This is a genomic window from Ensifer sp. NM-2 (genome assembly GCF_003024455.1).
GTDB classification, from domain to species: Bacteria; Pseudomonadota; Alphaproteobacteria; order Rhizobiales; family Rhizobiaceae; genus Ensifer; species Ensifer canadensis.
Window position 1 is genome coordinate 115344 of the sequence record NZ_PVZR01000010.1, and the last position, 57671, is coordinate 173014.

Annotated in this window: 50 protein-coding genes (2 of these 50 cut by a window edge); 28 read left to right on the top strand and 22 right to left on the bottom strand. The window is 62.2% G+C overall.

Annotation, left to right across the window (positions count from 1 at the left end; all coding sequences use genetic code 11):
• Positions 1–1017: the 3' portion of an NCS2 family permease gene (locus C6558_RS20340; protein ID WP_082523592.1), read on the top strand. It extends 387 nt beyond the left edge of the window; only the last 1017 of its 1404 coding nucleotides appear in the window; the start codon falls outside the window, past its left edge; its stop codon occupies positions 1015–1017.
• A 72-nt stretch (positions 1018–1089) separates the two neighbouring features.
• Positions 1090–2880 (top strand): adenine deaminase, encoded by a 1791-nt coding sequence (gene ade / locus C6558_RS20345; protein ID WP_057207528.1) that lies wholly within the window; start codon positions 1090–1092, stop codon positions 2878–2880.
• 71 nt (positions 2881–2951) lie between these two features.
• Here the strand turns inward: ade and C6558_RS20350 are convergent, their stop codons facing one another.
• The 3 genes from C6558_RS20350 to C6558_RS20360 all read right to left on the bottom strand — a co-directional run bounded on the left by C6558_RS20350 (position 2952) and on the right by C6558_RS20360 (position 6943).
• The gene (locus C6558_RS20350; protein ID WP_225906401.1) at positions 2952–4085 is read right to left on the bottom strand and encodes a serine hydrolase; all 1134 of its coding nucleotides are present in this window, start codon (positions 4083–4085) and stop codon (positions 2952–2954) included.
• A 5-nt stretch (positions 4086–4090) separates the two neighbouring features.
• Complete coding sequence (locus C6558_RS20355; RefSeq protein ID WP_057207527.1) at positions 4091–5689, bottom strand: ABC transporter substrate-binding protein; 1599 nt, start codon at positions 5687–5689, stop codon at positions 4091–4093.
• A 90-nt stretch (positions 5690–5779) separates the two neighbouring features.
• The gene (locus tag C6558_RS20360; RefSeq protein ID WP_234907948.1) at positions 5780–6943 is read right to left on the bottom strand and encodes an FAD-binding oxidoreductase; all 1164 of its coding nucleotides are present in this window, start codon (positions 6941–6943) and stop codon (positions 5780–5782) included.
• 116 nt (positions 6944–7059) lie between these two features.
• Between C6558_RS20360 and C6558_RS20365 the strand changes: the two genes are divergently transcribed.
• The 3 genes from C6558_RS20365 (at position 7060) to C6558_RS20375 (ending at position 9903) form a co-directional block, all read left to right on the top strand.
• Positions 7060–7683 carry a helix-turn-helix domain-containing protein gene (locus C6558_RS20365; protein WP_025428323.1) on the top strand — a complete coding sequence of 208 codons (624 nt, stop codon included), beginning with the start codon at positions 7060–7062 and terminating at the stop codon, positions 7681–7683.
• A 235-nt stretch (positions 7684–7918) separates the two neighbouring features.
• Positions 7919–8596, top strand: a complete 678-nt coding sequence (locus tag C6558_RS20370; protein WP_025428322.1) for a FadR/GntR family transcriptional regulator — start codon at positions 7919–7921, stop codon at positions 8594–8596.
• A complete protein-coding gene (locus tag C6558_RS20375) occupies positions 8593–9903 on the top strand; it encodes an MFS transporter (RefSeq protein WP_025428321.1) in 1311 nt (436 codons plus the stop codon). Before C6558_RS20370 ends, C6558_RS20375 begins: the two co-directional genes overlap by 4 nt.
• Positions 9904–9937: 34 nt before the next feature.
• Here the strand turns inward: C6558_RS20375 and C6558_RS20380 are convergent, their stop codons facing one another.
• From C6558_RS20380 to C6558_RS20390, 3 genes are all read right to left on the bottom strand, one after another.
• Positions 9938–10867 carry an electron transfer flavoprotein subunit alpha/FixB family protein gene (locus C6558_RS20380; RefSeq protein WP_107027644.1) on the bottom strand — a complete coding sequence of 310 codons (930 nt, stop codon included), beginning with the start codon at positions 10865–10867 and terminating at the stop codon, positions 9938–9940.
• A gap of 117 nt (positions 10868–10984) precedes the next feature.
• Complete coding sequence (locus C6558_RS20385; RefSeq protein WP_107027645.1) at positions 10985–11749, bottom strand: electron transfer flavoprotein subunit beta/FixA family protein; 765 nt, start codon at positions 11747–11749, stop codon at positions 10985–10987.
• Between the two features lie 42 nt (positions 11750–11791).
• Positions 11792–14233, bottom strand: coding sequence for an FAD-dependent oxidoreductase (locus tag C6558_RS20390; RefSeq protein ID WP_025428318.1), 2442 nt, complete (start codon positions 14231–14233; stop codon positions 11792–11794).
• Between the two features lie 95 nt (positions 14234–14328).
• Between C6558_RS20390 and C6558_RS20395 the strand changes: the two genes are divergently transcribed.
• Positions 14329–15264 carry a LysR substrate-binding domain-containing protein gene (locus C6558_RS20395; protein WP_057207341.1) on the top strand — a complete coding sequence of 312 codons (936 nt, stop codon included), beginning with the start codon at positions 14329–14331 and terminating at the stop codon, positions 15262–15264.
• Here the strand turns inward: C6558_RS20395 and C6558_RS20400 are convergent.
• From C6558_RS20400 to C6558_RS20435, 8 genes are all read right to left on the bottom strand, one after another.
• On the bottom strand, positions 15261–16544 hold the full coding sequence (locus C6558_RS20400) for an FAD-binding oxidoreductase (protein WP_025428316.1): 1284 nt from the start codon (positions 16542–16544) through the stop codon (positions 15261–15263). The genes C6558_RS20395 and C6558_RS20400 overlap by 4 nt on opposite strands.
• Before the next feature lie 78 nt (positions 16545–16622).
• Positions 16623–17513, bottom strand: coding sequence for a formyltetrahydrofolate deformylase (gene purU, locus C6558_RS20405; RefSeq protein ID WP_025428315.1), 891 nt, complete (start codon positions 17511–17513; stop codon positions 16623–16625).
• 50 nt (positions 17514–17563) lie between these two features.
• A complete protein-coding gene (locus C6558_RS20410) occupies positions 17564–18703 on the bottom strand; it encodes an aldo/keto reductase (RefSeq protein WP_025428314.1) in 1140 nt (379 codons plus the stop codon).
• A gap of 43 nt (positions 18704–18746) precedes the next feature.
• Positions 18747–19481: an aspartate/glutamate racemase family protein gene (locus tag C6558_RS20415; RefSeq protein WP_025428313.1), complete on the bottom strand. Its 735-nt coding sequence runs from the start codon at positions 19479–19481 to the stop codon at positions 18747–18749.
• 102 nt (positions 19482–19583) lie between these two features.
• Positions 19584–20423 (bottom strand): transporter substrate-binding domain-containing protein, encoded by an 840-nt coding sequence (locus C6558_RS20420; RefSeq protein WP_057207345.1) that lies wholly within the window; start codon positions 20421–20423, stop codon positions 19584–19586.
• A gap of 27 nt (positions 20424–20450) precedes the next feature.
• Positions 20451–21113, bottom strand: a complete 663-nt coding sequence (locus C6558_RS20425; RefSeq protein WP_025428311.1) for an amino acid ABC transporter permease — start codon at positions 21111–21113, stop codon at positions 20451–20453.
• Positions 21113–21757 carry an amino acid ABC transporter permease gene (locus C6558_RS20430; RefSeq protein WP_025428310.1) on the bottom strand — a complete coding sequence of 215 codons (645 nt, stop codon included), beginning with the start codon at positions 21755–21757 and terminating at the stop codon, positions 21113–21115. Before C6558_RS20430 ends, C6558_RS20425 begins: the two co-directional genes overlap by 1 nt.
• A complete protein-coding gene (locus tag C6558_RS20435; protein WP_025428309.1) occupies positions 21754–22527 on the bottom strand; it encodes an amino acid ABC transporter ATP-binding protein in 774 nt (257 codons plus the stop codon). Before C6558_RS20435 ends, C6558_RS20430 begins: the two co-directional genes overlap by 4 nt.
• Positions 22528–23299: 772 nt before the next feature.
• On the opposite strand from C6558_RS20435, the gene C6558_RS20440 reads away from it, so the two are divergent.
• From C6558_RS20440 to C6558_RS20480, 8 genes are all read left to right on the top strand, one after another.
• Positions 23300–24979: a bifunctional diguanylate cyclase/phosphodiesterase gene (locus C6558_RS20440; protein ID WP_025428308.1), complete on the top strand. Its 1680-nt coding sequence runs from the start codon at positions 23300–23302 to the stop codon at positions 24977–24979.
• Between the two features lie 139 nt (positions 24980–25118).
• Positions 25119–25637, top strand: coding sequence for a hypothetical protein (locus tag C6558_RS20445; RefSeq protein WP_025428307.1), 519 nt, complete (start codon positions 25119–25121; stop codon positions 25635–25637).
• Positions 25634–26812, top strand: coding sequence for a class I SAM-dependent methyltransferase (locus tag C6558_RS20450; RefSeq protein WP_025428306.1), 1179 nt, complete (start codon positions 25634–25636; stop codon positions 26810–26812). The genes C6558_RS20445 and C6558_RS20450 overlap by 4 nt, the downstream gene beginning before the upstream one ends.
• Positions 26809–29169, top strand: a complete 2361-nt coding sequence (locus C6558_RS20455) for a SpoIIE family protein phosphatase (RefSeq protein ID WP_025428305.1) — start codon at positions 26809–26811, stop codon at positions 29167–29169. The genes C6558_RS20450 and C6558_RS20455 overlap by 4 nt, the downstream gene beginning before the upstream one ends.
• Before the next feature lie 4 nt (positions 29170–29173).
• A complete protein-coding gene (locus C6558_RS20460) occupies positions 29174–29734 on the top strand; it encodes an ATP-binding protein (RefSeq protein WP_025428304.1) in 561 nt (186 codons plus the stop codon).
• 13 nt (positions 29735–29747) lie between these two features.
• Positions 29748–30086 carry a hypothetical protein gene (locus C6558_RS20465; RefSeq protein WP_025428303.1) on the top strand — a complete coding sequence of 113 codons (339 nt, stop codon included), beginning with the start codon at positions 29748–29750 and terminating at the stop codon, positions 30084–30086.
• Positions 30087–30490: 404 nt separating this feature from the next.
• Complete coding sequence (locus C6558_RS20470) at positions 30491–31117, top strand: DUF1554 domain-containing protein (RefSeq protein ID WP_025428302.1); 627 nt, start codon at positions 30491–30493, stop codon at positions 31115–31117.
• Between the two features lie 554 nt (positions 31118–31671).
• Positions 31672–33120, top strand: a complete 1449-nt coding sequence (locus C6558_RS20480; RefSeq protein ID WP_107027656.1) for an MFS transporter — start codon at positions 31672–31674, stop codon at positions 33118–33120.
• Positions 33121–33193: 73 nt separating this feature from the next.
• Here C6558_RS20480 and C6558_RS20485 read toward each other — a convergent pair whose 3' ends face one another.
• Together C6558_RS20485 and C6558_RS20490 are read right to left on the bottom strand one after the other, a co-directional pair.
• A complete protein-coding gene (locus tag C6558_RS20485) occupies positions 33194–35125 on the bottom strand; it encodes a DUF5054 domain-containing protein (protein WP_107027646.1) in 1932 nt (643 codons plus the stop codon).
• A gap of 10 nt (positions 35126–35135) precedes the next feature.
• Positions 35136–36176, bottom strand: a complete 1041-nt coding sequence (locus C6558_RS20490) for a LacI family DNA-binding transcriptional regulator (protein ID WP_025428298.1) — start codon at positions 36174–36176, stop codon at positions 35136–35138.
• 335 nt (positions 36177–36511) lie between these two features.
• On the opposite strand from C6558_RS20490, the gene C6558_RS20495 reads away from it, so the two are divergent.
• The 5 genes from C6558_RS20495 to C6558_RS20515 all read left to right on the top strand — a co-directional run bounded on the left by C6558_RS20495 (position 36512) and on the right by C6558_RS20515 (position 42177).
• Positions 36512–37828: an extracellular solute-binding protein gene (locus C6558_RS20495; RefSeq protein ID WP_245449188.1), complete on the top strand. Its 1317-nt coding sequence runs from the start codon at positions 36512–36514 to the stop codon at positions 37826–37828.
• A gap of 83 nt (positions 37829–37911) precedes the next feature.
• The gene (locus tag C6558_RS20500) at positions 37912–38820 is read left to right on the top strand and encodes a carbohydrate ABC transporter permease (protein WP_025428296.1); all 909 of its coding nucleotides are present in this window, start codon (positions 37912–37914) and stop codon (positions 38818–38820) included.
• Positions 38820–39650, top strand: a complete 831-nt coding sequence (locus C6558_RS20505) for a carbohydrate ABC transporter permease (protein WP_025428295.1) — start codon at positions 38820–38822, stop codon at positions 39648–39650. The genes C6558_RS20500 and C6558_RS20505 overlap by 1 nt, the downstream gene beginning before the upstream one ends.
• Before the next feature lie 16 nt (positions 39651–39666).
• On the top strand, positions 39667–40767 hold the full coding sequence (locus tag C6558_RS20510) for an ABC transporter ATP-binding protein (RefSeq protein WP_107027647.1): 1101 nt from the start codon (positions 39667–39669) through the stop codon (positions 40765–40767).
• A 15-nt stretch (positions 40768–40782) separates the two neighbouring features.
• Entirely contained in the window at positions 40783–42177 is a 1395-nt protein-coding gene (locus C6558_RS20515) for a CehA/McbA family metallohydrolase (RefSeq protein WP_057207349.1), read from the top strand.
• Positions 42178–42287: 110 nt separating this feature from the next.
• Here the strand turns inward: C6558_RS20515 and C6558_RS20520 are convergent, their stop codons facing one another.
• Positions 42288–43037 carry a sulfite exporter TauE/SafE family protein gene (locus tag C6558_RS20520; protein ID WP_057207406.1) on the bottom strand — a complete coding sequence of 250 codons (750 nt, stop codon included), beginning with the start codon at positions 43035–43037 and terminating at the stop codon, positions 42288–42290.
• A 97-nt stretch (positions 43038–43134) separates the two neighbouring features.
• On the opposite strand from C6558_RS20520, the gene C6558_RS20525 reads away from it, so the two are divergent.
• Entirely contained in the window at positions 43135–44025 is an 891-nt protein-coding gene (locus C6558_RS20525; protein WP_107027648.1) for a LysR family transcriptional regulator, read from the top strand.
• Positions 44026–44051: 26 nt separating this feature from the next.
• On the opposite strand, the gene ggt is transcribed toward C6558_RS20525, so the two are convergent.
• Entirely contained in the window at positions 44052–45797 is a 1746-nt protein-coding gene (ggt, locus tag C6558_RS20530; RefSeq protein ID WP_057225017.1) for a gamma-glutamyltransferase, read from the bottom strand.
• Between ggt and C6558_RS39970 the strand changes: the two genes are divergently transcribed.
• Both C6558_RS39970 and C6558_RS20535 read left to right on the top strand, forming a co-directional pair.
• Positions 45796–45960, top strand: coding sequence for a hypothetical protein (locus C6558_RS39970; RefSeq protein ID WP_156408417.1), 165 nt, complete (start codon positions 45796–45798; stop codon positions 45958–45960). The two genes, ggt and C6558_RS39970, sit on opposite strands and share 2 nt — an antisense overlap.
• 282 nt (positions 45961–46242) lie before the next feature.
• Positions 46243–46584 carry a GFA family protein gene (locus C6558_RS20535; protein WP_025428289.1) on the top strand — a complete coding sequence of 114 codons (342 nt, stop codon included), beginning with the start codon at positions 46243–46245 and terminating at the stop codon, positions 46582–46584.
• A gap of 157 nt (positions 46585–46741) precedes the next feature.
• Here the strand turns inward: C6558_RS20535 and C6558_RS20540 are convergent, their stop codons facing one another.
• Positions 46742–48232, bottom strand: a complete 1491-nt coding sequence (locus tag C6558_RS20540; protein WP_057225019.1) for a sensor domain-containing diguanylate cyclase — start codon at positions 48230–48232, stop codon at positions 46742–46744.
• 265 nt (positions 48233–48497) lie between these two features.
• On the opposite strand from C6558_RS20540, the gene C6558_RS20545 reads away from it, so the two are divergent.
• The 5 genes from C6558_RS20545 (at position 48498) to C6558_RS20565 (ending at position 54047) form a co-directional block, all read left to right on the top strand.
• Positions 48498–49628 (top strand): PspA/IM30 family protein, encoded by a 1131-nt coding sequence (locus tag C6558_RS20545; protein WP_057225116.1) that lies wholly within the window; start codon positions 48498–48500, stop codon positions 49626–49628.
• A gap of 5 nt (positions 49629–49633) precedes the next feature.
• On the top strand, positions 49634–50281 hold the full coding sequence (locus C6558_RS20550) for an OB-fold-containig protein (protein ID WP_057207353.1): 648 nt from the start codon (positions 49634–49636) through the stop codon (positions 50279–50281).
• Positions 50278–51957, top strand: coding sequence for a flotillin family protein (locus C6558_RS20555; protein WP_057207354.1), 1680 nt, complete (start codon positions 50278–50280; stop codon positions 51955–51957). Before C6558_RS20550 ends, C6558_RS20555 begins: the two co-directional genes overlap by 4 nt.
• Positions 51958–52119: 162 nt before the next feature.
• Entirely contained in the window at positions 52120–52926 is an 807-nt protein-coding gene (locus C6558_RS20560) for an alpha/beta fold hydrolase (RefSeq protein WP_057225118.1), read from the top strand.
• Positions 52927–53039: 113 nt separating this feature from the next.
• A complete protein-coding gene (locus C6558_RS20565) occupies positions 53040–54047 on the top strand; it encodes an esterase family protein (RefSeq protein ID WP_057214574.1) in 1008 nt (335 codons plus the stop codon).
• 97 nt (positions 54048–54144) lie between these two features.
• On the opposite strand, the gene C6558_RS20570 is transcribed toward C6558_RS20565, so the two are convergent.
• The 3 genes from C6558_RS20570 to C6558_RS20580 all read right to left on the bottom strand — a co-directional run bounded on the left by C6558_RS20570 (position 54145) and on the right by C6558_RS20580 (position 56551).
• Positions 54145–54705, bottom strand: coding sequence for a type 1 glutamine amidotransferase domain-containing protein (locus C6558_RS20570; protein ID WP_057207356.1), 561 nt, complete (start codon positions 54703–54705; stop codon positions 54145–54147).
• Between the two features lie 78 nt (positions 54706–54783).
• The gene (locus C6558_RS20575) at positions 54784–55077 is read right to left on the bottom strand and encodes a hypothetical protein (protein ID WP_128090486.1); all 294 of its coding nucleotides are present in this window, start codon (positions 55075–55077) and stop codon (positions 54784–54786) included.
• Positions 55078–55669: 592 nt separating this feature from the next.
• A complete protein-coding gene (locus C6558_RS20580) occupies positions 55670–56551 on the bottom strand; it encodes a helix-turn-helix domain-containing protein (RefSeq protein WP_057225023.1) in 882 nt (293 codons plus the stop codon).
• Between the two features lie 95 nt (positions 56552–56646).
• Here C6558_RS20580 and C6558_RS20585 point away from each other — a divergent pair, with 95 nt between their 5' ends.
• A protein-coding gene (locus C6558_RS20585; RefSeq protein WP_057225025.1) for a 4-hydroxyphenylacetate 3-hydroxylase N-terminal domain-containing protein crosses the window boundary here: on the top strand, positions 56647–57671 show its 5' portion. It continues 538 nt past the right edge of the window; the window shows 1025 of its 1563 coding nt (coding positions 1–1025); the start codon lies at positions 56647–56649; its stop codon lies off the right edge, out of view.

Below are 57671 nucleotides of genomic sequence, written 5' to 3' on the forward strand. Positions count from 1 at the left end.
GGCGTGCTCTTCACCGTCATGGCCTTCTTCAACCTGCGCCAGACGATCATCGAGGCGATCCCGGTCGACCTGCGTTATGGCATCGCCTGCGGCATCGGTCTGTTCATCGCACTGATCGGCTTCGAGAATGCCAAGTTCATCATCGCCAATCCGGATACGATCGTCGGGCTGACGACGTTCAACCCCGTAACCCTCACCTTCATTGCCGGCTTCATCCTGACGGTCGCGCTGGTGGTCCGCAAAGTTCCCGGCGCGATGATGGCCGGCATGATCCTCACCACCATCCTCTCCATCCCGATCGGCCGCTGGTGGGGCGACGGCAGCGCGTTTTCGCCGGATACGCCTGATGTGCATACACTGGTCAATTGGAGCGGCTTTTCCGCGGCACCGGATTTCAGCTTCATCGGCCAGATCGACCTCGTCGGCGCCTTGAGCCTGATCTACCTGCCGTTCATCTTCGTCTTCCTGTTCACCAATTTCATCGAGGCACTCTCGACCTTCCTCGGCCTTGCCGAAGCGGCTGACCTCAAGGACGAGCAGGGATTGCCGCGCAACATCAAGCAATCCATGCATGTCGACGCCGTCGCTGCGCTGATCTCCGCACCGCTCGGCACCAGCCCCGCCACCGTCTATCTGGAATCGGGCGCTGGCATTGCGCAGGGCGGCCGTACCGGGCTTGTCGCCCTTGTCGCCGGCCTGCTGTTCGTGCCGTTCCTGTTCCTGTCGCCGCTGTTGTCGCTCGTTCCGGCCGTGGCAACCGCGCCCGTTCTGATCCTCACCGGCCTCTTCATGTCCGAGCCGATGAGCAAGATCCGCTGGACCGACATCGACGAAGCGATCCCGGCGTTCCTTGCCATCGTGCTGATCCCGCTGACATTCTCGATCACGCTCGGGCTGTCGCTCGCAATCATTGCCTATGTGCTGATCAAGCTGGTCTGCGGGCGGGCGGGCGATGTAAAACCGGTCATGTGGTTCGTCGCCCTCTTGGCGGCAGCGCTCATCGCCCAGACCCAGTAAACCTGTCGGCGCCTCCTTTTTACTCAGACGTCAAAGGGGGCGCCGACATCGTCTCCATTGAAGGAAACTGTCATGCTCCAATCCTGGTCGAGGACCGCACCCGAGCTCGTCGACGTCGCCATGGGCCGTGCGCCGGCGGACCTCGTCATCCGCAACGGCAAATGGGTCAACGTCTATTCCGGCGAGATCATTCCGCACACCGACATCGCGGTCAAAGCCGGCCGCTTCGCCTATGTCGGGGCCGACGCCAGCCATACGATCGGTGAAGGCACCAAGGTCGTCGACGCTGCCGGGCGTTATCTCGTGCCGGGGCTCTGCGACGCGCATATGCATGTCGAAAGCGGTCTCGTCACCGTCACCGAATTTGCGCGCGCCGTCATCCCGCACGGCACGACGACGATGTTCATCGACCCGCACGAGATCGCCAACGTGCTCGGCCTGGCCGGCGTGCGGCTGATGAACGACGAGGCGCAAAGCCTGCCGATCAATGTCTACGTGCAGGTGCCGAGCTGCGTGCCGAGCGCGCCCGGGCTCGAGACGGCGGGTGCTGAACTCTCGGCCACGGACGTGGCCGAAGCGTTGAGCTGGCCGAACATCATCGGGCTTGGCGAGATGATGAACTTTCCTGGTGTCGCCTTTAACGATCCCAAGATGGTCGCAGAAATCGCGGCAACCCAGGATGCGCGGCTGACCGTCGGCGGACACTATGCTTCGCCGCATCTCGGCCGGGAGTTTCACGCCTACGCCGCTGGCGGCCCGGCCGACGATCATGAAGGAACGACCGTCGAGGACGCGATTGCCCGCGTCAGACAGGGCATGCGTGCGATGTTGCGGCTCGGCTCAGCCTGGTTCGACGTTGCCGCCCAGGTCAAGGCGATCACTGAAGCCGGCGTCGATCCGCGCAACTTCCTGCTCTGCACCGACGACAGCCACTCCGGCACGCTGGTCCACGACGGCCACATGAACCGGGTGGTTCGCCACGCCATCGCCCAAGGGCTGAAGCCGATCACCGCCATCCAGATGGCCACGCTCAACACCGCCCAGCATTTCGGCGTCGAGCGGGAACTCGGCTCGATCGCACCAGGACGACGGGCCGACCTGATCATCACGTCGGACCTTGCTGCCCTGCCGATCGAGATGGTGTTTGCCCGCGGCGAACTGCTGGCAGATTCCGGCGCCTTGGTGCGCGATATCCCGCCCTTCGTTTATCCGGAAAGCGCCCGCAACACCGTGCACCTCGGCAAGACGCTCAAGGCCGGAGATTTCGACATCGGGCTTAACAGCACCGCGACCCGCGCGCGGGTCCGGGTGATCGGCGTCGTCGAGAACCAGGCGCCGACGCGTGCGCTTGAAGCCGAGCTTTCGGCGGCGGGCGGCATCATCGAGATGGATCGCGCCCAGGACGTCTGCCAGATCGCGCTGGTGGAGCGTCATCGCGGCACCGGCGACGTCGTCAATGCCTTCGTCTCCGGCTTCGGCTATGACAGCGATTGCGCGGTTGCAAGCACCGTGGCCCACGACAGCCACCACATGATCGTCGTCGGCACCAACAAGGACGACATGGCGAAAGCCGCGAACCGGCTGCACGAGGTCGGCGGCGGCATCGTGGTGATCAAGCACGGCAAGGAGCTTGCACTGGTTGAACTGCCGGTCGCGGGGCTGATGTCGGATCAGCGTGCCGAGATCGTGGCGGACAAGGCCGCGGCACTAGTCGAAGCGATGCGCGTCTGCGGCTGCCGGCTGAACAACGCCTACATGCAGCATTCGCTGCTGGCGCTCGTCGTCATTCCCGAACTGCGCATCTCCGACAAGGGGCTGATCGACGTCCGGACCTTCGAAAAGGTCGACGTCCTCATTTCATAACAATGCTGTCAAAACGCTCGACCGCCCGAACGGGCGGTCGAGCTGATTTCGAGACGTGATCGCCAGCGGGCTTAGCTGTCCATGATGATGCCGATTGCCTGATCGAGCACTTGATGCAGACCGCTGGCGTAAAAGGACATCCGGTAGCCCGAGCCCACATTGCTGGTCATGGCGATTGTCAGACCCGATTTCGGCTCGTGCTGCATCACGGTAACATAGCCGGGGATGCTGCCCTGGTGGCCATAGACGAGCCGATCCGCGTAGCTGCTCTGGAACAGCCCCGCCCCGGTCTCGCGCATCCGCGTACCGGGAAAGCTAACGGCGACACGGCTTTCGCTCATCTCCCGGAACATTCCGTCCGCCAGCAACTTGCCGCCAAACAGCGCCCGAATGAAGGCGATCATGTCGCCGGGCGTCGAGACCATGTCGCCGCAGCCATAGGCCGCCGTGAACGGAAACGAATCCGATGAATCCTGCAGCGCGTCGGAATAGGGCAGGACGCCGTCCATGCGCCACATCTCGGCTCCGGCAGCGATGCCCGCCCCTGCATCCGCAGCCGGTGGCGGTCGGTGGTAGTAGCCGCGCACCATGCGCTCTTCCGGGAAGCTCTCGGTCGAAGGCGACCAGGTGTTTTCGAGCCCGAGCGGTTCGAGCACCTGATGGCGGACATAATCGCCGAGCGACTTTCCGGTGACCTCTTCGATCAACATGCCGGCAAGCACATAGCCGGTGTTGTTGTAGACGGCCGGACCGCCGGGCGCCGACTGAGTGCCGACCCGAAACGCGAGATCGACGAGTTCGGCCGGCGTCCAGATGCGGTCCGGGGTCATCGGTATGTCGTACTCGAATTCCGGCAACCCGCCGCGATGGTTGACGAGTTGGCGCACCGAAATGGCAGCGGCACCGGGAAGGTCCGGGAACCAGTGCGAGATCGGCGCGCCAAGCTCCACCACACCGCTTTCCGCCAGCTTCATCAGGGCGGCAACGGTAAACGTCTTGGTGCAGCTGCCGATCTTGAACAGTTGCGTTGGGGAAACCGGTATCCCCCGCGCCCGGTCGGAAAGTCCCGAGGTCAAGGTGACGGTCTCGCCATCGCCCTGTGAAAAGGCCAGGGAGGCGCCGACGGCACCATCGTTGATGTAGCCTTGAAGCAGTCGGCTTAGATCGGCAAGCGTGACGCCGCCGCTCATTGTCATCTCGTCCATCCGGCTTACTCCGCGATATCGACGTTGGCGAAGTTCTGGCGGCCGAAGGCGTCGAGAACGTAATTTTTCACGCTCTTGCGCACAGGGATCGACACGACGGAATGGGCGATCGGCGCAACAGGCACTTCCGCCTTGAGGATGGCCTGCGCCTTGCCGTAAAGCGCTGCCCGTTCCTTGGGATCGGCGGCGACGCGCGCATCCTGAAGCAACTTTTCAAAGTCGGCGTTGCACCAGCGCGCCCGGTTGGAGCCGCCCTTCACGCCGTCGCAGCTAAGCAGATAGCTCAGCATATTATCCGGATCACCGTTGTCGCTGCTGCCGCCGAGCAGGAAGGCGTCATGCTCGCCCTTGGCGGTGCGGGTCAGATACTCGGCCCACTCGAAGCTGACGATCTCGGTTTTCACGCCGATGGCATTCCAGTCGGCCTGGATCATCTCTGCCATACGGCGGGCGTTCGGGTTGTAGGGCCGCGACACCGGCATCGCCCAGAGCGCGATCGACAGGTCGCCCTCGTGGCCTGCTTCCTTCAAAAGCGCCTTGGCGCCTTCCGGATCGTAGTCGATGCCCGCGTCCTTGGCCGCACCGAGCTGTGCAGGCGGCACCACGCTGCCGGCAACGCTGCCTGCACCCTGATACACGGCTTCCACGATCGCCTGCCGGTTGACCGCCTTGGCGAGCGCCAGGCGGATACGCGCATCACCGAGCGGCTTGTGTTCGACGTTGAAGCCGAGAACGCCGATATTCTGGCCTTCGAGGTTATAGACCGTCACCTCGGGGTCGTTCTTGAGATCGGCGACGGCTCCGGGCGGTGGTGGCGCCGCCACCTGGCACTCGTTCGCCTTCAGCCGGGCGACCCGCACGGTGGGCTCCGGTGTGATCGCAAAGACGAGGGTATCGATCTTCGGCGCACCGTTCCAATAGTCCTTGTTGGCCGCATAGCGAATCTGGCTGTCCTGCGCATAGGCCTCAAGGATGAACGGCCCTGTGCCGACGGGCGCCTGGTCGATCAGCTCCGGGGTGCCGGCTGCGACCATCTTCTCGGTCTGCTCCAGCGAGAGAATGGAGAGGTAGTCGAGCGCAATGCTGGGCAGGAAGGTGACGTTTGCCGACGTCAGTGTGAAGCGCACGGTATGATCGTCCAGCTTTTCGATCTTCTCGATCAACGGCCCAAGCCCAAGCGCGCTGAAGTATTCGTATGAGGCGTTCGAGAGCTTGTGGTACGGATTGTCGGCGTTGCGCTGGCGGTCAAAGGTGTAGAGCACGTCGTCGGCGTTGAATTCGCGTGTCGGCGTAAACTGCGCGTTGGTGTGGAACTTGACGCCATGGCGCAGATGGAAGGTGTAGACCTTGCCGTCTTCGGACACATCCCAGCTCTCGGCGAGCGCCGGCCCGACTTCCGTCGTCCCCGGCTTGAATTCCACCAGCCGGTTGAAAATCGGCTTGGCCGCGGCATCCATAGTCGAATCCGCCGTTCCGATCATCGGGTTGAAGGTCTCGGGGCTCGCCTCCGAGCAGTAGACCAGCGTCTTCGCATAGGCCTGCCCGCCCATGAGGATTGTCGATGCGACGAGCGCGGTGCGCAGAATCAGACGTGTGGATTTCATAGCAAACGCTCCTGGTTGCCTTTGTGTTGACGTCGTAGCGGGGTTCTCCTAACCGCATCGACGACGTTTCGATCTTGATGGTCTATCCGGTCATGGGCCGGCCGGGGAAAGCGACGGGGTGTGCGCCGCCGCCATAAATCGGACGGGTGCCAGCGCACCGAACTCGACGCCGAGGGAGGCGACATCCGCAGGCATCGCGGCATCGCGCAGCAGCGCCGAGGCGATCCGCGCCAGGGTCAGCGACACCTGGAAACCATAACCGCCCTGGCCGCCGAGCCAGAAGAAGCCCGGCAGGCGCGGATCGAAGCCGACGACAGGCGTGCGGTCCGGCGAGAAGGTGCGCAATCCGGCCCATGGCCTTTGCGGGCGGCCGATGCGAAGTTCGGTCGCCTGCTCGATCCGGTCGACCGCGATGGCGACGTCAATATCTTCGGGATAGGCGTCGCAGGGCGGTGAATCCGTTTCATCCGCCAGCGAGCCGATCAGCTTTCCGGCATCCGGCTTGAAATAGAAACGCTCATGCAGATCGACGGCGAGCGGCCATGTGCGCGCGTCGAGCCCCGCGGGCGGGTCGAACATGAAGGCGGTGCGCCGTTTGGGCGAGAACCCGAGCCCCGCCAGCCCTGCCCGCTCGGCGATCACATCGACCCAGGCGCCCGCCGCGTTGACGACCATATCGCCTTCGTAGGAGCCGGCCGAAGTCACCACTTGAAAGCGGCCGGAAATACGGGAGATCTGCAGCACTTCCTCGCCCGAAATGACAGTCCCGCCAAGCGCCTTCAGAGCGGCGGCCGCGGCATGGACCATCTTGCCGGTGTCGATATCGAGAGCGCCGGGCTCGTAGACGCCGCCGCACGTGGTATCGGCACGAATGACGGGAATAAGCACGCTGACTTCGTCTGCCGAAAGTCGCCGGACGCTGGGCACGAGCGCCTGGTACTTCTGCGCCAGTTCATCGACCATCGCATCGTCGTCGCACCCACCGAAATGCAAGGCGCCGCGCACATGCTCGGCAAAGCCGCCATCGACGATGGCCGGCCGGCTGGCAATGGAGAGCGCTCTGACCACCGTGTTGCCGTAGGTCTCGGCAAAAAGCGCCGCCGAGCGGCCGCTTGCGTGATAGCCGAGATGCGCCTCCCGCTCGATGAGGACGACCGATGCCCATTCTTGGACGGCAGCCGCAACCGACAGGCCGGCGATACCGCCGCCAATGACAATCACTTTGGGAGAAGAGGATCCTGAGCGCATAGCCATTGGTAAATTCATTTTCCGATACGGTCAATATTTAGCGTATCGGAAAATTCTTGGCGCTTGTTGCGAGGCGGCCAGAGTTGAACTAGCTAGGTAGATCTCGTTTGCCGGAGAGAACCATGTCGGAACAGCCAAACCTCGGCGATTGCCTGCGGAACCTGAGGAAACATCACGGCTGGACCCTTCAGGACGTCAGCCACCTGACCGGCGTTGCCGTCTCGACCTTGTCCAAGGTGGAGAACGACCAGATGTCGCTGACCTATGACAAGCTGCTGCAGATCTGCGCCGGCCTCGGCGTGCATGTCACCGAATTGCTCAGTGGCGACAGCAAGCAGCCCGCCGCCCGCACGCGCCGCTCGGTAACCTCGGCCACGACGACGCTGCGGCAGCTGACCCGCAATTACGACTACCACTACCTTGCAACCGATCTGGTGAGGAAACGCATGGTGCCGATCCTCGCCCATGCCCGCGCGCGCACGCTTGCAGAGTTCGGTCCGCTGACCCCTCATGCCGGCGAAGAATTCCTGATCGTGCTCAAGGGCGAGATCGAGCTGCATACGGATCAATATGCGCCGGTGCGACTGAAAGCCGGCGAAAGCGTCTATATCGACTCGACGATGGGCCACGCTTATCTCTCGGTCGGCGAAGGCGACGCGGAAATGCTGTGCGTCTGCTCCGGCGACGAGCCGGATATGGAAAAGACGTTGCTCAGCATCACCGACGGCCAGACCACCGATCATTGATCGGCTTCCGTCGAGGATTTAGTCGAAGGAAGTATTTTATCGCTTTGTTCTGTCGACTCCCGATGGAACGCGACAGCCCCACCTCGCGGAGATGCGCGGTCGCCCGACAACAGCCCTCCACCGACCAGCGTCGCCGCGCATTCGGCCGATGTCGCCCCGATTCCACCACAACCAATTGACAGCGACTAAACTCAGACGTATTCGTTAGGTCATCTGATGACTTGATGAGTTTATCATGCAGCCCGTCAATCGAACCAATCTGGCCGACAGTGCGGCCGAAAGCCTGCGCGCCGAGATCGTCAGCGGCCGCTGGGGCGTCGGCGACCGCATCCCGAACGAAACTCTATTGACCGAGCTGTTGTCCGTCAGCCGGGGCACGGTGCGCGAGGCCGTGCGTGTGCTGGTCTCGCAGGGTCTGCTCGACACCCGCCAGGGCTCCGGCACCTATGTGCGCTCGACGGTCGATCCGGCAGGCGCGCTCGACCGTGTCAAACGCGCCGGTCTGCGCGACCAATGGGAGGCGCGCGCCGCCCTCGATGTCGAGGCGGCAAGGCTTGCGGCGATCCGCCATACACCCGCCGACCTCGAACGCATGACCCGGCTGCTGAAGGCTCGCGGCACAGTTGCCGATGGCGGCTACGAGGCCTTCGGCCATCGCGACATCGCCTTTCACAAATCCATCGTCGAAGCCTCCGGCAACCGCGCCATCGTCGGGCTCTACGATTTCTTCACCTCATCGATCCTCGAAACCATTCACTCGACGCTGAAGGGCGACGTGCCGGAACCCGACGAACAGGCCCATGCGGCGATCGTCGCGGCGATCGCCACCGGCGATCCGGACCGCGCCGCGTCCGCCGTTCGCGCCTTCATGGCGCCGGTGCTTCGCGAACTCGACAGGCTTCTTTCGCAATGAACCAGACTTTCCGTGATCCCAATTCCTCGGCCCATCAGGTCGCAGCCATCAACGGTCTCGAAGACCAGCTCATCGACGCCGAAGCCGACAGCGTACCCGAGCCTCAGCCGCCGGTGTTGCCGCGGGGAGCGGCGCGTTTCGTCCTCGGCGCCAGCCTCGTGCTGATCGCCTTCAACCTGCGACCGCTGTTTTCCAGCCTCTCGGTGTTGCTGCCGGAGGTGATGCGCGATACCGGCTTAACGACTGCCGGCGCCAGCCTGCTGACGACGCTGCCGGTGCTCTGCCTCGGCCTGTTTGCGCCGCTGGCACCAAAGCTGGCACAGCGCTTCGGTGCCGAACGCACCCTGCTTGGCGCCTTGGCTCTGCTCGCGCTCGGGACAGTGCTGCGCGGTTTCGGCCCCGTACCGGTGCTCTTCCTGTCGACATTCGCCGCCGGGGCGGCGATCGCCATCGGCAACGTGCTGCTCCCGGGCCTCGTCAAGCGCGACTTTGCCGACAAGGCGGCGATCATGACCGGGCTTTATACAATGGCGCTCTGCGCCGGCGCGGCCGGTGCCGCCGGCCTGACCCTGCCGCTCGAACACGGTGTTACCGGCTCGTGGTCCGGTGCACTCGCCATCTGGGCGCTTCCCGCCTTCATCGTGCTGTTGATCTGGATGCCGCAGGCGCTTGGCAGCAAGGCGCAGGTCAGACACACCGGCTTTCGTGTCGTCGGCCTTTGGCGCGACCGGCTGGCCTGGCAGGTAACGCTGTTCATGGGGCTGCAGTCGGCTCTGGCCTACTGCATCTTCGGCTGGCTCGCCCCCATTCTCAGGGAGCGCGGCTTCGACCCGGCAACGGCAGGCGTCATCGTTTCGGTCTCGATCATGACCCAGGTCGTCACCTGCCTGCTGGTTCCCTCCTTTGCCATCAGGCGCAAGGACCAGCGTGGCATCAATGTCGCGCTGATCGCAGCCGCAGTGATCGCGCTCCTCGGCATTCTGTTCGCGCCGCCGTCGACGGTGATCTTCTGGGCCATTCTCCAGGGCTTCGGCCAGGGCGGGCTGATCGCTGTGGCGATGACGCTCATCGTCTTGCGCTCGCCCGATTCCCATGTCGCCGCCCATCTCTCGGGCATGGCACAAGGCGTCGGCTATGTGCTCGCCGCCATCGGCCCGTTGCTCGTCGGCCTGATCCGCGACTGGACCGGCAGCTTCGACGCAGCCGCGATCCTGTTCGTGACGCTCGGCCTCGGCGCGGCGATCATGGGTTTTGGCGCCGGTCGGGCGCTGCATGTCGGCGCACGCACGATCAGGATCGACGGCTGAACGTCAACGTTCAGCCGTCGTCTCTGAAGTCTCATCAGGATGCCCGTTCCATCTCCGGCAGGGCTTCGAACAGGTCGGCGACGAGGCCGTAGTCGGCAACCTGGAAGATCGGCGCCTCCTCGTCCTTGTTGATGGCGACGATGACCTTCGAGTCCTTCATGCCGGCCAGATGCTGGATCGCACCGGAGATGCCGCAGGCAATGTAGAGATCTGGGGCAACCACCTTGCCGGTCTGGCCGACCTGCCAGTCGTTCGGGGCATAACCGGCGTCGACTGCCGCGCGCGATGCACCGACGGCAGCGCCGAGCTTGTCGGCAACCGGCAGGATCACTTCCTTGAATTTTTCCGACGAGCCGAGTGCACGGCCGCCCGAGATGATGATCTTGGCCGAGGTCAGCTCCGGACGATCCGACGACGACAGCGCGTCGGCAACGAAGCTCGACAGACCGGGATTGGCCGCAGCCGCGATCGTCTCGACCGAAGCTGAACCACCCTCGGCGGCCGAGGCGAACGAGGCGGTGCGCACGGTGATCACCTTTTTCGCTTCCGTCGTCTGCACCGTCTGGATGGCGTTGCCGGCATAGATCGGACGCTTGAAGGTATCGGCGGAAACCACCTCGGTGATTTCCGAAACCTGGGCGACATCGAGAAGCGCTGCAACCCGCGGCAGGACGTTCTTGCCGACCGAAGTAGCAGCAGCAAGGATGGTGTCGTAATTGCCCGACAGCGAAACGATCAGCGCCGCCAAGGGTTCGGCCAGATTGTTGGCAAGGCTTGCATCCTCGGCCACCAGCACCTTGGCAACGCCGGAAAGCTTGGCGGCCTGGTCGGCAGCCGCCTTGGCACCGGCACCGGCCACCAGCACATGCACGTCGCCGCCAATTTTGGCGGCCGCCGTCAGCGCCTTTGCCGTCTGGTCGGAAAGGTGGCTGCCGTCGTGGTCAGCCAGAAGCAGAATAGCCATGGTTTTGTTCTCCCTTTCGGTTCGAGCTCAACGATCCCTTGGCGATCGGAGCTCAACGGTTCTGACGTGGTTCATGCGTTTGTCCGCAAACCGGTTCCCACTTTGCGGACGCATGAACTAGAGCACGCCGGCTTCGGTCTTGAGCTTTTCGACCAGCTCGGCCACCGACTTGACCTTGATGCCGGCCTTGCGGCCTTCCGGCTCCTCGGTCTTCAGCACCTTCAGCCGCGCCGTGGTGTCGACGCCGAAGTCGGCAGGGGTCTTCTTGTTGAGCGGCTTCTTCTTCGCCTTCATGATGTTGGGAAGCGAGGCATAACGCGGCTCGTTCAGGCGCAGGTCGGTGGTCACCACCGCCGGCAGCTTGATGTCGATCGTCTGCAGGCCGCCGTCGACCTCGCGCGTCACCCTTGCTGTGCCCTCTGGTGCCTTGCCGTCACCGATCTCGACCTTGGAGGCAAAGGTGCCCTGGGCCCAGCCCAAGAGCGCCGACAGCATCTGGCCGGTCTGGTTCGAGTCATCATCGATCGCCTGCTTGCCGACGATGATCAGCCCCGGCTGTTCGGCCTCGGCCACACCCTTGACGATCTTGGCAACAGTGAGCGGCTCGACCTGGTCGTCGGTCTCGACCAGGATCGCCCGGTCGGCGCCCATGGCGAGCGCCGTGCGCAGCGTTTCCTCGGCCTTGGCCGGACCGACCGAGACGACCACGACCTCGTCGGCCTTGCCGGCTTCCTTCAGCCGCAGCGCTTCTTCCACTGAGATCTCGTCGAACGGGTTCATCGACATCTTCACGTTGGCAAGCTCGACACCCGAGCCGTCAGCCTTCACCCGGATCTTGACGTTGTAGTCAACCACCCGCTTAACCGTCACAAGTATTTTCATGGCCAACCCTTTCCGGCAATTTTCGTTGTCTGCTGACGGTGGTTACATCCGCCCGCGCTTAGCTTCGGGATCATAGGGCGATTCCGCGATGACGCGGGCCTTGCGCCGCTCGCCGAGGATCGGGACTTCGAGCTCCGTCCCCGGAACGCCAAGCTCGACCGGCAGTAATGCGAAGGCGACGTCGTGGCCGAGCGTGTAGGCATAACCGCCCGAGGTGATGCGCCCGACCAGCTTGCCCTGGTGGTAGACGCCCTCATAAATCAGCGAGCTTGCGCCATCGGTGTCGATCGCGATGGTGAAGGAACGACGGGCAATGCCCTCTTCCTTTGCCTTTGCCAGAGCGTCGCGGCCGATGAACTCGCCCTTGTCGAGGCGCACGAAGCGATCGAGGCTGCTTTCCCAGGCGCTGAGTTCCGGGTTCATGTCGCGATACATCGCCCGGTAGGACTTTTCGAGACGCAGCGATTCCAGCGCCTGCAGTCCGATCAGCCTCAGGCCATGGGCCTTACCGGCGGCTAGCAGCGCATCGAGCAGGTGTCGCTGGTAGCAGAGCGGATGATAGAGTTCCCAGCCGAGTTCGCCCTCGTAGTTGACGCGCAGCAGGCGGACGTCGCTGGCGAGCCCCACCGTGCCCGATTGCACCCCGAACCATGGGAACGCCTCGTTGGAGAGATCGATCTCGGTCAGCGATTGCAGCACGTCGCGCGCCTTCGGGCCAACGATGGTGAAGCAGCCGCGATCGTTGGTGACATTGCGAAGCTGGACGCTGCCATCCCTAGGCAGAAGCTTCGACAGATCGTCGAAATTCCAGCGCTCGGCTCGCGGCGTCGAAATCAGGTAGAACGAGCCGTCTTTCAGCCGGGCGACGACATATTCCGCCTGGACACCACCCTTCGGGGTCAGATGATGGCTGAGGTTGACGCGGCCGGTCTTCGGCAAACGGTTGGCAAGGATGCCGTCAAGCCAGGCTTCGGCGCCGGGGCCACTCACTTCGAACTTCGTCATCGGCGTCATTTCGACGAGGCCGACGGCATTTCTGACGGCGTGAACCTCCTCGCCGACATATTTGCCCTTCTCGGTCCAGCGCCAGCTGTACTGATCCTTGGCTTCTACGCCCTCAGGCGCGAACCAGTTCGGCATTTCCCAGCCGTTGAGTACACTCCAGACGGCGCCCTTCTCGGTCAACCGATCATAGGACGGTGCAGTCTTCTGCGGCCGGGCGGCCGGCATGTCCTGACCGGGATAGTGCTGTTCGGCATGGGTGCCCCAGGCTTCGCGCACCTTTTCGCGCGTCCAATTCTTGTTGGCGTAGTCGCCGAAGCGGCGCGGGTCGAGCTCGGAGGTATCGAGGCTGTTGCCGCCTTCGACGATACGCTCGGAGAGATAGTAACCGATCGCGCCACCCCAGAGGATGCCGCCGGGCACGCCTTCGGCGATCCAGACATTGTCGAGCCCCCAGGCCGGCCCCACCAGCGGCAGTTCGTCGGCAGTCATTTGGAAGGGACCGCGGACATTGGCCTTGATGCCGACGCGACCGAGCGCCGGCACGAGGTCCATTGCCCGCTCCCAGTTCCAGGCGACCGAATCGAAATCCTCTTCCAGCAGGTCGGCGCCGAACCATTCCGGCACGCCGTTTTCGGCAAACAGCTTCAGATGCTCTGTCTTCTCGTAGGGACCGAACATCAGGCCGTCGCCCTCCTCGCGCAGGTAGCCCTCGAACCCCTCGTCGCGCAGGATCGGCATCTCCGGCAGGCCCTGGCGCTTGCGCTCGATCACTTCAGGGACGGCATCGGTGATCCAGTATTGGTGGACGATCGGGATCGCTGGGATTTCGAGTCCGAGCATCGCGCCGGTCTGGCGCGCATAGTTGCCCGTCGCCGAAATGATATGTTCGCAGATGATCTCGCCCTGGTTGGTCTTGATCTTCCATTCGCCGCTCGGCATGCGCTCGAAGCCGCGCACCTCAGTGTTGAGATAGATCTTGGCGCCGCGATCGCGCGCGCCCTTGGCCATCGCCTGGGTGACGTCGGCCGGCGCGATGTGACCGTCATCAGGATGATAGAGCGCGCCGAGCATCTCCTTGTTGTTCTCAAGCAGCGGCCAGAGTTCGCGGGCTTCCGCCGGTGAGACGAGTTCGGCGCGAATGCCCTGAACCTCGGCAACGCTCATGTAGCTCTTGTACTCGTCGAAACGGTCGCGGGTATTGGCGATGCGCAACTGGCCGCATTTGTGCCAACCGACATGCTGGCCGGTTTCGGCTTCGAGGCCCTCGTAGATCTCGATGGTCTTGGCGATCATGCGGCCGATATTGATGCTGCGGGCATAGGACGGAATGAGGCCGGCGGCGTGCCAGGTCGAGCCGGCTGTCAGCTGCGTGCGTTCGAGCAGCGCGACATCGGTCCAGCCGCGCTTCGTCAGACCGTAGAGAATGGCTGCGCCGACGCAACCGCCACCGATGACCACAGCCCGTGCATGAGTTTGCATAAAGAGGTTCCCTTATGTGGAATTTTCAGCAACTTACAAACGGCTGGCACGCTTGTAATCTTGCTAAAAATTGTCCGGGGGCATAACCTCAGTTTATGCATAGACTCCGCTCGCTCGTCCCCTCCGCCAACTATCTCTTCGTCTTTGAGGCCGCCGCCCGGCGGCAGAGCTTTACCGGTGCTGCGGAAGAGCTGAATGTCAGCCAGCCGGCCGTCAGCAAGACGATCCGACTCCTGGAAGAGGCGACCGGCCTGAAACTCTTCCGCCGCGAACACGCCCGGCTGGAACTGACGGCCGAGGGCAAACGGCTCTACAAGGAAACCCAGGAAGCGTTCGACCATCTGCACATGGTGATCTCGTCGCTGAGGCAAAAGCACTCGCGTGATATCGTGCGCGTCTCGTTCTCCGCATCCTTCGTGCAATTGTGGCTTCTTCCCAGGCTGAAGGCCTTCAAGGCGCAGCATCCTGATATCGCCTTGCGCATTGCCGAAAGCAGCCGCGACGACCAGGACCTCTTGGAGGAGGATATCGATCTTTCTGCCCGGCTCGGGACCGGCAAATGGCCGGGTATTCACGCCTGGCATTTCGTCACCGAGGAAGTCTGGCCGGTGTGCAGCCCCGCCTATCTGAGAGAGCATGGGCCGATCGAAACCCCAGCCGACCTGCTCAACCACACGCTGCTGCATTTCGAGGAGCGACATCGCTCACGCGTCGGTTGGCGGGAATATCTCGAGCGCAATGAAGTCTCGGCCGCCAAGCTGACGCAGGATTTCGTCTTCACCGATGCACTCAATTCGATCGAGGCAGCCGTGCACGGGCAAGGCGTCGCGCTCGGCTGGAAGCATCTGGTGCACGACCACCTGAAGGCGGGCAAGCTCGTCTGCCCGATCCGAGCGAGCTATCACTCTGGCCAGAGCATCCATATCGTCATGCCTTCCCAGCGCCCGCCGAAGCGGGGCACCGAGATCTTTCGCGACTGGCTGATGGAGCAGAATGCCGACGCCGACATTTTCGCCGACGAGGTTGGTTAGAACCGCTCGCCGACGAAGTGGGCGACCTGGGCTCCTGCCTCGTAATAGACTTCCTTCAGACGCCGCATCGGCGGATCGCTCGGGTCGCTGAGCGGCAGCGGCAGCTCCGCCTCGGTGATCTCGCCCAGGATGTGACGCGCCAGCACCCGGCCGAACACCGTTCCCGGCGCGATGCCACGACCGTTATAGCCGGAAAAGCCGACGACATTCGGCGCGAAGCGGTGGAACCGTGGCAATGCATTGGTGGTCATGCCGATCTGGCCGTACCATTCGCACTCGAAATCGACCTTGCCCAATTGCGGGAAAAGCCGGGCAAGCGAGCGGCGGGCCCAGGCCTTGTGGACGGCCGCACCGCCGTTGCGCAAGGCACCGACGCTGCCGAACACCAGCCTGCCCGCCTTGTCCATGCGGAAGGACGAAAGGATTTCCTTGGTGTCCCAAACGCCTTCGCGGTTGGGCAGAATACTCGAGAGCAAGTCGGGTGCGAGCGGCCGCGTCGCAAGATTGAAATAGGGCAGATACACCTGCTCGGTCCGCACCCGTTCCCATGGGCCGGTGCTATAGGCATCAGTCGCGACGATGATCCAGTCCGCCGTCACGGACGCCCTGTCGGTCACCACCTTCCAGCCACTGCCGATCCGCTCCGTCGAGACGACCCGGCTCGAAGTGTGCAGGACAACGCCGGCGCGCTGGGCCGCATGCGCCAGGCCGCGCACATAGGCGAGCGGCTGCAAGGTGCCCGCCCGTCTGTCGAGCAGGGCGCCGGCATAGGCGGTCGTGCCGATCCTTGCGGCGGTCTCGGCCGCATCGAGAAGTTCGACCGGCGCGCCGCGCTTTTGCCATTGCGACGCACGGTCCTTGATCTCCCTCAGGCCGGCATCGCCGACGGCACAGTGCAGCGTGCCGTTGCGTTCGAGTTCGCAGGCGATCGCGTGCTTGTCGATCAGGTCGATCACGACGCGCGGCCCGTTGCCGAGCAGATCCAGCAGCCGCTCTCCATGCACATCGCCGAGCTCGCCTGGTAGATCGTCAGGCATCACCCACATGCCGGCATTGATCAGACCGACATTTCGGCCCGCACCGCCAAAGCCGATCTCCGCCCCCTCGAGCAGGATGACGCTGCGGCCGGCTTCCGCCAGATGCAGGGCAGCCGAAATGCCGGTGAAGCCGCCGCCGACGACGACCACATCGGCGAATGCGTCAGCGGCAAGCGGGCCGGTGACCGGCGGCGGCGGGGCGGTCTTTTCCCAAAGCCCATGGGAGCGGGGATCATTCAGCATCGTTCAGGTCCTTCGTGCGGGGGTGTCGCTCGTCTTTTCCCGCAACTTCCATCAATCATGACAATGATAACGCCGCCATCACTGTGTAAAGACCACCGTCCTGTGGCCGTTGAGCATGACGCGGTTTTCCAGGTGCATCTTCACCGCCCGGGCGAGAACCCGGCTTTCGATATCGCGGCCGGTGGCGACAAAATCCTCGGCACTCATCGAATGGCTGACCCGCTCCGTCTCCTGCTCGATGATCGGGCCCTCGTCGAGGTCGGGCGTGACATAATGCGCGGTCGCCCCGATCAGCTTGACGCCGCGCGCATGGGCCTGGTGATAGGGCTTGGCGCCCTTGAAGGACGGCAGGAACGAATGGTGGATATTGATGATCCTGCCGTAGAGCCGGTTCGACAGGTTGTCCGTAAGGACCTGCATGTAGCGGGCGAGGATAACGAGGTCGGCCTCCGTCTCACGCGCCAGATCGATCAGCCGCTGCTCCTGTTCGGCCTTGTTGTCCTTCGTCACTTTCCAGTGGTGATAGGGGATACCTCCGAGCTCGGAGGTCCTTGCGCTGTCGTCATGATTGGAGACGATGGCGACCACCTCGGCATTCAGCCAGCCGACGCGGATCTGGTAGAGCAGATGCAGCATCGCATGATCGAACCTCGAGACCATCACGATGATCTTCGGCCGCCGTGTCGCGTCGGCAACCGTGGCCCTCATGCCGAAGCGATCGATCGCCGGTTTCAGCGCCCGCTCGACACCGTCTCGCGACATGCCCAACGGACCGGTAAAGGCAATGCGCATGAAGAAGCAGTTGGTCTCGACGTCGCGGAACTGATTGCTTTCGACGATGTTGCCGCCGATCGCCGCAAGCTCGGTCGTCACCGCGGCAACGATGCCGGGCTGGTCGTCGCAGGCGAGCGTCAGGACGAATGAGGCAGCGGTGCCTGTTGATGTCAGGTTTGCGGGCATCACGGTCATGCCTCTTTCCTTTCGTGATAACGGTGGCCGGAATGGCGCGCCGTTGCGGCTCAGCTCTTGGATTTCGACTGGCCAAAGACGTAGTCGGTGACCCTGGGCAGAAAGGTCTCGCTGTAATACCCGCGCGGCTTGTCGCCGACCGCGACGCCGGCATTGAGAATGCCGGCCTGGTAATCGTCGGCAAACAGCGAATAAGGGTAGACGGGTTCAACCGCACTTGCCGCCTGCAACTGCCGGCGCAACTCGACGGGAATCGAAAAATCCAGTGCAGCCAGATTGTCGTCGAGCTGCTCGATCCGGCTTGCGCCGATGATGGCAGCACCGACGCCGGGCTGCGTCACCACCCAGTTCAGGGCGATTTGCGCCATGCTGCGGCCGACCTCGCCGGCAACCGCTTCGAGCGCAGCGACAATGCGCCTATTGCGTTCGGTAAAGAGCCCGAGCCCGCTGCCGGAGGCGTCGAGCGAAAGCCGCCCTGCGGCCTGCTGGCCGGCCCGGTATTTGCCGGAGAGCAAGCCCATGGCGAGTGGACTCCAGGCGGTGATGCCGAGGCCAAGCGTCTGGGCGAGCGGCACGAATTCGTTCTCGATGCTGCGTTCGGCCAGCGAATACGGTAGCTGCAGGCAGATCGGCGGCGTCAGCGCATGCGCCTCCGCCCAGGTCTGGGCGCGTGCCGCATACCAGCCCGGCACGTCGGAAAGCCCGGCGTAGCGGATCTTGCCCGCGCGCACGAGATCGTCGAATGTCCGCATGACCTCTTCGGCCGGTGTGATCCGATCCCAGGTGTGCAGCAGATAGAGGTCGATGTAGTCCGTTTTCAGCCGCCGCAATGAGGCGTCGACGGCGCGCATCAGGTTCTTGCGGCCGTTGCCGCCGGCATTCGGATTGCCGGGCTCGACGTTGTTGGAAAACTTGGTGGAAATCACCACCCGGTCGCGTATGCCCGCCTCGGCGACGAACTTGCCGATCAGTTCCTCGCTGACGCCAGCCGCGTAAGAATCGGCCGTGTCGATGAAGTTACCGCCGATCTCGAGGTAACGGTTGAAGATCGCGCGCGCGGCATCCTCGTCCGATCCCCACGAACCGCCGATACCCCGAATGCCGCCATTGCCGAAGGTCATCGTTCCGAGCGCGAGCCGGCTGACCCGCAAGCCCGAGCGCCCGAGAAGGTAATAGTGGTCCATGGACATCAGTGGTTCCTGGTTTATCGCACGTGTTTGCCGCTGGCGCCGATCACATGTGGCCGTGGTGGCTCCGGCGGGCGACGCTTTGCTGGACGTGGTTGATCATGGTTATGAAGTCGAAGACCGGTCGACCGGTCGCCGTCTGCACCGCATGAGCATAGGGCGGCAGATCGCTGCATTCGAGCAGAATGGAGCGAACATCCGGGTTATCCTCGACGAGTTTGCGGGCAACCTCGGTCACTTCCCGCTCGATCTGAGCGCTGTCGAGCGTGCCTTTCTCCTCAAGAATGGCTTCGCGGAATTCCGTCTGCCCTTCCATGCCGGCAATCGCAAGAGGGATATGCCCTGGCACGTTGCTCGCCTCGAAGTGGCGCGGCGTCAGTCGGCTAGCATTGGCCGTGATGATGCCGACGCTGCCGCCGGCGGCCGCATGCATGAACGGGATCTGCATCAGGCTCGACAGAAACACCGGAATATCGACCGCGGCTGCAACCTCTTCCTGGAAATAGGCCATGAAACCACAGGCGCCGGTGATCGCCTTGACGCCGCGGTTCTGCAATTCGACGGCCGCTTCGATGAAGACGTCGCGAAGTGCGGGATCGCGCTGGTTGAGCAGCCGGTCGATCGAGGCGCCGCGCACCTCCTGGAAGCGGACCGGAAAGTCATAGGTGGTGGCGTTGCCGACATTGCCGGGCACGCAGGGGTACGCAGCATCGAGGATGAGGATGCCGATCTGCTCCCCGTACCACGACTGCGTCTTCCGCGTGACTGTGTAGACAGTCATCGTCTTGTCTCCGATATCAAATTGTTCGCTAACCGGCATACCTGCCGGGAGGGGGGACGGGAGCCTAGCGGCTCCCGCAACCTGTTGCGGCTGGCAACTATATTACTGGACCAGGCGCGGCGCGCCGGTCTCGGCCGCCGTACCGTCAAGGCCGTAGGATTTCAGGATGCCGACGATGGTGCCATCCGCATGCATCGCCTCGATCCCGGCATCCAGCGCGACACCCAGTTCCTTGGCGTTGAAGGAATAAGGGAACGCGGCCTGTGCGGCTTCCTTGGTCGCCCTCACCCGGTCGTCGGAGGCAGCGACCTTGACCTTGACGTCCTTGAGCGCACCGTTCTTTTCAGCGACGACGCCGGTCGAATAGCCGTCCACCGCCACGTCGATGCGGCCGGAGAACAGGTCCTGCTGCATGTTGACCGAATTCGGATAGAGCCTCAGCTTGGAACCGAGCATGGTCTTCAGGTCGGTGACCCAGAGATAGCCCTGCACTGTGCCGACCTGTTTGTCTTCAAGGTCGCCGACATCCGCGAAGCCGTTCTTGGAATAGATTGCCATCTGATCGGTGTAGAGCGGCGCCGAGAGGTTCATGACCTTGGCGCGCTCGGCCGTGCGGTACCAGTCGCCGGTGGCGATATCGGCCTGACCCGAAAGCACGTACTGGATGGCGGCGGCCGGATCGACGGCGACCGCCTTCACCTTCAGGCATTCGCGCTTGGCAAATTCCGCAGCGATATCGCCGTCGATGCCCTTCATGTTGCCGCTGTCGTCCAGGTAGGAATGCGGCACATAGGTTGTGACGGCAACCGTGAGCGTACCCTCTTCGATGGTGGCGAAGGTGTGTTTCGGTGTGCAATCCTGCGCAAGCGCCACCTGGCTCGATACGAGGAGGCCGGCGATGCCGGTCAGCAGAAGGCGGGTTTTGGTCGCAAATGTGGTCATGCCTGAATGCCCTTTCGTGGTGTTGGTTCAGCGTTGCGCGTAGGAGCCGGCGCGCTTTTCGACATGACTGACGAGGAGAGCGGCGGGGATGGAGATCGAGGCGTAGAGAACGCCGGCGGCTAGCAGCGCCGGGAAATAACGGAAGGTGTTCGAGCCGATTTCATAGGCGCGGCTGACGAGTTCCGGCAGCGCGATGGTGAAGCACAGCGACGTGCCCTGGAAGATCAGGATCGAGAAGGCGAGCAGCGCCGGAAGCGCGACGCGCAAGCCCTGCGGCAGCAGGACGTAGCGCAAGGCATCCAGTCGATTGAGACCAATTGCGACGGCCGCCTCGCGCTGGCCATGCGGGATCGACTGCAGGCTGGCGCGAATGATCTCGCTGGTATAGGCGCCGGTGTTCCAGGCAAGCGCGATGACGGCCGCGGTGAAGGACCCGAGCGTCAGGCCCGATGTCGGCAGGCCGAAATAGATGAACTGCAGCAGCACCAGCGCCGGCGCGCCGCGGCCGACCTCGACCAGGAACAGAGCCAGTATCTTTGTCAACCGGCTCTTGGCGAGCACGCCAAGTGCAAGCAGCAGCCCGAACGGAATGCCGATCAAGAGGCTGAGCACCGTGACCTGCAGGCTGATCGACAGACCCGACAGGAGATCGGGGAGCCAGGCGGAGAGTTCTTCGTAGCTCGGCAACATCAGCGGGCCACCTTTGCTTGCAGATAGCTGTCGGCGACGCGCGACAGCCAGGCGACCGGCAGGCTCAAAAGGATGTAGAACATGCCGACCAGAGCGAAGACTTCGAGACCGCGGAATGTCAGTTGCGACAGCTGGTTGCCCTGGAAGGCAAGTTCGCTGACGCCAATGGTCGAAGCCACGGCCGTCTCTTTCATCAGGCCGATCAGGTAGCTCGCCGCCGAAGGCAGAGCGACGCGGAAGGCCTGCGGGGCGACGACGTCGGTCAGCGTGGACCAGCGGCCAAGGTTCAGCGCCGACGACGCCTCCCATTGGCCGAAGTGTATCGAGGCCAGCGCGCCGCGGTAGATTTCCGCCATGTTGGCAGCCGCGATCAAGCCGAGCCCGGCCAGCGCCGCGTTGAACGGGCTGATCGGGAAGACGCTCATTCCCAGGCCGAAGAAGATGATGAACAGCCAGAGGATCGGCGGAATGCCGCGCACGATCTGGATGAGCACCATCGCCACGATCCGCAGCGGCAGGATGCGGCTCTGCCTGGCCGCCACCAGCGGCATCCCAAGCACGGCGCCGGCCAAGAACGCGCCGAGCGTCAGGGCGACCGTCCAGGGGAGCCCGCGCAATATGGCGAAGACGTCGGCCGTGCTCATCGGTCGTGCACCGCCCGAAGGAAGCGCTTGGTGCGCTCCTGCTGCGGATTGCGCATGACGTCTGCCGACGGCCCCTTCTCGATGATCTTGCCATCGGCCATGATCATCACCGTGTCGGAAACATTCTCGGCAAAGCTCATTTCGTGAGTGACAACGATCATCGTCATGCCGGTTTCTGCCAGTTCCCGCATGACAGCGAGGACTTCGAGGCCGAGTTCGGGATCGAGCGCAGAGGTCGGCTCGTCGAACAGCATCACTTCAGGGTCGAGTGCGAGCGCTCTCGCAATGGCGATGCGCTGCTGCTGGCCGCCGGAACAGCGGCCGGGATACTGTTGCGCCTTGTCGGCCAGGCCGACACGCTTCAGCAATTGCATCGACCGGTCGTCGGCGTTTCTGCGGCTGCGTCCGAGCACGCGCTCCTGCGCCAGGCTGACATTTCGCAACACCGTCATATGCGGAAAGAGGTTGAAGGACTGGAAGACCATGCCGACGCTGCGGCGCAGGGTCGAAAGTTCCGATCGCCCGGCGGGTGCGGCCGCGTTGAGCGAGATGTCGCCGATAGTGACATGGCCGCCATCCGGCGGCTCGAGATAGTTGATGCAGCGCAGCAGCGTGCTCTTGCCGGAGCCGCTCGGGCCGATGATCGCCAGCACCTCTCCGGGCATCACCTCAAGGTCAATGCCGTCGAGCACCGTGTGATTGCCGTAGTGTTTGCTCAACTTGTCGAGCTTGATAAGCGGCTTTCGCGCCCGGCCTTTTGCGGAAGGCATCCTTTTGGCGGCCAGAGCATCGTCTTCAGTCATTGTCGGTTTGCCACTCCCCAAGTGCAAGACAGCGCCATCCATGACGATTTCGCTCCACTGCAGGCACGGATCGACCCTGCGCCGGGCAGGCCGCGTCCTGTTCGCTGAATGTATTTTGATGTTTGTCGTGCGCCGCGGGGCGAACGACAGTCGTTCCCGTTCTTTTCTTGTGGATCACCATAACGATTCGACGTCTGGTCGGCAGACGACAAAAATTGCAGAGCCGCATAACCTGAGGTTATGCCATTGGTGGGAGCGTTACACTGTATTGCTTGGAAACCGATCGAACGCGTGAACTGCCAGGCGTTTGCGTGATGCGCAAAGCCATGCGAACGTCCTGCCGGTCAAACCAAAAATGGTTAATGCTGACGATCCGCGCTGTTGGCAAGATAACACTATTTTAACCACGACCGATGAGCAAAGCCTTCAGATCGCTAGATATCGCTATGCTTATTGAGTCGAACGAAAATTGCCTGCGTCGTCCGCAAGTGATAGAAAGAGCTACAGAATTGCAACCGAACAGAGAAGATTCTTGTGCTTGTACACCCGGTTCGACGCTCGGAGCTTCGGTGTCCAGCCGCACCATAGGCGAGCAGCATTGACCGCGACACTTTTCGCGATAGCTATGCATAAGGGTCGACTGAAATAGTACGACCATGTATTTCGAGCACGGCGTCTCGATCATATCAATGGTCACAGGCGGTCCAGTCAAAACCGCGACGGAAAGGGAAAGGCTAGAATGTCAGGTACTGACTCGACGTTGTCTGCTGCGTCTTCCGTGGACGATACCGTCCTTGGCAATACCGATGAGGTCATCTCGCTTTATGACGAGGCTCTTCATCTCGTCGGGGCCTCGGTCGCGCTTCAGCGAAGCTACGAGGTGGCTGAACTGGTCGATGCAACGCTCTGGCACGTCTACCCCGAATTGTTGGAGCCGGCCTCGAAGGCAATGGCAGAATCCGTTCTTGCCAATGGCGTTCCACGCAGCATCGAAATCATCGATGCGCCCAAACGATCACGGCGGACACTGCTCGTCTTTCGCGCCGGACATGGCATCGGCGTCATCGAGACGGACGGGGCATCGGTCCGGCGGGAAGCCGCGAGCCAGGGCGAAAACGAGCGTGCGCTGCTGCTTCACCAGGCGACGCACGATGCCCTGACTGGTTTGCCCAACCGGCGTCAGTTCAGCGATGATCTGCGAAGCGTATTGCCGGCGGTTCATGAAAAGAAGCCGGCGCTGATGCAGATCGACCTCGACGACTTCAAACCGATCAACGATACGCTCGGACACGGTGCCGGCGATGCGGTACTGAGGATGGCAGCCGAACGCATCCGCAGCGTTCTGCGCGACGGGGAGGTCGCCTACCGGCTTGCCGGAGACGAATTCGCGATCATTCAGCGCGACGCCGATCAGCCTATGGAAGCCGAGCGGCTGGCCAATGCTGTGGTCAACGCCTTCAAGGAGCCTTTCACGGTCGACGGCATTTCGGCGTTCGTGGGTGCGAGCATTGGCATCGCCGTTGCCCCGCCCGATGGCAACGAGGGCGAACAGTTGATGAAGGCCGCCGACATCGCCCTTTATGCGGCCAAGAAGGAGGGCCGCGGCCGCGCCAAAACCTTCAGCCGTTCGATGCTGATCGTGCTGGAACAACGGGAAATGCTGCGCCGAAGCCTGCGCACCGCGCTTCAGGAAAACCAGTTCTCCCTCGAGTATCAGCCTCTGGTGAAGCCGCCTTTCACCATTGTCGGTTTCGAGGCGTTGGTGCGGTGGCGTCATCCTTTGGTGGGCATCATTCCGCCCAATGTCTTCGTGCCGATGGCCGAAGCCGATGGGCTGATGAGCGATATCGGCCAGTGGGTGCTTGAGCAGGCCTGCCGCGAAGCAACCAAATGGCCCTCGCATTTTACCGTAGCCGTCAACCTGTCTCCGGCGCAGTTCCTGCACGACGGCTTCACTGATCGCGTGTCGCAGACGCTGGATATGGTCGGATTGCGGGCGGACCGGCTCGAACTCGAAGTGACCGAATCGGTTCTGCTTGAGAAGACGACCAACAATCTCGACACGCTCAATACGCTGAACGTCCTCGGCATTCAGATCTCGCTCGACGATTTCGGTACCTACTATTCATCGCTGAGTTATCTCAAGAACTTCCCGTTCGACACGATCAAGATCGACCGCTATTTCATCAAGGATCTGGAGAACGACGAGAAGAGCCAGGTGATCGTGCGTTCGATAATCGCGCTCGCGCACGGGCTGGGAATGTCAGTGACCGCGGAAGGCGTCGAAACGCGGGCGCAGGCCCTATGGCTGGACCACGAAGGCTGCGATCGATTGCAGGGGTATTTCCTTGGTGTTCCGATGCCGCCCAATACAATCGACAGTTACTTGCGCCAATCGTCGACGATGGAAATATCATAACACGGCGAGGGGCTATGCTGTCGGGTCGGCCACCGGCGCAAGGGCCGCCTGGCCGCTCACCGGTTTGCGTGCCTGATAAATCAGCCTAGAAGTGCCTGCGGGCCGTGGCAAAGTTCCGCAGATGGAGGACAAAGCAAGCATGGACGTCGGTAACAGTGTTCCAGCTGAAGCGATTTTTGAGCCCCTGCTCCAGTTCGAAATGGAGATGGGAACATTTCTCTCGGAGTGGCAGCATTGCGACCATCTCTCCAGCTATCTGGCCCGGATGATCAGCCACAACAGGACCGATCCGGTAAGGCATTCGAACTTCTTCTCGTCGGCGCTCAACGAACTGCTTGAAGTTTCGTTCCGCAGCGGCGCCGCCAGCGGTCACATCGGTCTGGCGATCTACCGACATGGCCCGATCGAGCGGGTTCAAATCACGTTCCCATGCCCAGCCGAACAGGTCCCGTTCTACCGCGAGGCGGTGTCGAAGGTTGATCGCAGCGATGCACATGCCCGCTATCTCGATTCCATATCGACCGACATGGCGCCCAGTCGCGAGTCCATCCTACTTGATCTCGCCATCAATTTCGACGCGAGCATCCGCATTGAGGAAAGCACATTGCACGCTGTCACGCTGATCGTCGACCTGCCGCTGGAAGGGCTGGTGAGTTGAGCGTCGCGGGCCTTTCTCCCAGTTTCAAGGCGGCGTTCGACGCCAACAGCCAGGTGTTTTCGCTCGCCGGCGTCATCCGGCCGCGGTCGGTCGACGAGATCGCCGATAGCATCGCAATGCTCAAGCAGGCGATCGACGGCGTGCGCGGCGTACTCTACGTCGACGTGAAACGCCTGATCCAGATGAATAACACCGCATTCCATGCCTTCGTGCGGGTTGCCCTCGACGCCTGCCGTGCCCGCGCCGACTTGCGCGTGGTGATCGTAACGTCGAGCGTCGTCGGCTGGGCCACCAGAATGTTCGGCCATCTCAACGAGATCGAGCCGCAGATTACAGTCGAGGTGTACGATTCGACGTTCTATCCCGGACAGAGCTTCGTCGAAGACACCAGCTTCATCCCGATCCTGAGAACCCAGACGAAGATGACCTGGCGGCACGAGCGTTCGATCCTGCCTCGGCACGGGCTGCGGCCCGGCATTGCCATGGCCGACGTCTGCTGCGGCATCGGCGACTTTGCTGTTCTCGTCCAGAAGGAATTCCAGCCGGCAAGGATCGTCGCCCTCGACCACTCCAAGGCCAGTCTTGCCTATGCACGCGAAGTGGCGACCAACTTCGGCATCACCGATATCGAGTACACCTACGGCGATGCATCAGAAATGCTGCTCGAGGACAACCAGTTCGACTTCGTGAGTTGCCGGCATTCGCTGCAGATTTTCAACGAACGGGAGCTGCTCCTGAAGGAGCTCTACCGGATCTGCAAACCCGGCGGACGTGTCTACATCACCAATGAAAAAAACTCCCATTGCCTCGGCGAGCCCCGCGCTCAAAGCATCCAGTGGACCTACAACGAAGTTGCTAAACTGTTCAGTCATTTTGAAATGGACGTCGAACTCGGACCGAAAAGCCGCCGTTACCTTGCCGATGCAGGTTTCGACGACATCCTGGTCGAATCGTTCATGGTGACGAATCACGACGGCGATCCGCAGGACTTCGCCGACGTGATCGCCGCCTGGGAACACGTCTATGCCGGCGAAATGGCTGTCCGGCGCGGTGATCCGCCGGAGTTCATCCAACGCTTCCGGCAGGGGTTCAGGGATCACATCTTTGCCGCGCTGCACCCCAAGGGCTATGCCGGCTGGCCGATCTGGGTCGCATCGGGACGCAAGCCGACATGAAGGAGCCCAGTACCCCAAGCTCCCGCCTCGGCTTGAGATCCTTCCGCGCCAAGTTCGTGCTCGTTGTCGGCGGCGCCGTGCTGTTCGACCTGATGGTGACCGGCGGCCTTGCCCTTTGGAACGTGCAGAGGCTGTCGCGGGATGCCGCGACGGAAGTCGGTCAGGGCCTGCAAAAGGCCAACCAAGACTATATGCGCTCCTACGCGGAATCGACCGCCGCCCGCGTCAACCTGCTTCTTGGCCAGGTTCATACCGATGTCGGAACGCTCGCTGGCGTTCTGCAGTCGCAGATCGATCGGCCGGTGCGCAAATCGCAAATCGGCGAGGCCCTTGCCCGCGGCGCACCCGGCGCCGTCACCGTCGTCTACGACGAGAAGGGCGGATGGGCTCAGAACCTGCCCGGCCCGCTCTCTGTGATCAGCGTCTGGGGATATCTTCTGGGGCCGGACCACCATCCGCTTCCTGACGTCCAGGCGGATATTGAGAACAGCGCGGTACTCGACCTCGTTGCGCCGAGCCTGCTGGAAAGCGGGCGCTCCAAACTGCAGATGTACTACATCGGCCCCAAGGAGCGGCCGATTTTCCGGACCGCGCCCTATACGGATCAGGCGCAAACCTTCGATCGGCTTTATCCCGGTCACAATCAGGCTGAATTCTGGACGTTCTTCTTCCCCGGCATCTATGAATCCTGGGAGCAATGGGCGAAGGATCCGAGCCTCAGGCCGGTGGCGAGCGATATTACCCAGACGGCGCCCTATACCGACGCGATCACCGGCAAGCTCATCGTCAGCTTCTTCCAGCCGCTGTGGTCCCGCGATCGAAAGACGGTGGCAGGCGCCGCCGGCGCCGACATCACGCTCGACCAGCTGGCCGAGGTCGTGCAGAACGTCAAGGTCGCCGAAAGCGGTTTTGGCTTCCTGGCAATGTCCGACGGCAATGTGCTCGCCATCAACCCTGCCGGCGAAAAGACGATCGGGCTGCAGACCTCAAGCGATACCGGCACACAAGGTGTGACCGGTGCCGACCGCTCGCTGCGCAAGAGTGCTCAGCAGGCCATTGCGCAATTACCGCTCGGGCAGGACGGCGTGATCCAGCGCGTCATGCTCGACGAGGCCGGCGAGAAAGTGCCTTATCTCGTTCTCCTGAAGCAGCTGCTGCCGGAGAATTTCTGGATGTCCGGCCCGGTTCGCAAGGAGACGATGTCGCTCGGCATCGTGGTTCCCGAGCGGGAAATCTATGCGTCGCTGTTTGCCGCCCAGACAGGTATCTCGCAGGCGACCAACCGCATTCTCGCCTATCAGATCCTGGCGCTGCTTGCGTCCTTGCTCTTCGTGACGGCGGCGGTGTTCGGCATCTCCAAGCGCGTGACCGCCGGCATCAGTGCGCTTGCCGGCGCCGCCAAGCGCATCCAGGCGAAGGACTACTCGGTCCGGGTGCCTATCTCGACGCGCGACGAAGTGGGCGAAGCCGGCACGGCCTTCAACCGGATGGCCGAAGAGATCAGCTTCCACACCGAGAACCTCGAGCATCTCGTCGAAGAGCGCACCAAGCAGATCGAGGAGGCCAATCAGCAGATCTCCGCCCTGAATAAGCAGTTGCGCAGTGAGAACCTGCGCCTGGGCGCCGAGTTGGCGGTCGCCCGGCAAATCCAGATGATGGTGCTGCCGAAAGCCGGCGAGCTCGACGAGATCGCAGAACTCGAAATTGCCGCCTATATGCGTCCCGCCGACGAAGTGGGTGGCGACTATTACGATGTTCTGCGCGATGGCGCACGGTTGAAGATCGGCATCGGCGACGTGACCGGCCACGGCCTTGAAAGCGGCGTATTGATGCTGATGGTCCAATCTGTCGCTCGTGCCTTGCAGGAAGCCGGCGACATGGATCCCAATCAATTCCTGAACCGCCTGAACCGGGCGATCTACAAGAACATCGTGCGCACCAACACCGACAAGCACCTTTCCCTCGCATTCCTCGATTATGATGGTGGCCGCCTGACGCTTTCCGGGCAGCACGAGGAACTGATCGTCGTTCGCAACAGCAAAGAGGTGGAGCGCATCGATACGCTGGATCTGGGCCTGCCGATCGGTCTGGAGTCGGATATCTCGCGTTTCGTCGCCACGCGCGAGGTCGCATTTGCCCGCGGCGACATGATCATCCTGCACACAGATGGTGTGACCGAGGCAGAGAACGCGGCGGGCGAATTGTTCGGCATCGAGCGGCTTTGCGACAGTGCGCGGCAGTTCTACGGACGCAGCGCCGAAGATGCGAAATCAGGTATCATCGAAGACTTGATGGCGCATATCGGCAAGCAGAAAATACACGACGACATTACCCTCGTGGTCATGAGACACAGGTGAGCAGATGACGACTTTGTACGGACCGGCGGACCTGACCAGGGGTGCCAACGAAAGCGTGACGCGGCTGCGCCTCTATGACGGCCAGCTCAATCTGAGCTGGAAACATTGCGCCATCGCCTCGGATTTCGTCGCCGAGCTGATCGCCATGCGCTACCGCGCCTCGCGCAATGCCTACAAGGAAGTTCGCCACAATATCGGCTACCTGACAAACGAGCTGGTCGAAAACGCGGTCAAGTTCCGTGCCACCGGCGGCATCATGGTCGAGGCCTCGATCGACGACAGCAACTTCCGTGCCAAGGTGTCGAATTTCGTCGATGGTGAGACTGCAGCCCGCTTCCAGGATCTGCTTTCCGAGATCACGACAGGTGATCCGGGCGACCTTCTGATCGAACGCATCGAAGCCAACGCAATCGGCACAGGCAAGAGTGGATCTGGTCTTGGTCTATTAACACTGATGAGCGATTATGGCGTCCGTTTCGCTTGGGTTTTCGGACCCAACGGCGACGGAGGCGGCATCGCGCTCGAGACTTATGCCTCGATCCCCGTCCCCGATATCTCGAACTGACAAGCAGGTGAACATGGAAATCAAGGACGAGGACTACCGCATTTGGTCCGAGGGCAATGACATACACTTCGAGGGAACCATGCGGCTTCCCGGTACGGAAGCCTATGCCCCTATCTTCTCCCTTGCCATGGGCGTGCTTGAGGCCGAGCCCGATCGCATGACGATCGACCTGACGGAGTTGCAGTTCCTGAACTCGTCGGGGATCAACCTGCTCGCAAAACTGACGATCGAGGCGCGCAACCGTCCGAACGTGCAATTGACCGTGCGCGGAACCTCCGAGATCCCGTGGCAGTCGAAGTCCCTACCCAATCTCAAGAAGCTCCATCCCGGCATCGACCTCAGGCTGAACTGAGCCGCGATTTGCCAGCCTGTCTCTTGCACAGGCTGCCTGCGGTCATCCGGGCAAATGCCCGGCTTGACCTACTGCGGTTTCCTTAAATCCTATTCGATTTAAGGAAACATGCAGCAATTCAAAGTGCTACAGCGACCTTTACGCGTCTAGTAGGACGCGCGGCGCTGTAGGCGCCAACGCCTTTCTGCGCCGAAACCGGCCTTTCCCTTCACACATTTTCTTCGGCGTCGGCAACCGGAGCCGACGGAAAAGGTGGACTGACAACAATGTCCCCTTTTGGCCGGGACGTCGAATGGACATCGCGACGACGCTTGTCGGCGGACGGTTCACAAGATTTCGATTTTACTCCGATCCAGGCTGCCCCTAGGCTTCATCCGGTTCAAACAGCACCGGGAGGAAACGCCATGAAACGCAGGCTCGTACTTGTCGCGGCCGCTCTGGCCTGCTCTATCGTCGGGGCCCACGCCCAAGACACGACGATGAGTTTCTTCGTCACCAGTGCAAATCCGGGCAAGGGCGGCAATCTTGGCGGTCTTGCCGGTGCCGATGCCTATTGCAACACGCTGGCCACGACGAGCGGCTCGACCGGCAAGACCTGGAAGGCCTATCTTTCCACCGACGCGGAAAATGCCAAGGACCGTATCGGCGCAGGCCCCTGGTACAATGCCAAGGGCGAAAAGATCGCCGACGATGTCGCCTCTCTGCATAGCGACAAGAACAACCTTACGAAGCAAACCGCACTCAACGAGAAGGGCGAGGTCATCAACGGCCGCGGCGACACGCCGAACCGGCACGACATTCTGACCGGCTCCAAGGCGGACGGCACTGCCGCGCCGGAGACCTGCGGCAACTGGACCCTGGGCGGGACCGACGGCGCGGCCATTGTCGGCCACAGCGACCGAACCGGCCTCAACGATAGCGCCGAAGCCAAGTCCTGGAACGCCTCGCATGCGACCCGCGGTGGCTGCACCCAGGAGGCCTTCAAGGGAACGGGCGGCGACGGCCTCTTTTACTGCTTCGCTGCGAACTGACCACGGCAGCCCACAAAATGTGCCCGCTCTACAGTACCGCATGGAGCAACGCCGCATCTCAGCAGGTCGCTGCGTGTCTCAGGCTTCGGCGGGTTGCCGCCGACTTTCACGTGACATGAGCGGACGTCTCGTGGCGGCCAACTTGCAAAACAGTTTCGAATCCGACCGGGTCTCGATTTCATGCTCGACACGCTATGAGAATGATTACGGCCGGTGCAAGACCAGCATACGCCTTCCCGCCGGGTGTTCAGCTTGTGCGTCGCTATGGGCGCGCAGAAGTTCATGTCCGAGGTAAAGTGTTTCAAAGACTGCATCGATTGCGACAAATGCATCGACATCCACACGTCGGACGAGGCATATAGGGCGTTGGCGCCAACCGGTAGAGTGGCCCGCCCTTCTATCACCGCGATCCGCATTTAAAGCCGTGGATCGGCGAAACCGTGATCAGCTCTGAACCGCCCCTATGATGTCGTATTCCACTACAATCGAGCGCTCCCCTTCCTTCCCGTCGGTTATCCGAATCCTTGTTCGCAACACAGGCCGGTGCTGATCAGATGACGACGATCCCCTCCGGCACGGACGCTTCCGACGCATCCACCAGCTTCAATTCCCGCATCGTCGCACTCGTCGTCGCCATCGCCTTCTTCATGCAGATGCTCGACGGGACGATCGTCATTACCTCGTTGCCGCAGATGGCGGCTTCCTTCGGCGTCCAGCCCGTCGCCATGAGCATCGGCATCACCGTCTATATGCTGACGATGGCGGCCTTCATTCCGCTCTCCGGCTGGCTCGGCGATCGCTTCGGGGCGCGCAACGTCTTCCTCGTCGCGATCGCCATTTTTACCCTCGCGTCGCTCTTTTGTGGATTGTCGGGAAGCCTCGGCCAGTTCATCGCTGCACGCGCGGTGCAGGGCATCGGCGGCGCGTTGATGACGCCGGTCGGCCGGATCATCGTGTTGAAGAACGCCCGCAAGTCGGAGCTTGTCGGCGCGATCGCGCTCATCACCTGGCCGGCACTGATTGCCCCGGTCGTAGGCCCGCTTCTCGGCAGCGTCATCACTACTTACTTCAGCTGGCACTGGAATTTTCTGATCAACATCCCGATCGGACTGATCGGCCTGGCGCTGGTGCTGCGTTTCGTTCCGGATCAGCGCGAGGAAGCGACGCGCCGCCTCGACGCCAAGGGCTTCGTGTTGTCGTCGACCAGCCTCACACTGGTTCTGGCCGGGCTCGAAGCCTTCGTCCACGGCACAGCCAATGCATTGGCGATCGTCCTGCTGCTGGCAACAGGTGCTGCCATCGGGGTCTTGGCGACACGGCACTTCAAGTCAATCACCAATCCGCTGCTTAATCTCTCCGCCTTGAAGGTTCAGACCTTTGCTATGTCGACACTGTCGGCCGGCACCGCCTGCCGGGTCGCGATCAATGCGACGCCCTTTCTGATTCCGCTGCTCTTCCAGGTCGGCTTCGGCCTCGCTCCGATCCAGACCGGCATCTATGTGCTCGCCTACTTCGCCGGAAATCTCGCGATGAAAACGGCGACCACGCCGTTGCTGCGCCGTTTCGGCTTCCGCAGCATACTCGTCGGCAATGGCCTGCTCGCCTCACTGGCGATCGGCGCCTGCGCGATGCTTTCAACGGATACGCCACAACTGCTGACGCTTCTGCTGCTATTTGCTGCCGGGCTCTTCCGCTCGATGCAGTTTACCGCACTCAATACCCTTGGCTTTGCCGATATCAACGCGAGCCAGCGCAGCTCGGCGTCAACCCTGTCGAGCATGCTCCAGCAGGTGGCCATGCTTCTGGGCGTTGCGGTTGCCGCCGCCGTTCTCAATCTGTCGCAAGCCCTTCGCGGCGGCGAAACGGCAGCCCTTGCGGACTTCCGCTGGGCGTTTCTGGTGGTTGCGTCGATCGGCATCGTCTCGAGCTTGCGTTTTCTTGGCCTGCCTCGGGAGGCGGGCGCCGAGGTTTCCGGGCATACAACCCGACCTCGCACAACGTAGGCATTCGAACGGGCTAGCTCGCATGCCCGGGCAGCAGCGCTCTCATCTCAATCGCCGCCCGTCGGCTTCGCATTCAGTCGTCCAATCGCAGCCGGAAGCGGGCGGAAAAATCGCCCTCCCACCACATCGGGAAGTTCGTTCCCCACTTGTTGTTGTGGATGTTGAAACGAACGCCTTCGCTGAAGTCCGGCAATGTCTTGCAGAACGTCATAAAGTCCCAAGCCTCGGGCGCGACCAGGGGCGTGTCGAGCGGCTCGATCGACAACGAACCACCCGAAGCAAGATCGCCGCGAACGCCGGTGACCGCCTGAAGTTGCGCGCCGCCACCGGCAGCGGCGTTGCCGGATTTGTGCCAGAGCCCCATTTTTCGCAGGCTCCACGCGACATCGCCTGCTGGCATAAAGGAGAGAAAGCTCGCCTCCGGCATGCGGTTGGCGCTTTTTTCGTGCAAGGTCAGGTGAAGTTCGAGCGTGTCGTCTTCGCCTGAGAAGGCGAGAGCGACATGGCGCGGCGCGCCGTAACCGGCAACCGCCTGCTCAGGCATGGACAGGAGCAGGCCGGATGCGTCCGCTGCCTGAAAGGTCGGCGTAAAGACACGGGACAGAGCCGCGCCGGACCGGGCAAGACCCGGCTTGTCGTGATCGAGGATCGCCCATTCCTGGCGATGAGTCAGATAGGTGTCCATGTGCCTGTTGACGTCGGTAGCGTCATAGCTCTCGTAGCGATAGGCGATCAGCGGACCTGACCGGCCAGCCATGTACTTCCCGGACGGGGCAGTCAGCGAAAGAATGTCTCCGGTCGAAGGTTCGAGCTCGATCGACCAGCTGCCACAGGCGAGACTGGTCCGCCTGTCTCCTCTGGCTATCAGGGCCGGTACGGTCAATTCGGCCAAGGCGGCATCGGCTGCCGCTGCGTCCGGGCCGTCGAGCACTGAGCGAGCGTCATCAAGATAGGCGCGCTGTTCGCGCCAGGAGGCTTCCGTATAGGCAAAGCGGTGGTCGGTCTTGCGGGCGGCCTCAAAGTCGGGCCGAGACCAGGCCGTGTCGTCGCGCAGATAGGATTTGATATCGACGCCGCAGGTATGTTCGGCCGCCATCGTCAGCTTCTGCCCGAAAGCCAGGCGGCTGGCGGTCAGGCCTTCGGCTGCGAACCGGTCGTAAAGCCGTTGAAGCGCTAGGAAACGGGCGGTCTTTACCGGATCGGAGGCGCTGCCGTGGATCCAGCTGTCGCCAAGCTCGTGCTCGACGACGGGAAAAGCTTCCCGCGCATCCCAGATCAACGCGCCATAATCTTCGAGCGTTGCCGCGCGGACGGTCGCATCCGGCTGTTCGCGGCGCATGTCGCGATAGACCTCGGCGGTCTTCGGCACGCTTTGCGGACCGATATTGTCGCTTGTGTGGGCAAAGCTCAGGCCGTCGGCAAAACCTTCGGGGAAATAAGTCTCCCCATAGGATCGCTGATACATGACGACGATTTCTGCGCCGCCGGGCGCACGCCAGCGAAAGATGTCAGGTGTTTCAGGCGGCGGCGACGCGGTGTTGACGCCGAGATGCAGGAAGCGAATGCCGGCCTCGGCCAGCAGCGGCACCATGCCGAGCGTATGCCCCGGCACGTCCGTCATCTTGCCCGCAATCGTCTTCTTGCCGAACCTCCGATCGAGTTCCTGTGAATAGGAAAGGCCGGCGCGAAAGAGCTCCGGCGACATCAACTCCGTATGTGTGGTGAACGGCAGGCCATGCCAGCGGATCAGTCCGAGATCGATTGCCCGCTCGAGCTTCTTCACCTCCGCGGCCGAACGCGACGTCAGGTGATCCCAGATCAGCCAGGCACCGGTCGTCCAGACGAACTTCGGATCTCGCGGATCCTCGGCATAAAAATGCTCGGCCGTCTCGATCGCCTGCGGAATGAACCGGTCGTGGTACTGGCGACGCACCTTTTCCGCGTGATCGGTGAAGCCAATGTCGAGATGGGTCTTGAAGACCAGATGCACGCGTTTTTCTGTCATGTTCTTCCATTCAGCCGACGGTGCCGCGAACGACGAGGCGGGTGGTCAGGGTTTCGACCAGGGAGTCGGCATCCGGCGTCTTGAGACGTCGAAGGATCAACCGGACAAGGGCGCGAACGCGATCGTCGAGATCGATGCGGACGGTGGTCAAATTGTAACTTTTCCAATGTGCCTGCGGGATGTCGTCGAAGCCGACGACCTTGACATCGCCAGGCACTGAAAGGCCGAGTTCGTGCCTGAGGGCATCGATCGCGCCGAACGCCCCGACGTCGTTGGCCGCAAAGATCGCATCGGCGCCGGATCCGACCCGGAAGAGATCAAGCGTCGAGCGATAGGCGGTGTCGTAGGTGTAGTCACCGGGGACGATAACCGGCGGCGCCATGCCGCGCTCGGCCAGCACCTGCGCGATCATCCGCTCGCGTTCGGTATTGGCAAGGGATTGCTTCTTGCCGCCGAGATAGGCGATGCGACGGGCACCATAGCCTTGCAGCAAGGCGACCGCCTGTTCGATGCCGTCCTTCTGCCGCACGAGAAGACGGTCATAGAGTGTTTCGGACGCCCTGCCGGCAAACGCATCCGCGTCGTCATAGATCACGTAGATCGGAACGGCACGATCGAGAAAGCCGCTCAGAACATCAGGCTCGATATTCTCGGTAAAGGCGATGACCGAGTCGGGATTGAAGCCGCGCATATAGGTCAGCAGCATCGGGTCCATGCTGAAATCGGCTTTCGCCTTGAACAGAAGTGTCGCGAAGCCCTCTGCCTGCAGCGCGGTCGTCAAGGCGTCGATCTCCTGGCTTTCCCAGGGGCTGCAGACATCGGGAACGATCATGCCGACGAGATGCGAGCGCCTGGTTACCAGCGAACGCGCGGCCATGTCAGGCGTATAGTTCAACTCACGTGCCACCTTCAGGATGCGATCTCGCTTCTCCGGCTTCAGGGACGCATTCGGATTGAAGGCGCGCGAGACAGCGACGCGCGAGACATTGGCCTCTCGTGCCACCAGATCGGCCGTGGCGCGTCCTGCTTTCCTGTCGGTTTTCTCGCTCATGGGGTAGTGCTCTGCGCAAAAATGAAAACGTGTTCAATTCAACCTGCACCAATGATCGCGCTTCCGTCAAGATGTCAGTAGAAATCACCTCATAGACGGCAAAACCCGGAGAGCATGAACTCGTATAAGCCTCATCACCAGAATCCACTTCATGGCGTGTTGACAAAAATGAAAGCGTGTTCATTCTTAAGTTCAGACGGGATGGGATTGACCGGAGGAGGCCGATTCCAGCCCGGATGCACCGCAGCCGAAACGGTCCGGAGAACCGGACCACCGTGGGAGGAGTTTCAATGCGCAGAAGGATTCAGTCATATTTGCTGAGCGCGGCGGCCATCATGGCCCTGTCCGGGCCGGCGATGGCAACCGAGCTCAACATCACCTGCCGATGCGTTGTCGGAGGGGTCAACAGCGGCATGGCCGAGTGGATCGAAAACAAGGTCATTCCGGCCTTTACCGCCAAGATGAAGGCCGAAGGCAAGGACGTCACCGTCAAGCTCAATCAGTTCGGCGGCGAGGACGAGCAGCTGACACAGCAGCTGGCGCTTGACTTCTCCACCGGTGCTGGCCCGGATGTCTCCGGCTTCGATGGCTTCCTGATCCCGAGCTTCGTCCAGGGCGGGCTGTTGAAATCGCTTGAAGAAGTGGCCGGCGCCGACGTCAATGCCTGGGAAGGCTGGAGCCACATTTCCGACGGCACCAAGGCGTTGATGAGCTATCAGGGCAAGCCTTACGGCATCGCGCTCGGCACCGACGCGCGCATGATCTTCGTGCGCAAGGACCTGTTCCAGAAGGCGGGCCTCGACGCGGCGACGTGGCAACCGAAATCCTGGGACGAACTGCTCGACGCCGCGCGCAAGATCAAGGCGGCGGCGCCGGATTCCTTCCCGCTGCAGCTGAATGCCGGCGTCTCCATGGGCGAGGCCACCACCATGCAGGGCTACTGGATGGCGCTGCTCGGCACCGGCGAGCAGGTCACAGACGATGCCGGCAAATACATCGTCTCCAGCCAGGGCATCCTCGATACACTGAAGCTCTACAAGACCATCTATGTCGACGACAAGCTCGGCGACCAGCGCGCCCAGCTCTTGGCCGACGGGCGCAATCGAACCTTCGCCAACTTCCGCGACGGCAAGACCGCGATGCTGGTGGAGGGCGACTGGTTCTATCGTTCCGTCACCGCACCGGACGCCGAGTTCGCGGTCGCCGACCGTGACAATGTCATGACCTGGAAGAAGATGCCGGCGGCGCAACCAGGCAAGGGCCTGCGCGGCCAGGACTTCGTCACCATGTCCGGCGGCACCGGCTTCGTCATCAACCCGCATACCGACGCCCCGAAGGAATCCTGGGAGCTCTTGTCTTTCATGAACAGCCAGGAGCAGCTCACCGCCTTCCAGGAGATCCAGCCGGCGATCCGCATTCGAAACGACGTCACCATCCCCAACTCGCCGTTCCTGACCGAGACCGCCGAGGTCCTGCTGCCCATCACCACGGCACGTCCCAATGACGCCAACTACAACAAAGTCTCGACCGAAATCCAGCGCATGACCGAAAGCGTCGTCTCGGGCGAACTGTCGCCGGAAGACGCGATGGCCCAGTACAAGGCCGCCGTGATCGCCATCGTCGGTGAAGAGAACACGGTCAGCCGTCTCTGATCGGGCCTAATATCACCGGTCGGCCGATCGGCCGGCCGGTGATCTTGCCGAACCGCTTCGCCCTGCAATGGGAAACTCAACGCATGAAGAAATTCTCGCTACTGTCCACGCGGGCGGGCGCCCTTTTTCTGGCTCCCGCAACGGCATTGGTCGGTGTTTTCGTCATCATCCCCTTCTTCTGGGTGATCTTCGTTTCCTTCACCAACAGGACATTGCTTGGACGGACCGCGCTCGACCCGGATTTCGTGGGTCTCCAGAACTATTTCGCCCTCTTCAATCCTGCCACCTTTTTCACCCGCGGCCAGTTCGGCTTTTCGCTGATCCTGACGATCCAGTTCGTGCTGCTCTCCGCGCTCATCGGCCAGGCGCTGCTCGGGCTGATCCTCGCCTGGCTCAGCCAGTCCGTGTCGCCCGGTATGAAGTCCTTTCTGCAGACGACCGTCATTGCCGCCTGGATCCTGCCGGAAGTGGTCATCGGCTTCGCCTGGTTCGCATTCCTCGACTATGACAGCGGAACGCTGAACATGATCATGCGCGGTCTCGGCCTGCCGCCGGGAGACTGGCTGCTGCAGCAGCCCTTCTGGGTCATCGTGTTCTTCAACACCTGGCGGGGGGCTGCCTTCTCGATGATGCTGTTCAACTCGGCATTCCAGTCGATCCCGCCGAGCTATTTCCAGGCGGCGGATGTCGCCGGCGCAACCTCCTGGCAGAAGCTGCGCGATATCGCCCTGCCGCTGATCCGCGGCCATGTGGTCACCGATCTGATCCTCATCACCATGTGGACCTTCAATGTCTTCACGCCGTTCCTCTTGACCAATGGCGGGCCGTCCTATCGGACCGAACTGTTGTCGATCTACACCTACCGCATCGCCTTCAAGGATTTCGAGTTCGGCAAGGGCGCGGCCGTCGGCGTGGTCATCATGCTCATCAATCTGGCTTTCGCACTCGTCTATCTGAGGCTTGCCCACAAGAAGCCGGCGGAGGCCGAATGATGCCGTTCTCTTCCCGTATCTACTTCCGCCGCATGGGCTTTTCGGTGGTCGCCGCCCTGCTCGGCACCATCTTCGCGCTACCGCTCGTCTGGTTCCTCTTCGCGCCGTTCAACGCCCGCGCCGAACTCGGCCTTGCCATCCCGGAACCCTTCACGTTCGCCAATTTTGCTACGGTGTTTCAGAACACCTTCGCCATGCAGGCGCTGTTCAACAGCCTGGTGCAGGCCTTCGGCGGCGTCGTCCTCGTCGGCGCGGCAGCAACGCTTGCGGCTTATGCGCTTTCCCGCTCGCCAATCCCCGGAAAAGGCGCAGTCACCTATGTGCTCTTGCTGTTCTCGTCAGTGGTCTCCGGCTCGGCCGCGATGGTGCCGATCTTCCTGATCGTTTCTGCGGCCGGACTGATCGACACGCATCTCGCCGTCATTCTCGTCTTTGCCGGTGGGCTACTGCCGACAGCCATGTTCATCCTGCGCGACTTCATCGACGCCATCCCGCGCTCCTATGAAGAAAGCGCGATGGTTGCAGGCGCCTCTCCACTGCAGGCGTTCTTCGACGTCGCCCTGCCGGTGATCCGGCCGGGTATCGTCGTGGTCGTCGTCTGGGCCTTCGTCAACATCTGGGGAAGCTTCCTGATCCCCTTCATCCTCTTGCGCAGCGACAGCCTGATGCCCGCCTCCGTCGCCATCTATTCCTTCTATTCCGAGGCCGGCACGCCGATCGTCACACTGCTTGCCGCCTACTCACTCATCTATTCGCTCCCCGTCATCGCGCTCTACCTCTTCGTGAACTGGAAATTCGGTTTCCGGTTCTTCGGTGGCATCAAGTCGTAATCGGAAAACCAGTCTCATGGCCTCTGTCGAATTCCAGAACGTTTCCAAGAGCTTCGGCGCATTCAACGCCCTGCCCGATATCAGCTTCTCGATTGCTGACGGCGAGTTCGTCTGCCTGCTCGGACCATCCGGCTGCGGCAAGACGACGAGCCTGCGCATGATCGCCGGGCTCGAAACGCCGTCCTCCGGCAAGGTGCTGATCGGCGGCAAGGACGTGACCTACCTGCACCCGAAGGATCGGCAGATCTCCATGGTCTTTCAGGACTATGCACTCTATCCGCACATGAATCTTGCCGACAACATCGCCTATCCGCTGAAGGTGCGCGGCGAGGCGGAGGACAAGCGTCATGCCCGCGCCAGGGAGGTCGCCGACGTCTTGAAGATCGGCGATCTGATGAAGCGCCTGCCGAGCCAGATCTCCGGCGGCCAGCAGCAGCGCACGTCGCTGGCGCGCGCGCTCGTCTATCCGAGCCAGGTCTATCTCTTCGACGAGCCGCTCTCCAACCTCGACGCCAAGCTGCGCCTGGAAGCACGCGGATTTCTCAACCACCTGCAGCGCGACATGGGCATGACCGCCGTCTACGTCACCCACGACCAGGCGGAAGCGATGGCGCTCGCCACCCGCATCGCGGTCATGGACAAGGGCCGGATCGTCCAGTTCGCGCCGCCGATCGAGATCTATCGGCGCCCGGCCACCACCTTCGTTGCCAATTTCGTCGGCAACCCGCCGATGAACCTCGTGCCGGCGCAGGCTGCAATCATCGACGGAAAGCTGCAGCTTCGCGCCGAGGGGCTGTCGGTCGCGGCACTGCCGGTTTCCGACTCCATCGCAAAGGCGGTCGGCGCCAAAACGATAACGCTCGGCGTTCGCCCGGAGCATCTGCGCATTGCCCGTCCCGACGACGGCAACATCATCACCGGCGAGCTTTTCGCCAACGAGAACATGGGGCCGGAAAGCCTGGTGACGATCGAGCGGAAAGATGCCGGCCGCGTCACGGCCCGCATTTTTACCGACGACGAGATCAGGGTAGACAAGACGGTGCGACTTTCCTTCGACGCCGAACACGTCACGCTGTTCGACAGCACCGGCGCCCGCATTCCCGTCCTTGGCGAATAGTCCGGACTGCTGCAAATGATGACGACCACCGTTCACGTGACACGCGCCGACCAGGCCGCCAACCCGTACTTTTACGTGCCCTTCGACGTGCCCGAGGGCACGACGCGCATCGATGTCACCATGGCCCATGCAAAAGCGGAAGATTGCATCATCGATCTCGGCATGCTTGATCCGCGCGCGACCGATTATCCGACCCGCGCCGGCTTTCGCGGCTGGAGCGGCGGCGCCCGCGACCGCTTTTTCGTCGCAACGGACGACGCCACGCCCGGCTACATCCACGGGGAGATGCCTGCCGGTCGCTGGCAGGTCATGCTCGGCCTTTACAAGCTTCCGCCAGAAGGTGCCGATGTCACGCTGACGTTCAGCCATGACAATGCGCCTCTCGCGCTCGAACCGCAGCCCGCGCGCACCTTCCCCGTCAGGAAGGCGGCCGGCTGGTATCGCGGCGATCTGCACTGTCACACCTTCCACTCCGATGCGGCAGGCTCGCCCGAATTGCTGCACGCAGCCGCCAAGCAGGCCGGGCTCGACTTTCTCGCCGTCGCCGACCACAACACCATCAGCCAGCGCCGCTATTTCCATCCCAACTCGTCCGCCGACCTCGTCTTTGTGCGTGCGATGGAGGTGACGACCGCAGTCGGCCATGCCAACGTCTTTGGCGTCGACGACTGGATCGATTTCCGCATGACCCGGCCCGAACATGGGCACACGCTTGCCGACATGGTGCATGAGCGCGGCGGCATGCTGTCGATCAACCACGACAAGCCGACGATCCCCTGGGATTACGACGTGCCGGAGATCGACTGCATGGAAGTCTGGCAATCGCACTGGATGGCCTGGAACTGGGTATCGCTCGGCCGATATCAGCAGCGGCTGGCTTCGGGCAAGAAAATCTCGGCAATCGGCGGCAGCGACTTCCACCAGCCGGCCCGGCTGATGCCCGAAGGGCCGCTCGTGCTTGCGCGACCGACGACGGTGCTGTGGCTCGACGAACTTTCTGAAAACGCGATCCTCGCCGCGATGAAGACCGGGCTTGGCTATATCACCGAGAGCCCTGATGGACCGCATTTGGCACTTTCGGTCGATGGCCAGCCGATGGGCTCGACGATCCGAGGGCCCGTCGACGCGAAGGCCGACGTTCACGGAGCAAAAGGCGATCGGCTGCTCTGGTTCGACGCGACAGGGCAGATTGCCGATCAACTCATCGAAGACGACCGCTGGGTCGGACAATTCTCCGGGCGGCCGAGCCTGTTCCTGCGCGCCGAAATCGCAGCAGAGAAGAGCCGGCCGCAGATAATCGGCGATTTCACCGCGGCCCTTGGCGGCGGGTTGCCCTGGCAATTAACCGAAGTGGAACTGCAACTACAGACCGTGCGCCGCGCCATCAGCAATCCGATCTATGTGGCGTGATCGGAGAGCATTTCCAGGAAAAGTGCGAAGCGGTTTTCCGTTAGGAAATGCTTGGAAACAAAGAGGTAGAGCGTTTCCGTGACTCCGTTTAAATCGGAAACGCTCTAGGGCTAGAAAAAGGGTCGCAGGGCCAGCTCCGCGCCAAGAAGCAGCAGACCGACCAGGAACCACCGGCGGAACGTGGTCGGGCTGACCAGACGGCGGATCGCCTGCCCGGCCCACATGCCGGCCAGCGCCGGCACGATGGCAACCACCGACAGGAGCAGGTTGTCGGCCTCCAACGCCCCACGCCACAGCAGACCTGCCGCAAGCGTCATCGTCGACACGGTAAAGGAGAGGCCGAGCGCCTGGATCAGGTCGTCCTTCTCCAGACCAAGGGCCTGCAGATACGGCACCGCCGGCATGACGAAGACGCCGGTGCAGCCGGTGACCACGCCCGTAATCATGCCGATAGGCGGAGACAACCACACCTCGGCCCTTGCCGGCACTGAGAACGGGCGCGCCATGAGCGTATATCCGGCATAGACCACAAGCGCCGTCCCGAGCATGGCTGTCGACAGGGCCGTATCGCCGCCCGCGAGAAGAGCCGTGCCGAGGATGGTACCGATGCCGATCGCCAGCATCATCGGCCAGAGCCGCAGCATGAGCGGGCCGAGGGCCGGACCCGCCAGCAGTTGCCAGACATTTGTCACGAGGGACGGCAGGATCAGCAGATTGGCGGCCGTAATCGGCGACAACAGCGCACCGAGCGCGCCCATGGCGACGGTGGGGAGCCCCATACCCGTCACGCCCTTGACCACGCCGGCGAGGAAAAAGGCGGCAGCAATTGCGCCGGTGAGCCATGTGGAGAGTTCGATCATGGCTCTAAAGTCATGAAGCATTGCGACAGCGCAATGCGGATGATCCGCAGGTTGGCTTCGGCTATGCCGAAGGCACATTTGCCGCTATCGTGCCGGCATGCGCTTCGATCTGATCGACCTTCGCCTGTTTCTTGCCGTCGTCGAGGCAGGCAGCATCACCCACGGCGCCGGGGTCGCGAACCTCTCCCTGGCCGCCGCCAGCGAGCGGCTGCGCGGCATGGAGGAGAACGGCGGCGTAAAACTTCTGGCGCGCGGCCGCAGGGGCGTATCCACGACCGCCGCCGGCGATGCGCTCGCCCATCATGCCCGGCTCGTACTGCGCCAGATGGAGCATATGCATGGGGAGCTCGGCGAATACGCCAGGGGATTGCGGGCGAGCATTCGCCTTCTCGCCAACACCGCCGCGATCACCGAGTTCCTGCCCGGCCGTCTTGGGCCTTGGCTTCGCGCCCACTCGCAAACCGATATCGACCTGAAGGAGCGCCAGAGCGCGGACATCGTCAAGGCCGTCTCAGGTGGCCGGGCTGAGATCGGCATCATCTCGGATGCCGTCGACGCGACCGGCCTGCGCCTCATCCCCTTCGCGATCGACCGGCTGGTTGCCGTGGTCGCCAAGAACCATGTTCTTGCAGAAACAAGACAGATCAGCTTCACGGATCTGCTCGACCACGCCTTCGTCGGCCTTGCGGAAGGCAGTGCCCTGCAGGCCCATATCGAGGGCCAGGCGACCCGCATCGGCCGCCGGATGAGCTACCGCCTGCGCGTGCGCAGCTTCGAGGATGTCTGCGGTCTGGCCGCACAGGATGTCGGTGTCGGCATCGTCCCGCAGACAGCTGCGCGCCGATGCCGTCGCACGGCGATTTCCGCCCTCCGCCTGACCGACAAGTGGGCGACGCGTCGCCTGTCGATCTGCCTGCGGCCGGATGAAGACCTCTCGCCGCTCGCCCGCAACCTGGTCGAGCATCTCGGCAATTTCAAGCCGGACTGACCGTCGAGGCGACCCGTGGCGGTCGATCAGTAGCCTCTGGCAGCACCCGCGCCGATGCGACTGTCGACCGCACCGTTGTAGCGGGCGCCACCGCCGTCCTTGATTTCGGCCAGGCTTTCGCCGCCAACAAGGATGCCGGTCGCCTGCCCCCAGATGCTCCAGCTCTTGTCGATCTGCACATCATGGCCCATCTCCGAGAGAAGCTTGCGCGTATCGGGCGAAAGGGCGTAGGGCTCCATGAACACTTTGTCCGGTAGCCACTGATGATGGATGCGCGGCGCGTCGACGGCCTCCTGAATATTCATGCCGTGATCGACCACGTTGAGGATCGCCTCGAGCGTGATCGTAATGATGCGCGCTCCGCCGGGGCTGCCGATCACCATGAACGGCTTGCCGTCCTTGGAGACGATGGTCGGGCTCATCGATGAAAGCGGTGTCTTGCCCGGTGCGATCGCGTTCGCCTCGCCCTGAACGAGCCCGTAAAGATTGGGAGCACCCGGCTTCGCTGTGAAATCGTCCATCTCGTTGTTGAGCAGAATTCCGGTTCCTGGAGCGACCACGCCGGCGCCAAAAGAACCGTTCAGCGTATAGGTAACGGCGACCGCGTTGCCCTCGTCGTCGATGATCGAATAGTGGGTGGTCTCCTTGCTTTCTGCGAACCCCTCCGGCATCAGCGCCTGCGAGACGCCAGCCTTGAACGGGTCGATCTTGCCGCGGATCTCGGCCGCGTAAGCCTTGTCGAGCAGTTTGGCGACCGGGTTCTCGACGAAATCGGGGTCTCCAAGCGTCGTGTTGCGATCGACATAGGCATGGCGCATGGCCTCGATCATCGCATGCACGGTTTCGGCCGAGCCGTAACCGAGATAGGAGAGCGGATAGCCTTCGAGAATGTTGAGGATCTCGCAGATGATGACGCCACCCGAGGACGGCGGCGGCGAAGAGACGATGTCATAACCACGATAGTTGCATTTGACCGGCTCAAGCTCGCGCACGGCGTATTGCTCGAAATCCTTCTTGGCGAGGATGCCGCCCTTGTCGGCACTTGCTTTGACGATGGCGTCGGCGATCGCCCCCTTGTAGAAGGCGTCGGTTCCCTTTTCGGAGATGCTTGTAAGCGAGGCGGCGAGATCCGCCTGGACCAGTGTCTCGCCGACGGCAAAGGGTTTGCCGTCGGGCTTCAGAAAGATTGCGGCCGCTGCCGGGTCCTTGGCCAGCCTCTCGGTTTTGCCGTCAAAGGAGTCGGCATCGCCCTGCTCCAGCCGAAAGCCATCCTTGGCAAGGGCGATGGCAGGCGCGATCAGCTCTTTCAGTGGACGCGTGCCGTAGCGGCTACGCGCCACTTCGAACCCCAGGACAGGACCTGGAACGCCAACGGCCAGATACCCGTTGGTGCTCAAGCCAGTGACCAACTGCCCCTTGTCATCGAGATACATGGTCTTGGTCGCAGCATCGGGCGCCCGCTCGCGAAAATCGAGGAAGGTGGTTTTTCCGTCCTTGAAGCGGATCGTCATGAAACCGCCGCCGCCGATATTGCCGGCGGTCGGATAGACGACCGCAAGCGCGTAGCCGACGGCTACGGCCGCATCGACGGCGTTGCCGCCCTTTTTCAGGACCTCGACGCCGATGTCCGACGCCAGATGCTGGGCGGTGACGACCATGCCGTGCTCGGCTTTGACCGGCTCCGGCGAAGCGGCCCTGACGGCCGATGGCGAAACCGAGCCGAGTGCGGCGATAAGGGTGAAGGACAGAACATTCAGGCAGGAACTGCGCATGCTTTTCTCCCGCGACAACAGGTTTTGCTGGCAATTGACGCCCTCGATTAAGGGCGGCGGCATCGAAGTTCGCAAAGGCACCACGCATCAGGCGGCGGACAACAGTCCGGCCATCGGGCGGGCTGAGGCTTGTTCAGAAATTGAAGCCTTGGCCGGAGTATAGACATGTGCGGACGGCACGGGCAATCGCCGCCTGACGATCATGATCGGCGAACAATTCGAATGCGAAGACGATCGGCTTACCATTGCTCTGTCATTGCCGCGACGCTACCCCAGTGAGTACCGGGTCGCGACAAGCCGGAGTGCAGCCGATGACCGCATCCTAGCGACCACCAAATTTTTGCCATTGCCATGAACAACCGTGGCTGTGACAGTTCGCTCCAGGGATCTGGTATCATCCGCATCCGGATTTCTGCACGAGGACACTAAACGGGAAGAAGGTCGCATGATCGAAGGCCATTGCCATTGCAAGTCGGTTCGCCTTTCCGTCCGTGTCCGCCCTGACACACTTGGCAGCTGCAACTGTTCGCTGTGTTCAAGACTAGGCACGCTTTGGGGCTATTACAACGCAGAAGAGGTTTCGATCAGCGACCCGCAGGGCAAGCTCGTCGGCTACGTCCAAGGCGATGCCACGTTGACGATGCACCATTGCGGCACCTGCGGTTGCACCACCCATTGGTCGCCGATCGGCACTGACGCGACGCGCATGGGTGTCAACATGCGCCTGTTCGATCGATCCGTCTGGGAAGACATACCCCACCGGCTCATCGACGGCGCCAGATGGTAGGTGCCACTCTCTTCCTACGCATGTTTCCTTACATCCTATTCGATTTGAGGATAAAAACATGCAGCAATCCAAAGCGCTACAGCGACATTTGCGCGTCTAATAAGACGCGCGGCGCTGTAGGGCGCCTTGCCTGCACGACAGTCCTGCAGAAACGGTGCTAGGCCGCCGAGGCTGCGCCGCCACGCTCGCTGGCCGCCTTGGCATATTGGGCGTCACGGCTCTCCTTTGTGGCGTATCGCGCCCGCTTCTGCTCGTACATGCTGAGGTCCGCTCGCTTGACCAGCGCCTCCATCGATTCGCCGGTATCGCTGGTCGAAACGCCGAGCGATATGCTGAGGGGAGCGTTGGAATAGAACTGGTTGTTGATCTTCAACAGTTCGTTGATCGTCTCGACCATGGTGGCCGCTGCCAGCCGGTCGGCACCCGGCATCAGGATGGCGAACTCGTCGCCGCCGATGCGGGCGGCATGGTTGGGCTGCGACACCGCACCGTTCAACACTTCGCCGAGCCGGCGCAGGAGGGCATCACCGGCGTCGTGGCCAAGCTGGTCGTTGGCCGCTTTCAGGCCATCAAGATCGATGACGATGGCCGAGACCGGGCGAAGCGACTTGCGCTCCAGCCTGTTCAGCTCGTCCATGTAGAAGGCGCGGTTGTGCAGCTTGGTCAGCACGTCATGCTTGCCGAGATATTCGAGATAGGCCTCGGCCTTCTTGCGTGCGGTGATATCGGTCAACGCCACCTGGACCAGCGACCAGTCGCCTTCATGGCCCGGAAGCACGGAGAATTGCAGCAGGACGTGGCGCTCGGAACCGTCGAGCGCATAATTGACCACCTCGCGGTGGTGCAGAAGATTGCCGTTCCACAGCTCGATCAACTGCTCCTTGAAGTGCTTCTCCATCTCGTTGCGGAAAATGTCGCCGAGACGCTGCAGCAACGTGTTCCGATCCGGCGCGCAGAACAGGTCGAGCGTCGCCTGGTTGATGTCGATGACCCTGATCTCGCTCATGCACTGGCGCACGAACTCCGGATGGACGTCCGTGAACACGCGAAAATCGACGATCCCTCGATGACGGACATCCTCGAGCAGCAACTTGATGCGACTGAAGTCCTCGACCCACAACGACACCGGCGAATGCTCGAAGATACCTTCGGCGTAACGGCGGTTGGCCAGTTCGCTGCGGCGCGCCTCCTCACGCGCCGTGACATCTTCCGTCGTCAGCAGCAACCGGCCGAGCGTGTTCTCGTATCCTGGTAGCACCGAGCCGCGCAGCTGAATGTCGAGCCTGCGGCCAGACAGCGTGTAGTTGACCGCGCTGCTGCTGAACTCGGTCTTGCCCTCCCACAATTCGGCAAGCTCATTGACATGGCTGTCGAGCATTTCATCGCGAAAGACCTTCGACAGGTTCGCGGAGAGGTGATCGAGATCCCTGGCTTCAAACAGGTCCAGTGTCCGGCGATTGACCTGCAGGACACGAATTTGGCTGGAGCAGGCGGCGACACGCGTCAAGTCTTCTCTGAGATAGGCGCGGATATCGACCACGCCCTCGGCCCGCCAACGATCGAACTGCGTTGTGACCCCGCTGAAATCCTCGATCCACATCGCGATCGGCGCCAGATCAAAAATATTGGTGTCGGAAGAACCTGTCATTACTGTTCCATCTCGGTTCGCGGGGAGAGGGTTCCGTGCAAGGCGCATCGCCTTTGAGTGCATTCTAACGGTCTTTAAGTAAAGATGCCTAAATCCTCAACCGCAGATCGCCGTCGATGCGAACCATCCGCTCAACACACGGCTGTCCGATCGATACGGCGTTTGCTTCGGTTACCGGCCGTCACACCGCATAGTAGAAATATTTGCAACCTGAGGTCACCACCTCCTTGAAAGCACCAAATCGGTGCTTTACATCAGATGCATGATGCAAATGACCCACACGGCGATCCTTCGCTACCGTCTCGCGCCCGACGACCAGGCCCGGCGCGCGTTGGTGGAAACGTTCGCCGCCTATGCGGCGATGCTGGCCCTGCTCGAGGAGCTGACGGCGGAAAAAGGCGGGGCAAATCTCGTGACCCTGCACGAGCTCGCCTATGAAACCGTCAGGGAGCACACGGGCCTTCCGGCGCGCTTCGTCACGCTGGGTCTGCGCGATTTCGCCTCAAACCGCGGACGTCCGAGCGATCCGCTGCGGCTGCCGCTCGACGAAAAGCTGTTTGCGATCAAGGGGCCGGCGGACCTGACGGTCGCAACCGTGCGTGGCCGTGTCGCCATCCCCTTCGACGTGGCGGGCTATTCGCGCGGCACGCTCAACATTTTTTCGGCCCAGCTCGTCGCCGATCTCGGCGGTTATGAAATTCACATCGGCGTCACGCCACACACGGATCGAACGGAGGAAGACATGATGATGAATGAAGGCATTCTTTCGCGCATGGGCCGGCTGATCGCCGGCATCGCCAACGCCGCCGTCGACAAAGCGGAAGGCACCAACAAGGTCGCCGTCGTCGAACAAGCCTTGCGGGAAATCGATGCCGCCGCCGAAGAGGCAAAGGCAGACATCGGCAAGGCGCGGGCTGAGGAATATCGCATTCAAAGTCGCCGTGAAGAAATCGTCGCCGATCTGAACATGTTGGAAGAAAAGATCCACATGGCGGTCTCGTCCGGCCGCGACGATCTCGCCAAGGCCGGTGTTGCCCGCCAGATCGACCTGGAATCCCAGACCGCAGCGCTCGACAAGGCGCTGGCCGATGCCCGGATCCATCTCGATGAGGGACAGAAGGCGCTGCAGGCCGTGTTTGCCACCCGCCGCGAAGCCGAAGCCAGACTTGCCGATCTGAAACGCAGCCTGACGCAGTATCCGGACGAACCGGCGGCAGCAAGGGCACGCAACAACCCCGCCGATGGTGCCGCGCGAGCCGCTGCCGCCGTCTCCCGCGTCACCGGCGTTCCCGCCGGCAGCAACGCGACCAGTGCCGAGCTCGACGAGCTCGACCGGCTTCACCGCGAGCAAGCGATCGAAGCGCGGCTGGCAAAGTTCAAAGCCGGAAAGGCCTGACCCCGATGGAGCTCTTTTTCGCTCCTGAATGTTTGCCCTTTGCGATTGCCGCCATCATGCTGGCGGCGTTGACCGCAATCGAGATGCTGTGCCTGCTGCTCGGATTTTCCCTTGGCGAGGTGATCGACAAGGCCGGGCTCGATGAGCACAACGGCATGGCCGGGCTCCTTTCCTGGCTGAATGTCGGCGGCGTCCCGATCCTCATCCTGGTGATGCTGTTGCTGGCCCTGTTCTCGATGACCGGGTTCGTCATCCAGAGCATCGCCCACAGTGTCTGGCTGCCGCTGCCGGCCATGATTGCCTCCATCCCGGCGCTTCTCTTGAGCCTTCCCGCAGTCAGGACATCGAGCCGGGCCGTGGCGCGGATCGTGCCGCGCGACGAAACCTATGTCGTCGACCTCTCCGAGTTCGTCGGCCAGACCGCCGAAGTGGCCGTGGGCCCGCTCGATCAGGGCCTGCCGGGGCGCGTGCGCCTCAAAGACAAACACGGAAACTGGCACAATCTGCGTGCCAAAGCCGCCAAGGGCGAAGCTGCCATCGCCATCGGTACACAGATCCTCATCGTCGACCGCGCCAAGGATGTCTTCATCGCCATTCCCGCGCCGGAAGACCTTCTCACTTCGCCAAACACCACCTCCATGGAGCAACAATGATCTTTGATCTTCTCCTGCCCGCCGGCATCGGCGTCGTCCTGATCCTCGGCATCGGCTTCGTGCTTGCATCGCTCTATACGCGATCGAGCCGGGACGAAGCCTATGTCCGCACCGGCCTCGGCGGCCAAAAAGTCGTCCTGGACGGCGGCTCTATCGTCCTGCCGATTTTCCATTCGATCGCCCGGGTCAATCTGAAGACCCTTCGTCTTGAAGTTCGCCGCGGCGAAGGCGACGCGCTGATCACCAAGGACCGCATGCGCGTCGATATCGGCGCCGAATTCTACGTCCGCGTGAAGCCCGACGCGTCGTCGATCGCGCTTGCGGCCCAGACGCTTGGCGACCGCACCAACGATGCGGAACAGCTGCGCGTGCTGATCGAGGCGAAGTTCGTCGACGGCCTGCGCTCGGTCGCCGCCACCATGAGCCTCGACGCTCTGCAGGAGCAGCGCATGGATTTCGTCAAGGCGGTTCAGGAAGCGGTTGGTGCCGACCTGCAATCGAACGGCCTTGAACTGGAGTCCGTGTCGCTGACACGGCTCGACCAGACCGATATCAAGCACTTCAATGCCAACAACTTCTTCGACGCCCACGGCCTCGCCGCGCTGACGCGCATCACCGAAGGCCGCAAGAAGGAGCGCAACGAGATCGTGCGCGACACCGAAGTCGCCATCGCGCAGAAGGATCTTGAGGCTCGCCAGCAGTCGCTGGCGATCGAACGAACCAAGCGGGAAGCGGAACTGAACCAGGAACGCGACATCGCCAACAAGTCTGCAGCGACCCGCGCCGAGACCGCCCAACAGGAGCAGGCCGCCAAGCGCGCCGAAGAAGAGGCCCGCATCGCCACCGAGCAGGCCATTGCCGAGCGCGAGGCGGCCGCCAAGCAGGTGCGCGAAAGCGCCAATATCGAGGCGACCCGCACGGTCCAGCAGCGCGATACGGAAGCCAAGCGCGACCTGCAAATCGTCGCCCAGGAAAGTGCTATCGCCGTCGCCAACAAGAGCCGCGAGGAGTCCGAGGCGAAAGCTCAGGCTGAAACCGCACGCGCTCTGGCAATCGCCGCGGAAGAAAAGGTCGGCACCGCCAAGGCCGTCGAAATTGCCGAGCGCGAACGCCAGATCGCCGTCATCGACGCCCGCAAGACTGCTGAAACCGAAGCAACGGCCGTCACCGTCGGCGCCGAAGCTGAAAAGCAGGCGGCCACTGACCAGGCCGATGCCATCAGAACCCTTGCAACCGCCGAGGCTGAGGCCGCAGTGATCAAGGCCAAGGGCATTCTGGAGACCGGCAAGGCGGAAGCCCAGAGCGAGGCGCTGCTCAACGAGGCGCGCAACAAGCTCAGCCCCGCCATCATCGAGTTCGAGATCCTGCGCGAACGCATCCGCATCATCCCGCAGGCGCTGGCCGAGGCGGTGAAGCCGATCGAGAAGATTTCCGATATCCGCATCTTCGACACCGGCGGCATGCTGGGTCGTGGCGGTGCCGGTGCGGGCGGCGCAAGTGGTATCGGCATGGGCGAAGGCCTTGCCGGACAGTTGCTCGCCTACCAGGCCAACAAGCCGATCCTCGATCGCCTGCTGAAAGAAGCCGGCTTCGAGGGCGACAACGCGGTCTCTTCGCTGCTTGCCAATCTGCAGGGCGACGAGCCCAAGGAACTGGAAGTGCTCGAAAAAGACTGAGTTTTTCCAATCGCGCCGGCCGCCTCCACATGGCCGGCGCAGATTGAACCTAGGCGAAGACAACAGCCTACCGAACATTGGAACAAGCACCCGCTACCCTTGCGGCAATCGTCACGGTCTCTATCTGACGGCGTTCCTGCAGCGCTGAATGGGATGTATGCAATGACCTTTCGCGACCTTGATCTGACTTATGTTGAAAGCCACGGCATCCCACCGCTTCCGGAGCCGGACGAACAGGGCTTCGTCGAAAACGAAGGCGCACGCATCTGGTATGCGAGCCATGGTTCCGGCCCCGCAGTCATCCTGCTGCATGGTGGCATGGGAAACAGCGGAAACTGGGGCTATCAGGTCCCGGCAATCGTCGAAGCCGGCTATCGCGCTGTCGTCATCGACAGCCGCGGCCACGGCCGCAGCACACGCGACGCACGTGAATACAGCTACCAGCTGATGGCCGCCGATACCCGCGCCGTCATGGATCGGCTAGGGATCGAGAAGGCCGCGATCGTCGGCTGGAGCGATGGCGCCGATACTGCCCTGATCCTCGCCCAAGAAACGCCCGAGCGCGTTGCCGGCATTTTCTTCTTCGCCTGCAACGTCGACGATACAGGCACCAAACCGTTCGTGTTCACCCCTGTTATCGGCCGCATTTGGCAGCAACATCAGAAGGACTACGCCGCATTCTCGGCGACGCCAGGTGATTTCGACGCGCTCTCGGCAGCCGTCGAAACGATGCAGCGGACACAGCCCAACCTGTCGGCGGCAGCACTTGCCGGTATCTCCGTGCCCGTGGCCGCGGTCCTTGGCGAATTTGACGAATTCATCGAGCAGGAGCACATGACCTATCTCGCCAAAACGCTACCTGACGCGACGCTTCACGACCTTCCCGGTCTCAGCCATTTTGCCCCATTGCAGGCACCGGATGTTTTCAATGGCGCCGTGATGACGTTCTTGACGAGCATCTTGCGCTAGCGCCCTACGCGATCCCGAGAGCCGTCCTTTCGAAGGGACGTCTTCAAACCGACGATAATGGTGGCTCGTGTCGATTGCGCGCGATACAACCGGGGAGCGATCAGGAGGAAAGAATGCGGAAGTCAGATTATCCCAAGGGCACGGTGTCCCGTCTCAGCGTCGACAGCGACGTGCTTAAAAGCAACAGGCTCGGGGATCCGAGCCGCCGCGACGTCGATGTCTATATCCCGGCAAACCATGATGGCGCCGGCCTGCCGTTGCTCGTCGATCTCGTCGGCTTTACGGCCGGCGGCCCTCTGCACACCGCCTGGAAAGCCTTCTTCGAGAACGTCCCGGAGCGCCTGGACCGGCTGATTGCGACCGGGCAGATGCCGCCGGTGGTCGTCGCCTTTCCCGATTGCTTCACTTCTCTTGGCGGCAACCAATATGTCAACAGCGAGGTCGTCGGCCGTTGGGAGGATTTCCTCATCGACGAGATGCTTCCGGCAGTCGAAACCCGCTTCGGCTGCGGCGGCACCGGACGGCGCGGCGTTTTTGGAAAAAGCTCGGGTGGCTACGGCGCGTTCTCCCACGCCTTCCGGCGGCCGGATGTCTGGGCTGCGGCAGCGAGCCATTCCGGAGACGCCGGCTTCGACCTGATGGCGGCTGACTTTCCCATGGTGCTGCGCGCGCTTGCGCGGCATGATCTCTCGATTGAAAGCTGGTTTCGAGCCTATGAGGCCCGGGAGAAACATGCCGATGAGGACATCCCCGTCCTCCTCGTTTTGGCCCAGGCGGCAAGCTACGACCCCGATCCCAACCTCGAGGCCTTCAAAGGCCTGCGGCTCCCGGTCGATCTGGAGACCTGCGAGCTGATCGACGACCGCTGGCAGAATTGGATGGCGTGCGATCCCGTTGAGCTCGCCAAGACCCATGGGCACAACATCGGCAAGCTCAAGGCCTTCTACATGGATTGCGGCACTGTGGATCAGTACAATCTGCTCTACGGCAATCGCCGCATCCATCGGACGCTGAAGCAACTCGGCATCGAACACACCTATGAGGAGTTCGAGGACAACCACAATTCGGTCGATTACCGCATGGATGTCAGCCTGCCCTTCCTTGCCAAGGCGCTGCAGTAACGAGCGTCAATGGCCCGACCGGAAGCAAACGCCGGCCGGCCATGGTGTCTCGAGATGCGGCGATACCTGATGGCGGTCGCCCTCGTTTCTGTCGAGTTTAAGCGGCACGCCGATCGTGGCGACCCTCTTCGATCTCCTCGACGATCTTGGCAACAAAGGCGTCGAGATCGTCTGGCGAGCGGGAGGTGACGATACCGTGGTCGCTGACGACCTTCAGATCGACCCATTGCGCGCCGGCATTCTCGACATCCTTGCGGATGGAGGCATAGGACGTTGCCTTGCGCCCCTTCAAGGCGTCGGCTTCGACAAGCAGCCACGGCGCATGACAGATGGCTGCCACCACCTTGCCCGACTGCACGAAATCGGTGACGACGCGCATCGCGTCGGGGTTCTTCCTTAGCAGGTCCGGGTTGATCTGCCCGCCTGGCAGCACAAGCGCATCAAAATCTCGCACGAACACGTCCTTTGCCGTCAGGTCGACGTCAACGGTGTCGCCCCAGTCGCCCTTGTCCCAACTCTTGATGGCCCGTTTTTCCAGCGATGCGATGGTCACTTTGGCGCCGCGCTTTGACAGTTCGTCGCGCGGGACGTGCAGTTCCGAGCGCTCGTAGCCGTCGGTAGCGAGGATCAGAATTTTGGCTGTGTCGATCGATGGCATGGCGAAGTCCTTCCCGGTTTGTGAACCCAGGGGTAGAACCGGCTGCGAATGAAATGGTTCCGACCTTCTGCAAGCCCTTCAGGGCGCAAGCAACCAGAACACCAGCCCGGAAAGAAGGATGAAAAGGGCGATCAGCCTGGCGAAGCGCTGCATGCCGTGGGATGTGTCGTCGCCCAAAAGCGCGTTCCACAAGGCTCCGCCGGAAGCATCGACGTCGGTGGTTGCCGCAGACGCCGGCGCTTGTTGCGCTGACACTGCCGAACTGTAATCGTGAGGACGCGGCTGCCGGTTCACCGTTGTGGATTCGTCAAAATAAACCCCGGCGCTGACAATCCCGCCGTCGCCGGCATCTGCCACCTGGCTCTCACGCAACACGCGATCCTCCGGCTCCGGTCGTCCCAACAGCGCGTGAAGCCAGGCACGGCGCGCCTGAGCCGTCGCCGCGTGACGTGGCCATTGCGCTGACGGCAGCAGCATTGCGGACGTGCGTCTGCCTTTCGGGTGACGGACTGACATCTTGGGGCCTCCCGTAACAACAATACACCGGAAACGCGTTTGTTCCATCACAACACGGTTCACCGCCCGGAAAACGCGAAGGGCGGCAGACGTCTCGTGACCACAGCACCTGCAAGCTGACGAACGGCAGGCCCGCCGCCGCCCGATGCGGGAGAGCCCCGAAATAGAAAAGGCGCTCGACCCTTGACGGGGAGCGCCTTTTCTTGACCCGGACAACGTCAAACGCGCGGGCTTAGCCGCTGCAGGACGCCATCGATACGGGTAGTGATGCCCTAGATAGTCAGTGGCTCAGGGTTTTCAAGGCCCAATCATGATTATCCCGGAAATTGTTTGATCGGCACGGCAAAGACACTTTGTCGGGCCGGATCCGATCGGGATTTCTTCCACTCGGCGGTCCGTAATGAAGCATGGATGAACGCATTGTCGGGACAGATAGGCAAAGTCGTAATCAGGATGGCACCATCGCGTCCGCCAGCTTGAGCCGTCGCCAGTCGCTTGGCGCCATGCCGGTACGCAAGCGGAAGAAACGGGAGAAGTAGGCGGCATCCTTCAGTCCGATCTCGTAGGCTATATCTTCCAGTGATCGAACGGTGAAAAGCAACAGACGTTTGGCTTCCAGCAGCCGGCGCTCATTGATCAGTTCCTTCACCTGCATCCCGAACGCGGCATTGCTGGCCTTGGCAAGCAGGTGCGGGGTGGTCGCAAGAGCACTCGTATAGCGCCCAACCGTCCAGTTCTCGCGAAAATGCGCATCGATCATGCGCCGCAACTGTGTTGCGAGCATCATATCGGGGGACTGCGACGGCGATGGCGCGGCGGTGGCAAGGCGCGCGATCTGCGTCAGGATCGCCGATACCAGCGATGCCATCATCGACTGGGTACCGAAAGCTCCCGTGCCGTACTCCTCTGCGATCATGTCCATCAATGACGATAGGCGCTGCCACTGCCGGTCGTCCCGGGCGCCGGCAACCATGATCGGCGCATCGAGCGCCAGGACTGTTCTCTCCCGGGCGGACAGCATCAAGCCGTCGGCGATCGATATTACGAAAGCATCGCTTTCCAGCGGTTCGACGGAGAAACCGTGCACGATACCGCTTGGCACGAAGCTGACGGCTGGCGCGGAAAAGTCCAAAACCTTGTCTTCGATGAAATACGACCCACGTCCGCGAAACCAGTAGGTCACCTGGGCAAGTTGATCATGCTTATGGGCCCTGACCTGTCCTTGATGCAGTCCACGCCGAGCCATCACCGTTTCGACGTGGAAGAACCCCGGTTCGAGCTGTTGTTCCGGTTCGCCGTAGACAAAGAAGCTTGGAATGATGTCGGCCATCAACCACCCGAAAAAGTGCAAGTCATTTTGGCATTCTGTCCATGGCTGCCTCGACAATCAATGCCTAGTCTTGACGAAACTCAAGGAGGAGAACCATGAGAGCTGAGGATTTTCGCGCCGACAAGGCGCGCCCGTTTACCGGGGCCGAATATCTCGAAAGCCTGCGTGATGGCCGCGAGGTCTATATCAACGGCGAGCGCATCGCGGATGTGACCACCCACCCCGCCATGCGCAATTCGGCCCGCTCGCTGGCAAGGCTCTACGATGCGCTGCACGACCCGGCGAGGAAAAAGACCCTGACCGCCCCCACTGACACCGGCTCCGGCGGCTACACTCACAAATATTTCCGCGTCGCCCGATCGTCTGCCGACCTCGTTGCCCAGCAGGGCGCCATCGCCGAATGGGCGCGCATGTCCTACGGCTGGATGGGACGCACGGCCGACTACAAGGCGGCGTTGATGAACACGCTTGGCGCCAACGCCTCCTGGTACGGCCCGTTCAAGGACAATGCGCTCGCCTGGCACAAGCGCGCCCAGGAGGCGGCGCTGTTCATGAACCACGCGATCGTCAACCCGCCGATCGACCGGCATAAACCTGCCGATGCGGTGAAAGACGTGTTCGTTCATATCACCAAGGAAACCGATGCCGGCATCTATGTCTCCGGCGCCAAGGTGGTGGCGACGTCGTCGGCGCTGACGCACTATAATTTCCTTGCCCAGAGCTCGGCAACAGTGACCGAGGATCCGTCGCTCTCGGTGATGTTCATCGTCCCGATGAATGCGCCTGGAATCAAGATGTTCTGCCGCGTCTCCTACGAGCAGACGGCCAACACTGTCGGCCATCCCTTCGACTATCCGCTGTCGTCGCGCTTCGACGAGAACGATGCCATCCTGGTGCTCGACAATGTGTTCGTGCCCTGGGAGGACGTGCTCGTGCTGCGCGATGCCGCCAAGATCCTTTCGTTTCATCCGGCATCGGGCTTCATGCACGGCTACTGCTTCCAGGGTTGCACCCGCTTTGCCGTCAAGCTCGACTTCCTCGCCGGCCTGCTGGCCAAAGCGCTGCGGGCAACCGGCGGCGACGCGTTTCGCGGCAACCAGGCAGCCCTTGGCGAGGTCAT

Excerpts from the sequence above, each read along its gene's own strand:
- ade (WP_057207528.1), top strand. The coding sequence starts at position 1,090 with ATGCTCCAATCCTGGTCGAGGACCGCACCCGAGCTCGTCGACGTCGCC.
- C6558_RS20350 (WP_225906401.1), bottom strand. The coding sequence starts at position 4,085 with ATGGACGAGATGACAATGAGCGGCGGCGTCACGCTTGCCGATCTAAGC.
- C6558_RS20355 (WP_057207527.1), bottom strand. The coding sequence starts at position 5,689 with ATGAAATCCACACGTCTGATTCTGCGCACCGCGCTCGTCGCATCGACA.
- C6558_RS20360 (WP_234907948.1), bottom strand. The coding sequence starts at position 6,943 with ATGGCTATGCGCTCAGGATCCTCTTCTCCCAAAGTGATTGTCATTGGC.
- C6558_RS20365 (WP_025428323.1), top strand. The coding sequence starts at position 7,060 with ATGTCGGAACAGCCAAACCTCGGCGATTGCCTGCGGAACCTGAGGAAA.
- C6558_RS20370 (WP_025428322.1), top strand. The coding sequence starts at position 7,919 with ATGCAGCCCGTCAATCGAACCAATCTGGCCGACAGTGCGGCCGAAAGC.
- C6558_RS20375 (WP_025428321.1), top strand. The coding sequence starts at position 8,593 with ATGAACCAGACTTTCCGTGATCCCAATTCCTCGGCCCATCAGGTCGCA.
- C6558_RS20380 (WP_107027644.1), bottom strand. The coding sequence starts at position 10,867 with ATGGCTATTCTGCTTCTGGCTGACCACGACGGCAGCCACCTTTCCGAC.
- C6558_RS20385 (WP_107027645.1), bottom strand. The coding sequence starts at position 11,749 with ATGAAAATACTTGTGACGGTTAAGCGGGTGGTTGACTACAACGTCAAG.
- C6558_RS20390 (WP_025428318.1), bottom strand. The coding sequence starts at position 14,233 with ATGCAAACTCATGCACGGGCTGTGGTCATCGGTGGCGGTTGCGTCGGC.
- C6558_RS20395 (WP_057207341.1), top strand. The coding sequence starts at position 14,329 with ATGCATAGACTCCGCTCGCTCGTCCCCTCCGCCAACTATCTCTTCGTC.
- C6558_RS20400 (WP_025428316.1), bottom strand. The coding sequence starts at position 16,544 with ATGCTGAATGATCCCCGCTCCCATGGGCTTTGGGAAAAGACCGCCCCG.
- purU (WP_025428315.1), bottom strand. The coding sequence starts at position 17,513 with ATGACCGTGATGCCCGCAAACCTGACATCAACAGGCACCGCTGCCTCA.
- C6558_RS20410 (WP_025428314.1), bottom strand. The coding sequence starts at position 18,703 with ATGTCCATGGACCACTATTACCTTCTCGGGCGCTCGGGCTTGCGGGTC.
- C6558_RS20415 (WP_025428313.1), bottom strand. The coding sequence starts at position 19,481 with ATGACTGTCTACACAGTCACGCGGAAGACGCAGTCGTGGTACGGGGAG.
- C6558_RS20420 (WP_057207345.1), bottom strand. The coding sequence starts at position 20,423 with ATGACCACATTTGCGACCAAAACCCGCCTTCTGCTGACCGGCATCGCC.
- C6558_RS20425 (WP_025428311.1), bottom strand. The coding sequence starts at position 21,113 with ATGTTGCCGAGCTACGAAGAACTCTCCGCCTGGCTCCCCGATCTCCTG.
- C6558_RS20430 (WP_025428310.1), bottom strand. The coding sequence starts at position 21,757 with ATGAGCACGGCCGACGTCTTCGCCATATTGCGCGGGCTCCCCTGGACG.
- C6558_RS20435 (WP_025428309.1), bottom strand. The coding sequence starts at position 22,527 with ATGCCTTCCGCAAAAGGCCGGGCGCGAAAGCCGCTTATCAAGCTCGAC.
- C6558_RS20440 (WP_025428308.1), top strand. The coding sequence starts at position 23,300 with ATGTCAGGTACTGACTCGACGTTGTCTGCTGCGTCTTCCGTGGACGAT.
- C6558_RS20445 (WP_025428307.1), top strand. The coding sequence starts at position 25,119 with ATGGACGTCGGTAACAGTGTTCCAGCTGAAGCGATTTTTGAGCCCCTG.
- C6558_RS20455 (WP_025428305.1), top strand. The coding sequence starts at position 26,809 with ATGAAGGAGCCCAGTACCCCAAGCTCCCGCCTCGGCTTGAGATCCTTC.
- C6558_RS20460 (WP_025428304.1), top strand. The coding sequence starts at position 29,174 with ATGACGACTTTGTACGGACCGGCGGACCTGACCAGGGGTGCCAACGAA.
- C6558_RS20465 (WP_025428303.1), top strand. The coding sequence starts at position 29,748 with ATGGAAATCAAGGACGAGGACTACCGCATTTGGTCCGAGGGCAATGAC.
- C6558_RS20470 (WP_025428302.1), top strand. The coding sequence starts at position 30,491 with ATGAAACGCAGGCTCGTACTTGTCGCGGCCGCTCTGGCCTGCTCTATC.
- C6558_RS20480 (WP_107027656.1), top strand. The coding sequence starts at position 31,672 with ATGACGACGATCCCCTCCGGCACGGACGCTTCCGACGCATCCACCAGC.
- C6558_RS20485 (WP_107027646.1), bottom strand. The coding sequence starts at position 35,125 with ATGACAGAAAAACGCGTGCATCTGGTCTTCAAGACCCATCTCGACATT.
- C6558_RS20490 (WP_025428298.1), bottom strand. The coding sequence starts at position 36,176 with ATGAGCGAGAAAACCGACAGGAAAGCAGGACGCGCCACGGCCGATCTG.
- C6558_RS20495 (WP_245449188.1), top strand. The coding sequence starts at position 36,512 with ATGGCCCTGTCCGGGCCGGCGATGGCAACCGAGCTCAACATCACCTGC.
- C6558_RS20500 (WP_025428296.1), top strand. The coding sequence starts at position 37,912 with ATGAAGAAATTCTCGCTACTGTCCACGCGGGCGGGCGCCCTTTTTCTG.
- C6558_RS20505 (WP_025428295.1), top strand. The coding sequence starts at position 38,820 with ATGCCGTTCTCTTCCCGTATCTACTTCCGCCGCATGGGCTTTTCGGTG.
- C6558_RS20510 (WP_107027647.1), top strand. The coding sequence starts at position 39,667 with ATGGCCTCTGTCGAATTCCAGAACGTTTCCAAGAGCTTCGGCGCATTC.
- C6558_RS20515 (WP_057207349.1), top strand. The coding sequence starts at position 40,783 with ATGATGACGACCACCGTTCACGTGACACGCGCCGACCAGGCCGCCAAC.
- C6558_RS20520 (WP_057207406.1), bottom strand. The coding sequence starts at position 43,037 with ATGATCGAACTCTCCACATGGCTCACCGGCGCAATTGCTGCCGCCTTT.
- C6558_RS20525 (WP_107027648.1), top strand. The coding sequence starts at position 43,135 with ATGCGCTTCGATCTGATCGACCTTCGCCTGTTTCTTGCCGTCGTCGAG.
- C6558_RS39970 (WP_156408417.1), top strand. The coding sequence starts at position 45,796 with ATGCTTTTCTCCCGCGACAACAGGTTTTGCTGGCAATTGACGCCCTCG.
- ggt (WP_057225017.1), bottom strand. The coding sequence starts at position 45,797 with ATGCGCAGTTCCTGCCTGAATGTTCTGTCCTTCACCCTTATCGCCGCA.
- C6558_RS20535 (WP_025428289.1), top strand. The coding sequence starts at position 46,243 with ATGATCGAAGGCCATTGCCATTGCAAGTCGGTTCGCCTTTCCGTCCGT.
- C6558_RS20540 (WP_057225019.1), bottom strand. The coding sequence starts at position 48,232 with ATGACAGGTTCTTCCGACACCAATATTTTTGATCTGGCGCCGATCGCG.
- C6558_RS20545 (WP_057225116.1), top strand. The coding sequence starts at position 48,498 with ATGCAAATGACCCACACGGCGATCCTTCGCTACCGTCTCGCGCCCGAC.
- C6558_RS20550 (WP_057207353.1), top strand. The coding sequence starts at position 49,634 with ATGGAGCTCTTTTTCGCTCCTGAATGTTTGCCCTTTGCGATTGCCGCC.
- C6558_RS20555 (WP_057207354.1), top strand. The coding sequence starts at position 50,278 with ATGATCTTTGATCTTCTCCTGCCCGCCGGCATCGGCGTCGTCCTGATC.
- C6558_RS20560 (WP_057225118.1), top strand. The coding sequence starts at position 52,120 with ATGACCTTTCGCGACCTTGATCTGACTTATGTTGAAAGCCACGGCATC.
- C6558_RS20565 (WP_057214574.1), top strand. The coding sequence starts at position 53,040 with ATGCGGAAGTCAGATTATCCCAAGGGCACGGTGTCCCGTCTCAGCGTC.
- C6558_RS20570 (WP_057207356.1), bottom strand. The coding sequence starts at position 54,705 with ATGCCATCGATCGACACAGCCAAAATTCTGATCCTCGCTACCGACGGC.
- C6558_RS20580 (WP_057225023.1), bottom strand. The coding sequence starts at position 56,551 with ATGGCCGACATCATTCCAAGCTTCTTTGTCTACGGCGAACCGGAACAA.